Below are 57,671 nucleotides of genomic sequence, written 5' to 3' on the forward strand. Positions count from 1 at the left end.
CTGCTGCTGCTCGCCGCCGTCGAGGAGCCCACCGGGCCGCTCGGCGGCGAGCCGGTGGACCTCGCCGACCTGGTCGGCGAGCAGCTCGGCGAACGCACCCACCTGCCCTCCGGCGGGCCCGCCTTCCTGGCCGTCTCCCTGGAGCCCGCACCCGTCCCGGGCAGCGAACTGCGGCTGGGCCGGCTGGTGCGCAACCTGCTCGACAACGCCGCCCGGCACGCCCGCACCGCCGTCGCCGTCTCGGTGACCGTCGAGGACGGGCACGCCGTGCTGACCGTCACGGACGACGGCCCGGGCATCCCGCTGGAGGACCGGGAGCGGGTCTTCGACCGGTTCGTCCGGCTGGACGACGCCCGCTCCCGCGACGCCGGCGGCGCCGGCCTGGGCCTCGCCCTGGTCCGCTCGATCGCCCGCGGCGTCCACGGCACCGCCGCCTTCACCGACCCGCCGTCGCCCGGCCCGGGCGCCCGCGCGGTGGTCCGCCTCCCGCTCGCCGCCGGCGCCCCGGACAGGACCTGACTAAGGCGCGAGCACCCCGCACACCTGCCAGGCCGGCTGCGCGTGGTTGCCCGGGTCGATCGGCGCCGGCGGCGGGACCTGGGTGCCCTGCGGGGTGGCCAGTACCGGCTGGAGGAAGCCGGCCATCGAGGTGGTGCAGGGCTCCGGCCCGGCCTGGATCACCGAGTCCACCAGCCGCAGCTGGGCCGAGGCCAGGTCGACCCGGTCGAACTGGAAGGTCAGCTGCCGCCGGACGGTCTCCAGGGTCACCGGCGCACCGGCCGCGGCTCCGGCCGGCTTCAGCGCGTAGACGAAGGTGTGGTCGGTGGTGATCTGCAGCGTGCCGCCGTCGGCCTCGTCGATCCGCATCGCGCCGGTCACCTTCACCGTGTCGGCGGCCAGCGCGACCTGCGCCGGGTCGAAGCGCACCAGCCAGCCGGTCAGCGCGTGGTGCCGGTCGTCGACCGGCTGGGTCACGCTGGTGTCGAACTGGGCCTGCTCCCCGGGGGTGACGAAGGCCCGCACGTCGGCGGTCGCGCCCTGGACGAGGGTGGCCGGGGCCAGCGAGGAGGCCACCAGGTAGCGCTGGACAGTGTCGAGCGCCTTGGTCACCTCGACCCGGCTGAAGTGCTCGGTGGCGGCCCCGGTCGGGGTGCCCAGTCCGATCGCCCCGTCGCTGTACCCGACCGGCAGCGCGGCGAACGGGTTGGCCGGGTCGGCGACCGGCCGGACCACCGAGGCCGGGGCCAACGCGACCAGGCTGACGGTCAGTTGGCTGCCCTCGGGCCGGGCCGAGATCCGGTTCGGCGAGCTGACCCCGAAGTACACCGCGGCCCCGAAGGCCAGCAGCACGAGCAGCAGCAGCGCGAGCGCCTGCCGCGGCACGCTGCCCAGCGGGCCGAACCGCACCCGCGGTCGGGTGGCCCGGCCGAAGGACCCGGCCAGCCGCTCCCGGGCGGACAGCTCCTGGATCCGGGCAGCCCGGACGAAGGATTCGTCGAAGACGACGGACCGGTACTCGTCCTCATTGCCGGAACCACCGTCGGGCGCACCCTCAGGAGGCTCTCGCGGGTCACCCATGACACCAGGGTAAGGCGCGCCGTCGCCCCTCCACGAGGGTGCGACCGCAGATTCCCGGGAACGCCCCGCAACCGCCCGCCCCGGCGCGCACCACCCCTGCGCCACGCCCTACGACGTCACCCCGCAGGTGCCGTGACCACGAGCGACGGCTCGGCGGGCGCGGGCCTCGGGTCGGTCCCGGGACTGCTGCTGCCGGACTCCGGGCGCCGGGGCGCGCCGGAGGAGCCGCCCACGCCCTGGTAGATCGCCGCGACCGCGACGGCCACCAGGCTCACGCCCATGATCACGGCGAGCACCCACGCCACCGGCCGGTGCCAGCGCTGCTGGGCCACGTACCGCCCGCGCCCGCGCGCCGGGTCGTAGCCGCGTCGGCGGCGGCCCGGGCGGCCGGTCGCCCGGCCGGGGCCCGACCAGGGATCGGAGTACAGGTGGTCGTCGTCGAGTCCGCTCGGGTGCGGGCGCAGCTCCAGCGGCAGCCCGTCCCCGGCGGTGACGTCATAGCCCCAGACCGGGCCCGCGGTGTCCGGCTCGAACCGGGCCTCGGCGGCGGCGAGCTGCCGCTCCTTGGCCGTCGGCTCGTGCACGGCGGCGGACCGGACGAAGGCCTCATCGAAGACCACGGTGGCGAACTCGTCGTCCGCACCACCGTGGTCGGCGCCGTCGGGGTACGGCGAGCCCCCCACATCGTCAGCCACGGCTTCAGCGTATTACCGGGCGGCCGATTTGTCTGTGGCTCATCGCAGTTGGTCCGTCACACGTGTGACGCGGGCCGCCGCGGACCGCCCCGGGGCCCGGCCGGCCCGCCGCGCGGGCCGGGACGGGCCGCGCTCAGCGCACGTCCGCGTCCCCGCCCACGGTCTGCGTCGCCTCGCCGCGCACGTGCCCGTCACCAGTGACGATGTACTTGGTGCTGGTCAGCTCGGGCAGGCCCATCGGGCCGCGGGCGTGCAGCTTCTGGGTGGAGATGCCGATCTCCGCGCCGAAGCCGAACTCGGCGCCGTCGGTGAAGCGGGTGGAGGCGTTGACGGCCACCGTGGTCGAGTCGACCAGCCGGGTGAAGCGCCGGGCGGCGGCCTGCGAGGTGGTGACGATCGCCTCGGTGTGGCCGGAGGACCAGCGGCGGATGTGCTCGACGGCGGCGTCCAGCGAGGGCACCACGGCCGCGGCCAGGTCGTAGGACAGGTACTCGGCGCCCCAGTCCTCGTCGGTGGCGGGCACCACGGTGGCGGCGCCGCCCTCGGCGGCCTTGAGCACCGCGTCGTCGCCGTGCACGGTCACCCCGGCCTCGGCGAGGGCGGCCAGCGCGAGCGGCAGGAAGGCGTCCGCGACGTCCTGGTGGACGAGCAGCGTCTCGGCCGCGTTGCAGACGCTGACCCGCTGCGCCTTGGAGTTCAGCAGGATGCCGACGGCCATCGCCAGGTCGGTCTGCGCGTCCACGTAGACGTGGCAGTTGCCGGTGCCGGTCTCGATCACGGGCACGGTCGAGCCCTCGACCACCGTGCGGATCAGCGAGGCCCCGCCGCGCGGGATCAGCACGTCGACCAGGCCGCGGGCCCTCATCAGCTCCTGGACGGAGTCCCGGCTCTCGCCCGGGACGAGCTGGACGGCGTCGGCGGGCAGCCCGGCCGCGGCGACCGCGTCCCGCAGGACGGCGACCAGCGCGGTGTTGGAGCGGTAGGCGGAGGCCGAGCCGCGCAGCAGCACGGCGTTGCCGGACTTGAGGCAGAGCGCGGCGGCGTCCACCGTGACGTTCGGCCGGGCCTCGTAGATGATGCCGACCACGCCGAGCGGCACCCGCACCTGGCGCACGTCCAGGCCGTTGGGCAGGGTGTAGCCGCGCAGCACCTCGCCGACCGGGTCGGGCAGGCCGACGACGTCGCGCACGTCGGAGGCGATCGCGGCGATCCGCTCGTGGTCGAGGCTCAGCCGGTCGATCACCGACTCGGCGGTGCCGGCCGCGCGGGCGCGGGCCACGTCCTCGGCGTTGGCGGCGGTGATCTCGGCGCTGCGGGCCACCAGGGCGTCCGCGATCGCCAGCAGCGCGGCGTCCTTCGCCCTGCGCGGCAGCGGGGCGAGCGCGGCGGCGGCCTCCCGGGCTCGGCGCGCTACGGCGAGGACGGGGCTGTCGGCGGTGGCGAGGTCGCTGCTCATGCGCCAAGGGTAGCGACTGCGCAGGGCCCGCCGAGCGGCCATTTCGCCCGGTGAGACGGCCTGGCGGGACGGTTCTCCCCTGTGGCTCATCCGTCTCCGGGCCTCATCCCGGGGGCCGCGCCGGGGGGCGTCCCCCTCAGTACGGGTGCACCCCGCCCAGGTGCGGCGGCGGATCGCCGAAGCCCTCCGCCACCCGCTTGTGGTACGTCGCCCGGTCGACCACCTCCAGGCCGACGATCTCCCACGGCGGCAGGTTCGCCGTGACCTTGTGCTCGCCCCACAGCCGCAGCGCTATCGCCGCCGCGTCGTGCAGGTCCCGGGCCTGCTCCCAGTACCGAATCTCGGCGTGGTCGGCGGCGTAGCGGGCGGTGAGGAAGAACGAGTGGTCGTGCGCCAGCCGCTCCAGCGAGGCCCGCAGCGAGGACAGCGGGGTGACCTGCCCGGACACGCTCAGCACCACGTGCCAGAGCCGGGCCTGCTCGGGCACGGTGGGCGGCTCCCCCGGGTCCGCGTGCTGCGACCGCGGCCTGCGCATCCCGCCGGGCCCCTGCGGCGGCGGACCGGCCGGCTCGGCGGGTCCGTCCCCGCGTCCGCCGTCGATGCTGGTCAGCCGCCGGCCCGCCGTCCCTGCGGTCAGCGTTGCCTCGCTTCTGCGTTCCACCGGCGGCCTCCTGTTCGGCGATGTCGTGTCGTCCCCCGCACCGGACCCGCCGGCCCGCGGCCGACCGGTACGGCTGCACCGCTCCTCGCCCGCGGCCGGGCCACTCCCCGTGCGGAGCGGCCCGCCCACCGCGCTCTGCCGATCGGCCGGTACCGGCACACCGGCCGGTCAGCCGCGCAGAACGACCAGGTCGTCGCGGTGGACGACCTCACGCTCGTACGCGGCGCCGAACTCCTGGGCCAGGTCGCGGGTGGACCGGCCGAGCAGGCGGGGCAACTCCCTCGCATCAAAGTTGACCAGTCCGCGAGCCACGATGTGGCCGTTTTCGGCAAGAAGGTCCACCGGATCACCCGCCGTGAACTCCCCGTCCACCTTGGTGACCCCGGCGGGCAGCAGCGAGGCGCCGCCGGAGACGACGGCCGTGACGGCGCCCGCGTCGAGGTGCAGGGCGCCGCGCGGGCTGCTCGCGTGGGCCAGCCAGAGCATCCGGTCGGAGGTGCGGCTGCCGGTGCGCAGGAACAGGGTGCCGGTGCGCCGTCCGGCCAGCGCGTCGGCGGCCTGGCTGGCGGCGGTGAGCACCACCGGGATGCCCGCGCCGGTGGCGATCCGGGCCGCCTCGACCTTGGTGACCATGCCGCCGGTGCCGACGCCGGCCTTGCCCGCGCTGCCGATCTCGACGCCGTCGAGGTCGTGCGGGCCGCTCACCTGGTCGATCCGGCTGGTGCCGGGCCGGGCCGGGTCGCCGTCGTAGAGGCCGTCCACGTCGGAGAGCAGCACGAGCAGGTCGGCCCGGACCAGGTGGGCGACCAGCGCGGCCAACCGGTCGTTGTCCCCGAACTTGATTTCGGCGGTGGCGACGGTGTCGTTCTCGTTGACGATCGGCATCGCGCCCATCGCCAGCAGCTGGTCGAGGGTGCGGTAGGCGTTGCGGTAGTGGGCGCGCCGGCTGGCGTCCTCGGCGGTGAGCAGCACCTGGCCGACCCGGATGCCGTACCGGGCGAAGGAGGCGGTGTAGCGGGCGACCAGCAGGCCCTGGCCGACGCTGGCGGCGGCCTGCTGGCGGGCCAGGTCCTTGGGCCGCTTGTCCAGGCCGAGCGGGGCCAGGCCGGCGGCGATGGCGCCGGAGGAGACGAGGACGACCTCGGGCGCGTCCGGGCGGCTGCGCACCTTGGCGAGCGCGTCGACCAGGGCGTCGACCCGGTCGGCGTCCAGGCCGCCGGCCGCCGTGGTGAGGGAGGAGGAGCCGACCTTGACGACGATCCGCCGGGCGGTCAGCACCTCCTCGCGCAGTGAGTCCTCGCTCATCTCGCTGTACGCCCTTCCGGTGTGGTGCGGGTGCGGCGGGCCGGGCCCGGCCGTCACCCCCGAAATCTACGCGATCCGCGCAGGTCGCCCGCAGGGTGTTTCACCGTCCGGACCCGCCCCGGCCACGGCGCCGCGACGGCCGGATCGCCGGTCCGGACGGCCGGCGGGCCGGGGCCGGTACGGTCCCTGACCGCGGGCCCGACGAAAGTGACGCCCCGTCGGTTCCGAACGGGGGCCGGACACGCGAACGGCCCCCACCGCCCCGGAGGGTGGTGGGGGCCGTTCGCCCAGGCCGGCTCGGGACGCGTCCCGCCGGCCGGGTCACTCCTCGTCGTCGCCCTCGTCGATGGCGGCCGGGCGGGTGCTGGAGAGCGCCTCGAAGGCGAGGAACTCGGCCTCGGCCGCGTCCCGGCCCTTCTGCTTCTCGCGGCGGCGGTCGACCGCCGGGCGCGGGCTCTCCAGGCGGTGGTCCTCACCGCGGCGGCCGAGCATCTCGGCGCCGGCGGCCATGGTCGGCTCCCAGTCGAAGACGACGGCGTTCTCGTCCGGGCCGATGATGACGGTGTCGCCCTCGTGCGCCCCGACCTTCCACAGCTTGTCCTCGACGCCGAGGCGGGCCAGCCGGTCGGCGAGGTAGCCGACGGCCTCGTCGTTGGAGAAGTCGGTCTGGCGGACCCAGCGCTCCGGCTTGGTGCCGCGGATGCGGTAGGCGCCGTCCTCCTCGGTGATGGTGAAGCCCTCGTCGTCAACGGCCTTGGGCCGCAGCACGATCCGGGTCGACTCCTCGACCGGCTTGGCGGCGCGCGCCTCGGCGACGATCTGCGCCAGCGCGAAGTTCAGCTCGCGCAGGCCCTTGCGGGAGGCGGCGGAGACCTCGAACACCCGGTAGCCGCGCTCCTCCAGGGACTCCCGGGTGAGGTCGGCGATGTCCTGGCCGTCCGGCACGTCCACCTTGTTGAGCGCGACCAGGCGCGGGCGCTCCTCCAGACCGCCGTACTCGGCCAGCTCGGCCTCGATGGTCTCCAGGTCGGTCAGCGGGTCGCGGCCGGGCTCCAGGGTGGCGCAGTCCAGCACGTGCACCAGCACCGAGCAGCGCTCGACGTGCCGCAGGAACTCCAGGCCCAGGCCGCGGCCCTGGCTGGCGCCGGGGATCAGGCCGGGCACGTCGGCGATGGTGTAGACGGTGTCGCCGGCGGTGACCACGCCAAGGTTGGGGATCAGGGTGGTGAACGGGTAGTCCGCGATCTTCGGCTTGGCCGCCGAGAGCACCGAGATCAGCGAGGACTTGCCGGCGCTCGGGTAGCCGACCAGGGCCACGTCGGCGACGGACTTGAGCTCCATCACGATGTCGCGGGCCTCGCCGGGCTCGCCGAGCAGCGCGAAGCCGGGCGCCTTGCGGCGGGCCGAGGACAGCGCGGCGTTGCCGAGGCCGCCACGGCCGCCCTGGGCGGCGACGAAGCTGGTGCCGTGCCCGACCAGGTCGGCCAGCACCTCGCCGTTGCGGTCCAGCACCACGGTGCCGTCCGGCACCAGCAGGACGAGGTCGCCGCCGTCCGCGCCGGTGCGGTGGCCGCCCGCGCCGGGCTTGCCGTTGGTGGCCTTGCGCTTGGGCGAGTGGTGGTACTCCAGCAGGGTGGTGATCTGCGCGTCGACGGTGAGGATGACGCTGCCGCCCTCGCCGCCGTTGCCGCCGTCGGGGCCGCCGAGCGGCTTGAACTTCTCCCGGTGCACGGAGGCGCAGCCGTGGCCCCCGTTACCCGCGGCGACGTGAAGTTCGACGCGGTCCACGAAGGTGGTCATGGTGTGCCTCCAGTGTGCGAAAGTCTGCTGCTACCTGCGTAAAGCATGAAGGGTGGACCGGAACATTCCGGCCCACCCTTCACTGTGAGTCTGGTGTGACTCAGGCCTCGGAGGCCACGATGTTGACGACCTTGCGGCCGCGGCGGGTGCCGAACTGCACGGCACCGGCGGTCAGCGCGAACAGGGTGTCGTCGCCACCGCGACCGACGCCCGCACCCGGGTGGAAGTGGGTGCCGCGCTGGCGCACGAGGATCTCGCCGGCGGAGACGACCTGGCCGCCGAAGCGCTTCACGCCGAGGCGCTGGGCGTTCGAGTCACGGCCGTTGCGGGTAGAGCTTGCGCCCTTCTTGTGTGCCATATCTCGCTATCCCCTTACTTGCTGACCGAGTCGATGCTGGTGATGCGCACCGCGGTGTGCTTCTGACGGTGACCCTGGCGACGGCGGTAGCCGGTCTTGTTCTTGTAGCGCAGGATGACGATCTTGTCGCCCTTGGTCTGGTCGACGACCTCGGCGTGGGCCTTCACACCGGCCAGGACCCACGGGTCGGACGTGACGGCTTCGCCGTCGACGATCAGGATGGTCGAGAGCTCGACCGAGTCACCCGGCTTGGCCTCGATACGGTCGATCTCCAGCACGTCGCCGACGGCGACCTTGTGCTGGCGGCCGCCTGCGCGAACGATCGCGTACATGCGGTACCTGCTTTCCTTACTCGGTCGGAACTCCCGACGCCAGCCACCTGGGTACGGACACAGGGGCCTCTCCCCGCCCGCTGCCGCGCGAACGCGGCGCTTCGGGAAGGTGATGTGCTCGGGAGCGTGTGGCGTAGACACGCCGAGGGTCAAGAATACGGACCGGCCGCCCGGGGGGCAAACCGGCCCGTACGGCCCGGGGCGGGAAGGGTCCCGCCCCGGGCGCGTGGGCACTACTCGGCCGCCGTATCACCTTCGGCGGCCGCCGCCTTCTTGGCCGCCGCGCTCGTCCGCTTGGTCGCGGTCTTGCGGGCGGTGGTCTTCTTGGCCGCCGTGGTCGTCTTCTTGGCGGCGGTCTTCTTCGCGGCGGTCTTGCGGGCGGCCCGCTTCTTGGGCGCCGGGGCCTCCTCCGCGGGCGGCTCCTCGGCCTCGGCCTCGGTGGCCGGGGCCTCCGCCGCCGGAGCCTCGACGACGGCCTCCGCGGTCTCGACGGCCTGGGCCTCCTCCGCGGGAGCCTCGACGACGGCCTCCACGGCCTCGACGGCCTCGGGCGTCACCACGGCCGGGGCGGCCGGGTTGGCGGCCTCCAGGGCCGCCTCCAGCGCCGCGTCGGCCCGCGCCTGGAGCACCACGATCTCGGCCTCGCCCGGCGCCCCGGCCGGAGCCGTCGCCTTGCGGACCGCGCGGCGGCGGGTGCGGCCGGCCGGAGCCGCCGGGGCGGCGGGGATCTCGACCAGGTCCGGCTGGGCGGCCGGGGCCTCCTCGACGGCCTCCGCCTCGACGCCCGGGACCTCCAGGGCCAGCTGGCCCTCGATCTCCTCGCGCACCGGCTCGCCCTCGACGACCACCTCGGCCACCGCGGCCTCGACGGCCTGCGGCTCCTCGACGGCCGCCCCGCCCTTGCCCCGGCGACGGCGCTTGCTGCTGCCCGCGGCCGCCTCGGCCGACACGGCCGGGGTGTGGACGTGGGCGCTCGGCTGCTCCATGTGAACGATCACGCCGCGGCCGTTGCAGTGCACGCACGGCTCGGAGAAGGACTCCAGCAGGCCCTGGCCGACCCGCTTGCGGGTCATCTGGACCAGGCCCAGCGAGGTGACCTCGGCCACCTGGTGCTTGGTCCGGTCCCGGCCCAGGCACTCCAGCAGTCGGCGCAGCACCAGGTCCCGGTTGGACTCCAGCACCATGTCGATGAAGTCGATCACGATGATGCCGCCGAGGTCGCGCAGCCGCAGCTGGCGCACGATCTCCTCGGCCGCCTCGATGTTGTTGCGGGTGACCGTCTCCTCCAGGTTGCCGCCCTGACCGACGAACTTCCCGGTGTTGACGTCGATGACGACCATCGCCTCGGTGCGGTCGATCACCAGCGAACCGCCGCTGGGCAGCCAGACCTTGCGGTCCAGCGCCTTCATCAGCTGCTCGTCGATCCGGTAGGTGGCGAACACGTCCACCTCGGAGGTCCACCGCTGGAGCCGCTCGGCGAGGTCCGGGGCCACGTTGGAGACGTAGTCGTGGATGGTGCTCCACGCCTCGTCGCCGGAGACGATGACCTTGGTGAAGTCCTCGTTGAAGATGTCGCGGACGACCCGGACGGTCATGTCCGGCTCGCCGTACAGCAGCGCGGGGGCGTTGCCGGTCGCGGCCTTCTTCTGGATGTCCTCCCACTGCTGCTGCAGCCGCTGGACGTCGCGGGTCAGCTCGTCCTCGGAGGCGCCCTCGGCGGCGGTGCGCACGATGACGCCCGCGTCGTCCGGGACGATCTTCTTGAGGATCTGCTTCAGCCGGGCGCGCTCGTTCTCGGGGAGCTTGCGCGAGATGCCGGTCATCGAGCCCTCGGGCACGTAGACCAGGTAACGGCCGGGCAGCGAGATCTGGCTGGTCAGGCGGGCGCCCTTGTGGCCGATCGGGTCCTTGGAGACCTGCACCAGCACGGACTGGCCGGACTTCAGCACCGACTCGATCCGGCGCGGGCCACCGTGGCCCAGCGCACCGAAGTTGACCTCGCCGGCGTACAGCACGGCGTTGCGGCCCTTGCCGATGTCGACGAAGGCGGCCTCCATCGACGGCAGCACGTTCTGGACCTTGCCCAGGTAGACGTTGCCGACGTACGAGGTGGCCTGCTCCTTGTTGACGTAGTGCTCGACCAGCACGCCGTCCTCGAGGACGCCGATCTGGGTCCGCTGGCCGTTCTGGCGCACCACCATGACGCGCTCGACCGACTCGCGGCGGGCCAGGAACTCGGCCTCGGTGATGATCGGCACCCGGCGGCGGCCCAGCTCGCGGCCCTCGCGGCGGCGCTGCTTCTTCGCCTCCAGACGGGTCGAGCCCTTGATGGACTGCACCTCGTCCGGGTCGAAGGACGGCTCGGTGGAACGGCGGCGCGGCTCGCGCACCTTCACCACCGTGCGGACCCCGTCCTCGGTGGTCTCGGCGGTCTCGACGGCACCGGCCTCACCGCTGCGGCGGCGACGACGGCGGCGACGGCGGGACGAGGACAGGCCGGCGGCCAGGTCGTCGTCGTCCTCGACGTCCTCCTCGACGTCCGCGGTCGGCTCCTCGACGACGGACTGCCCGGTCTCGACGGCCTCGGCCTCGAACTCCTCGGCCTCGCCACGGCGACGACGGCGGCCGCCCCGACGGCGACGGCGCGACGGACGGTCGTCCTCCCACTCGCCCTCGGTCTCCGGACCGGCGACGGGGGCCTCGACGACGGGCGCCTCGACCGGCACCTCGACGACCCGCTCGACCGGCTTCGCCTTCTCGGCGGCCTTCGCCCGCTCGATGACCTTGGCCTTCTCAGCCTTCTCGGCCTTCTCGGCGGCCTTCCTCTCGGCGGCCTTCGAACGGCTCGGCGGCTGCACCCGCACCGAAGTGCGCACCCGGCGGCGGCGGCCGACGCCGCTGTACTCGAACTCGTCCTCCTCGCGCTGCGCGGCGACCGGAGCCTCCACCGGCGCCGGAGCGGCGGCGGGCTGCTGCGGCGCCTGCGGCTGCGCGGCGGGGGCCGGGCCGGCGGCGGGCTCCTGGAACACCGGAGCCTGGAAGATCGCGGTGGACGGGCGGACCGCACGGCGGCGCACCCGGTGGGTCGGCTCGGCGGCCGGCGCGGGCTGGACGGCCACGGGCTCCTCGACCGGCTCCTCCTCGACAGGCTCCTCCGCGACGGCGGGCTCCTCGACGGAGGGCTCGACGACCTGCGCGGCCTCGACCACGCGGCGGCGACGGGCCCGGCGGGCCGGAGCGGCGGGGGCCTCCTCGGCAGCCTCCTCGGCGGCGGGGGCCTCGGCCACCGGGGCGGCGGCAGCGGGCTCCTCGGCCGGGGTCTCGGCGGCGGCCGGCGCCCCGGCGGGCGCCTCGGCGCGCTTGCGGGTGCGGCGGGCCCGGACCGGCTTCTCGGCCACCGGCTCGGCGGCCGGCTCAGCGGCGTTCTCGACCGGCTTCGCGGTCGCCTTCGCGCTCGCCTTCGCGGTCGTCTTCTCGGCGGCGGCCGGCTCGGTGGCCACGACCGGGGTCGTCTCCGGCGTCCCGGCCGGAGCCTCGGCGCGCTTGCGGGTCCGGCGGGCCCGGACCGGCTTCTCGGCCACCGGCTCGGCGGCCGGTGCGGCCTGCGCCTCGGCGACGGGCGCCTCGGCCGGAATGACCGTCTCGGCCGTCTCGGCGGCCGCACCCTGCGGGGTGCCCGCCGGGCGGGACACCGCACGGCGACGGCGGCGCGGCGGCGCCGCGGAGGTGCCCTCGCCGCCGGTCGCGGCGGTCTCGTTCTGTTCCGTCGCCGCGTTCTGCTGCGGATCGGTGTTATCGAGCATGCGGGTGGATCTCCCGTCAGGCCCCCGGGCTCCACATCCGGGCACGGCACGGCACCCGTGGCCGGCCGGCATCGTGACGATGCTCGGGCCGGACCCTTTCACGGTGCCGCCGCGCGGACGCGAGGCCGCACAGGGGCTCGTAGTCTCGCTCGGCGCCCCGCCGCTCGGCGGGGTGTCGAAAGTCTTCTGGTCTGACCAGTCTTCTGTGGTTTTCCCAAGCTGCGCCGTTCCCCAACCCCGGGTGGCTCCCGGACGGGGTTCCCGGGCCCACCGACCTTCCTGGTCGGCGGGCCTCAGGTGGCCGGCCTGTGCTGCGACGACGCTCGCTCCCCTGGGGAGCCGCGGGAACCTGGAGGACCGTCGGGCCCAGTGAGGCACTGGGCCCGGCCTCCGCCCGTCAGGCGGACGCGGCCCCGCGAACCCCGGCGGCTGTCAGCCGGCCGGAGCCGCGGCGCGGTCGAGCGCCAGCGGGTCGGTCACCGTGCCGGACTCCTCGTCGAGCGGCCCCTGCGCCAGCCTGGTCACCTCTGCGGGGACCGGCGGCGCCAGGTCGGCCGTCACACGGAGACCGGACAATACGTCGTCGGGTCGTACGGCGGGTGTGGCGTGTCGTACTACCAGGCGCAGTATCGCACAGGCACGGCCGGTCCGAACATTGCGGTCCGCTTCGGCCGCCGTGTCCGCACCGTCGACGACCTGCGGCGCGGCGATCTCGAGCACCGCCACCGGACCGCGCGCGTCGAAGACCCGCACGCCGTTCTTGGTCACGCGTTCGACCTCGACCCGCTCCGCGGCGAGGAACACCGCGACCGCGCGGGCAGCCTCCTGCGGCTCGACGCCGTCCAGCCGGAGCAGCCACTCGGAGGCCTCCAGGCGCTCCACGAAGTTCGGCGTCCGGACCTCGACCGCGTCGATCACGTCCAGTCCGGTCGGCAGCGACTCGTCCAGTTGTGCCCGCAGTTCCTCCGGGTCACGGAGGGCGGCCAGGCCGATCTCCAGGTACTCCGCCTCGCTCGCCACCCCGGTCGGGGCCGCGTTGGCGTAGGACACCTTCGGGTGCGGGGTGAAGCCGGCCGAATAGGCCATCGGCACGGCGGACCGGCGCAGGGCGCGCTCGAAAGCACGCTGGAAGTCGCGGTGGCTGGTGAAGCGGAGCCGGCCGCGCTTGGTGTAGCGGAGACGGATCCGCTGCACCGTCGGCGCGGGCGGAGGACCGTCGGGCGTACGGCGTGCCAGGGTCGCTCAGTCCTTAGTCAGTTGTCCCCGTCCGGCGCGACGGCTGCCGCCGCTGTCCGGACTCTGTCACCTCAAAGGGTACGCGCCCCGCCACCCCCCTCGTCCCGCCCCTGGTCAGCCGCACCCCGACGCCCCCGGCCGGGACGCTCCGACCGAGGGGGCGGCGCCCGCAACCCCCCGGCCACCCACGGCGAGCACGTCCCCGCAGGTGGCGGGCCGTTCTGAGGCCCTCGTCCGGCGGCGGGAAAATTCCCGGAACATCCCTGATGCCGTTCCTCCGTGTTGGGACGCCCGCCCGCTAGGCAGGATTCGAGCCGTCCGAGTGCGACTCACCCGGACCCACCGACCGCACACCGGGGGTGTGCGGCATGAGGAAGGGAACCTCCATGCGCAAGATCCTCGCCGGCCTCGCAGTGACCGGCCTCCTGTTCGCGGGCGGCGTCGCCACGGCGGGCAGCGCGTCCGCGGCGCAGGCCGGCAGCTACTGCGGGACCACCTACACGACCTGGGAGCCGCTGCTGCGCGGCGGCGAGCACAACGACGCCGTCAAGGCCCTGCAGTGCGAGCTCAACTCCTCCCTGAACACCACCCCCCTGAACGTCGACGGCGCGTTCGGACAGGACACCCTGAGCAGGGTGCTGCGGTTCCAGGCCTGTACCGGCCTCTCCCAGGACGGTCAGGTCGGCGCGCAGACCTGGGCCAAGCTGGACTCCATCAGCACCTCGACCAACTGGGCCTGCTGATCCCGCATCCGGGCCCCGCCCGACGACCGGAGGACGCGGCGGCGATACCCGCCGGCCGGCGCCTCACGCACCGGCCGTCGTCCGCTCGGCGAACGCATGGAGCCCTCCCCGATTCCCGGGGAGGGCTCCATCCGTCACGTCGAGCACGTCACGCGGCCCGGACCCACCCGATCCGCGCCACCCGCGCCATCAACTAGCCCTGCGGGTCAGCCCCGTTGACCACGGCCAGCGGCAGCAGCTTCTTCCCGGTGGGACCGATCTGGATCTTGAGGTCCATCTGCGGGCACACGCCGCAATCGAAGCACGGGGTCCAACGGCAGTCGTCGACCTCGACCTCCTCCAGGGCGTCCTGCCAGTCCTCCCAGAGCCAGTCCTTGTCGAGGCCGCTGTCCAGGTGGTCCCAGGGCAGCACCTCCTCGTAGGTGCGCTCGCGGGTGGTGTACCAGTCGACGTCGACGCCGGTGCCGGCCAGGCCCTTCTCGGCGGAGGCCATCCAGCGGTCGTAGGAGAAGTGCTCGCGCCAGCCGTCGAAGCGGCCGCCGTCCTCGTAGACGGCGCGGATGACGGCGCCGATGCGGCGGTCGCCGCGGGACAGCAGGCCCTCGACGATGCCGGGCTTGCCGTCGTGGTAGCGGTAGCCGATGTTCTTGCCGTACTTGCGGTCGCCGCGGATCGAGTCGCGCAGCTTGGCCAGCCGGGCATCGGTGGCCTCGGCGGACAGCTGCGGGGCCCACTGGAACGGGGTGTGCGGCTTGGGCACGAACCCGCCGATGGAGACGGTGCAGCGGATGTCGTTCTGGCCGGTGACCTCGCGGCCCTTCTGGATGACGTTCTTCGCCATCGCGCCGATCTGGAGCACGTCCTCGTCGGTCTCGGTGGGCAGGCCGCACATGAAGTACAGCTTCACCTGGCGCCAGCCGTTGCCGTAGGCGGTGGCGACGGTGCGGATCAGGTCCTCCTCCGACACCATCTTGTTGATCACCTTGCGCATGCGCTCGCTGCCGCCCTCGGGGGCGAAGGTGAGGCCCGAGCGGCGGCCGTTGCGGGACAGCTCGTTGGCGAGGTCGATGTTGAAGGCGTCGACGCGGGTGGACGGCAGCGACAGGCCGATCTTGTCGTCGCTGTAGCGGTCGGCCAGGCCCTTGGCGATGTCCCCGATCTCGGTGTGGTCGGCGCTGGACAGCGACAGCAGGCCCACTTCCTCGAAACCGGTCGCCTTCAGCCCGCGCTCCACCATCTCGCCGATGCCGGTGATGCTTCGCTCCCGCACGGGGCGCGTGATCATGCCGGCCTGGCAGAAGCGGCAGCCGCGGGTGCAGCCGCGGAAGATCTCCACGGACATCCGCTCGTGCACGGTCTCCGCGAGCGGGACGAGCGGCTGCTTCGGGTAGGGCCACTCGTCGAGGTCCATCACGGTGTGCTTGGACACCCGCCACGGCACGCCCGGGGCGTTCGGCACGACGCGCCCGATCCGGCCGTCGGCCAGGTACTCCACGTCGTAGAACTTCGGCACGTACACCCCGCCGGTACGGGCGAGGCGCAGCAGCAGCTCGTCGCGTCCGCCCGGGCGGCCCTCGGCCTTCCAGCCGCGGACGAGCTCGGTGATGTCGAGCACGGCCTGCTCGCCGTCGCCGACCACCGCGCAGTCGATGAAGTCCGCGATCGGCTCGGGGTTGAACGCGGCGTGGCCGCCGGCCAGGACGATCGGGTCCTCGTCGGTGCGGTCCTTGGCCTCCAGCGGGATGCCGGCCAGGTCGAGCGCGGTCAGCATGTTGGTGTAGCCGAGCTCGGTGGAGAACGACAGGCCGAACACGTCGAAGGCCTTCACCGGGCGGTGCGCGTCCACGGTGAACTGCGGGACGTCGTGCTCGCGCATCAGCGCTTCGAGGTCCGGCCAGACGCTGTAGGTGCGCTCGGCGAGCACGCCCTCGCGCTCGTTGAGCACCTCGTAGAGGATCATGACGCCCTGGTTGGGCAGGCCGACCTCGTAGGCGTCGGGGTACATCAGCGCCCAGCGGACGTCGCAGGCGTCCCAGTCCTTGACGGTCGAGTTGAGCTCGCCGCCGACGTACTGGATCGGCTTCTGGACGTGCGGGAGGAGGGCCTCCAGGCGTGGGAAGACCGATTCGACAGTCATGTACTAGGAACCCTTACGACGTGATTCGGTGCCGCGCGCATCGGCAGGCGACGGCGGGGAGGGGTGACCCTCAAGGGTAGCCCAATCCGGGGAAAGGCCCGCTGGCTCACCCCCGGGCTCACCGACGCCCGGCCCGGGCACCCGCCCGCGCTCCGGCGCGGCCGCCCCTCCCCGGCCCGCCCCGGCACACGCAGTGCGCGCCCGCCGCCCGGCGCCGTCCGCCGTTGACATGCCCGGACCACCCATGCGGTACTGACAGGGCCCCGCCAGAGACCTCTGCACCCCTTCCGGACAAGGGAGTTGGGCCGTACGCTCAACCCTCGCCGACTCCCCCGGCGACCCGTCCCCGGCGCGCAGGGCCCCGCCCCCCCCCCGGCCCCGCAGGTCGCGTCCGTCGGCGCCCCCGCGCGCCCCGGCGGCCCGACAAGCCAGGCGGCCGCGCGGCCACGCGGCCACGCCCTAGGAGAGCCATGACCGACACCGACCGGCGGGTCCGCCCGCCCCGGCCCCTCGGCAGCCGGGCCGCCCGCTACCCCGCGCCGGCCCAGGCCGAGGCCGCGGCCCGGCGGCTCGCGCTGCGCCACCCGGAGCGGTGCCGGCTGCGCGAGGTGGGCCGCTCGCGGGCCGGGCGCCCGCTGCTGCTGCTGTCCGTCGACCGGGGCCCGCGCGCGGTGCTGGTCGTCGGCGGCCCGCACCCCAACGAGCCGATCGGCACGGCCGGCGCCCTGCGGCTGGCCGAGGTGCTGCTGGCGCGCCCCACCCGGCCCGGCCTGTCCTGGCACCTGCTGCTCTGCCTGGACCCGGACGGCGCCGCGCTCAACGCGGGCTGGCTGGACGGGCCGCTCACCGTGCGCCGGCACTACGAGCACTTCTTCCGCCCCTCGTTCGAGGAGCAGCCCGAACTGCTGCCGGCCGCCGACGCGGGCCGGCCCCCGATGCCGGAGAGCCTGGCGCTGACCGGCCTGATCGACGAGCTGCGCCCGTTCCTGCAGTGCTCGATGCACGGGGTGGACTTCGGCGGCGCCTTCATCCAGCTGACCGCTCCGGTGCCCGGGCTGCCCGAGCTCTTCGCCGCCTCGGTGCGCAGGGCCGGCATCCCGCTGGACGTCGACCCCTTCGACGCGGTCGGCTGGGCCAGCCCCTTCCCCGGCACCTATCTGATGCCCTCGGCGGACGGCGCGGGCCGGTCACGGGCGCTGCCGGACGAGCCGGAGCTGTCCACCTGGTCGTACGCCGGCCGTCACGGCGGGGTGACGGCCGTGCTGGAGGTGCCGATGTGGGCCGTGGACGCGGTCGGCGACGGCCGTCCGCACCCGGCGGCGGACCGGGCGGTCGGCGCCGCGGCCCGGACGCTGCGCGAGCGCGCCGAGGAGCTCTCCGGGCTGCTGGCCCACGTGCCCGCGCACACCCGGGCGGCGCACGGCGCGCTGGTGCGCGCGGCCGGGTTCACCCTGGAGTTCTGCCCGTCGGTGGCGGAGGAGTGGCTGGCCCGCTGGTGCGCCGAGCCGCTCACGGTGTCCCGGGTGACCACCGCCGAGATCGTCGCGGCCCGGATCCCGCTGCGGGTGGCGTCGACGGTGCTGCGGCTGCTGGCGGACACCGGCGGTCCGACCGTGGAGGCGGCCCGGGGCCGGGCCCGCGACATCGTCACCGAGGGCCTGGGCCTGCTTCACCACCGCTTCGGCGCCCGCTGGGTGCCGGTCCAGGAGCAGCTGGCCCACCAGGTCCGCGCGGCACTCACCGCCGCCGACCGCCTGCTCTGACCGGGGCCGAGGTCCGCCACAACCGGGCAGCAACCACCCACCCACAGAGCCCAGTTGAAAACCACCGAGGGCCGACCCGAGAGATTCCCGGGCCGACCCTCGACGGACGGACGCGCAGACGGACGCGCGGACGGACAGTCGGCTCAGGCCGCTATCGGCCGCTGGCTGCGGACCGCCTGGAGCAGCCCGATCGCGATCCAGACCGCGAACATCGACGACCCCCCGTAGGAGACGAACGGCAGCGGGATGCCCGCCACCGGCATGATGCCCAGGCACATCCCGATGTTCTCGAAGGCCTGGAAGGAGAACCAGGCGATGATCCCCGCGGCCACGATCGTCCCGTACAGGTCGGTCGCCTGCCGGGCGATCCGGCAGGCCCGCCACAGCACTACGCCGACCAGCAGGATGATCGCCAGCGCCCCGACGAAGCCCAGCTCCTCACCGGCCACCGTGAACACGAAGTCGGTCTGCTGCTCCGGCACGAACTGCCCGGTGGTCTGCGTCCCGTGGAACAGCCCCTTGCCGGTCAGCCCGCCCGAGCCGATCGCGATCCGGGCCTGCGCGGTGTTGTAGCCGACGCCGGAGGGGTCCAGCTGCGGGTTGGCGAAGGCCGCGAAGCGGTCGATCTGGTACTTGCTCAGCACCCCGAGCTTCCAGATCGCCACGCACCCGCCGGTGCCCGCCACCAGCAGCCCGAGCACCCAGCGGTTGGCCGCCCCCGAGCCGAGCAGGATGCCCAGCACGATCGCGGCCATCACCATCACCGAGCCGGCGTCCGGCATCAGCAGCACGACGCACATCGGCAGGAAGGCCCAGACCAGACCGCGGAACACCGCCCGGTGCGAGGGGTACTCCCGCTCCCCCGCGTCCACCTGGTCGGACAGCACGACCGCCATCGCCAGCACGATCGCCAGCTTCGCGAACTCGGCGGGCTGGATGGAGAAGCCGCCGCCCAGCTGGATCCAGGAGTGCGCGCCGTTGATGGTCGAGCCCAGCGGGCTGAGCGTGGCGAGCAGCATCAGGATCACGCCGATGTACAGGAACGGCACGAGGGTGCGGAAGCGCCGGCTCCCTATCCCTATCACCACCGAGCACAGCACCAGCCCGACGACCAGGTTGGTCAGGTGCCGGTACAGGAAGTACTGCGGGTCGCCGTGGGTGAGCGAGTCCCGGCCGCGGGTGGCCGACCAGACCAGCAGGGAGCTGCCGAGCGACAGGGCCAGCGCGGCGAGCAGCAGTATCCAGTCCAGCCGCCACAGCGGCGAGTCCTTGGCCAGGGCCTTGGAGACCCCGCTGCGCTGCGGGCTCAGCCGCAGCTGCCGGTAGGAGCCGTAGGAGGTCATGCCCGCCCCCTTCCCGGGCCGCGGTTCGGTTCGAGTGCGGCCTCGGCCGCGGTGCCCGGGGCGGGCCGGTCGTTCGGCTGCGCCGGGTCCAGGAAGGCCGAGGCCGGGGCGGGCTCGCCCGGCACCTGTTCCAGGAAGGCCGGCGCCGGTCCGGGCACACCCTGCGCCTGGTCCGGCGCCGCCAGGAGGCCCGGGCCCGCGACGGCCTGCGCCGGGTCGACGGTGTTGGCGGTGTCGCCGGTGTCGGCGGTGTAGGCCGCCGGCTTGACGATCGCGGTGCCGTCCGGGTTGAACTTCGGCAGTTCGGCCTGCGGCGCGGGCAGCAGCGCCTTGCCGTTGTCGATGTTGCCCTTGTCGTCGACGCCGTACAGCGCCTGGTAGATCCGACGGACGGCGTCGCCGGAGCCGCCGGAGCCGGTGCCGCCCTGGCTTATCGTCATGACGACCGCGTAGTCCTTGCTGTACGTGGTCAGCCAGGAGGTGGTCTGCTTGCCCTCGACCTCGGCGGTGCCGGTCTTGGCGTGCAGCTCGATCTTGTTCTGCGGCCAGCCGGCGCCGGAGAACTTCCAGGCGGCGGTACCGCCGGTGATGACGCCCGCGGTGGCCTGGTCGATGTAGCTCAGCAGCTTCTGGGAGCCGGGGAACTTGCCGTCCTCGTGCGGGGCGATCTCGCGGACGAGGTCCCCGCTCGGGCTTATCACCGCCTTGGCGACGGTCGGCCGGTAGAAGGTGCCGCCGTTGGCCAGCGCCGAGTAGATCCGGGCCATCTGGACCGGGGTGACGAGCGTGTCGCCCTGGCCGATCGCGAAGTTGACGGCGTCACCGGCGCGCATCTGGTAGCCGTCGACGCAGTTCTCCTTGGCGATCTGGTCGGAGAAGCTGGTGCCGCCCTTCTGCGCCTGCGCGCACCAGGCGTCCTTGTTGTTGTCGTAGAAGGACTGCTTCCACTGCCGGTCCGGCACCCGGCCGGTGACCTCGCTGGGCAGGTCGATGCCGGTCTTGGCGCCGAGGCCGAACTGGTGGGCGGTCTTGAAGAACCAGTCGCCCGGCTCCTTCTTCGGCTTGATGCCGCCGTCCTTCATCCACTGGTCGTACGCCAGGCCGTAGAAGACGGTGTCGCAGGAGACCTCCAGCGCCTTCTCCAGGGAGATGGAGCCGAAGTTCTCGCTCTCGAAGTTCTTGAACTCGCGGCCGCCGATGGTCATGCTCTTCGGGCACGCGTACGTCCCGTCCAGCGAGTAGCCGGCCTCCACGGCGGCGGTGGTGGAGACGACCTTGAAGGTCGAGCCGGGGGCGGACTGACCCTGTATGGCCCGGTTCAGCAGCGGGAAGTTGGAGTCCTTGCTGGTCAGCGACTGGTAGTCCTTGCCGGTGATGCCGCCCACCCAGAGGTTGGGGTCGTAGGTCGGCGCGCTGGCCATCGCGACGATCCGACCGGTGTGGACGTCCATCACCACGGCGGCGCCGGAGTCGGCCTCGTAGTTGCGGTTGGTGACCTTGTCGAAGGTCTTCCGGGCGTCGGCCATGGCCTGCGCCAGGTTGTCCTCGACCACCTTCTGCACCCGGGCGTCGATGCTGGTGACCAGGTTGTTGCCGGTCTGCGGGGCGGCGGTGCCGGCGGTGCCGATCACCCGGCCGAGGTTGTCCACCTCCAGCTGGGTGATGCCGGCGGTGCCGCGCAGGTCGCGGTCGTACACCGACTCCAGACCGGCCCGGCCGATCTGGTCGGCCGGCAGGTAGCGGTCCAGGCCGGACTTGGAGGCGGTCTTGCCGACCTCCTCGTCGGTGACCGGCGAGAGGTAGCCGAGCACCTGGGCCATGTTGGCGCCCTCGGCGCCGGTGTAGCGGCGCACGGCGGTGGGCTGCGCGGTGACCCCGGGGAAGTCCTCGCGGCGTTCCATTATCTGCATCGCCTGCTGGGTGGTCGCCTCCTTGGTGACCGGGATCGGCTGGTAGGGCGAGCCGTTCCAGCAGGGCTGCGGGGTCTTGGCGTCGCAGAGCCGGGTCTTCTCCTGCACGTCCTTGGCGGGCATCCCCAGCACCTCGGCCAGCCGGCCGAGCACCGCCTTGCCGCCGTCCTTCTGCTGCAACAGCGAGGTGCGGCTGACCGAGACCACCAGCCGGGCCTCGTTGCCGGCCAGGATCCGCCCGGAGGCGTCCAGGATCTCGCCGCGGACGGCCGGTTCGACCACCTCACGGATGTGGTTGCCGGTCGCCTTGGCGGTGTAGACGCTGGCGTTGCGGATCTGCAGGTACCACAGCCGCCCGCCGAGAGTGGCGAGCAGCGACAGGACCAGGATCTGCAGCACCACCAGACGGATCGTCACCCGCCGGGTACGGCCGGTCTCGGGGATGTTGCTCACGTCTCGTGCGCTCCAGGATGCGGGAAGTCGGGAGGTCGGGGGCCGGGCCGGTTACGGGCGCCGGGCGAAGCCGGGCATGCGCCGCTTCTTGTAGGACGGGCCGGCCGAGGCCTCGCGCGTGGTGCGGTAGCGGGCCAGCGTGCCCAGACCGGAGCCGCCCTCGTCGTCATCGGTGGCCGCGGTCACCGGGTCGCGCCCGAAGCGGCGGCCGACCAGCATCACCAGCGGCACCACGAACGGCGCCAGCAGCACGTCGTACAGCAGGGCGCTGACCACCAGGCCGCCGAGGCCGACGTGCCGGGCCGCGGTGTCGCCGACCAGGGCGCCGACCATCGCGTACAGCAGGGTGGAGGCGACCGCCGCGGCGGCCACCACCATCAGCGCGCTGGACACCGACCGCTGGCGGCCGTGGTCCGGGCGCAGCAGCCCGGCGGCGTAGCCCATCAGGCACAGCACCAGCGCGTAGCGGCCGATCGCGTGGTCGGAGGGCGGCGCGAGGTCGGCGAGCAGGCCGGCCGAGAAGCCGACCACGCAGCCGCCGGACGGCCCGTAGACCAGGGCCAGGCCGACCACGACGAGCAGCAGTATGTCCGGGGTGGCCCCCGGGAGCTGGAGCCGGCCGAAGACGCTGACCTGGAGGATCAGGCCGAGCAGGATCAGGCCGGCGGAGACGGGGATGCGGGCGAGGCGCATGGCTCAGTTCCCCCCAGTGGGCTTGGCGGGCGGGGCGGCGGGCGCGGCCGGGGCGGCCTGTCCCTGGGCGGGGGCCGGCGGCAGGACGGCGTCGCGCGGGTCGGCGCGCGGCGGCACGACCACCACGCCGACCAGGTCCAGCCGGGTGAACTGGACGAAGGGCTCGACCAGGATGGTCTTGGTCAGCTGGCCCGGGGTGGCCTCGACCTCGACGACCTTGCCGACCGGCACGCCGGGCACGAACGGGCGGCCGCTCTGCGAGCCGAAGGTGACCAGCCGGTCGCCGGCCTTGACCTGGGCCTTGCCGTTGAGCAGCGAGACCTTCATCGGGCTGGTGCCGCCGCCGGAGGCGAAGCCGATCTCGCCGCTGGCCTCCAGCCGGGTGCCGGCCGAGAAGCCGGGGTCGGAGGCGAGCAGCACGGTGGCGGTGGTCGGGGCGACGGTGGTGATCCGGCCGACCAGGCCCTGACCGTTGATCACCGTCATGTCGCGGGTGAGGCCGTCGTCGCTGCCGGCGTCGATGGTGATGGTCCAGGAGAAGCCCTGGGCCGGGCCGATCGCGATGACCTGGGCGGCCTTGACGGTGTAGCCGCCGGCGCCGGCGGTGCGCAGCAGGTCGTCGAGCTGCTTGGTGCGCCCGGTGGCCATGTCGGAGGAGGCGAGCTTCTGCCGCAGTTCGGTGTTCTCGCGGGCGAGCTGGTCGGTGCGGCCGTTGTTGGACGCGGCGTCGCGGAAGGCCCGGACGGTGTCGGCGACCGGGTCGACGACGGTGGCGGCGCCGCGCTCGACCGGACCGAGGACGCTGGCGGCGGCGTGTCGGGCACCGCCGAGGGGGGAGCTCTCACCGCCCTTGATGTCCACGGTGACGAGTGCGAAGGCGACGGCCACCAGCAGGATGAGCAGCAGCCGGCTCTCTCGTGTGTCCCTCACGGTGCTGGTACTGCCCCTTCGTACCTGGTCGGGCGCCCGGGCTGTGGGGCCCGGGCGGCAGCCCGTTCAGTTGAGTGTCGGATGTCTCGGTGGTGCTAACGGCGCGGGGAGGCGTCCAGTACCTGCTGGAGCGCCTCGAACTCCTCGACGCACTTGCCGGAGCCGAGCGCGACCGAGTCGAGCGGGTTCTCGGCGATGTGGATCGGCATGCCGGTCTCGCGGCGCAGCCGCTCGTCGAGGCCGCGCAGCAGGGCGCCGCCGCCGGTGAGCACGATGCCGCGGTCCATCACGTCGCCGGCCAGCTCGGGCGGGCACTGGTCGAGGGTGGTCTTCACGGCGTCGATGATCGAGTTGACCGGCTCGTCGATGGCCTCGCGGACCTCGGCGGCGGAGATGACCACGGTCTTGGGCAGGCCGCTGACCAGGTCGCGGCCGCGGATCTCGGCGTGCTCGTCCTTCTCGCCCTCCAGGCCGAAGGCGCTGCCGATGCTCATCTTGATCTGCTCGGCGCTGCGCTCGCCGAGGAGCAGCGAGTACTCCTTCTTGATGTGCTGGACGATCGCGTTGTCCAGCTCGTCGCCGGCGACCCGGATGGACTGGGCGGTGACGATGCCGCCGAGGGAGATGACCGCGACCTCGGTGGTGCCGCCGCCGATGTCGACGACCATGTTGCCGGTGGCCTCGTGGACGGGCAGCCCGGCGCCGATGGCGGCGGCCATCGGCTCCTCGATGATGTGCACCTGGCGGGCGCCGGCCTGCGAGGAGGCCTCGATCACGGCGCGGCGCTCGACCCCGGTGATGCCGGAGGGCACGCAGACCACGACCCGGGGACGGGCGAGGTAGCGGCGGCGGTGGATCTTGAGGATGAAGTAGCGGAGCATCCGCTCGGTGATCTCGAAGTCGGCGATCACGCCGTCCTTGAGCGGGCGGATGGCGACGATGTTGCCCGGCGTCCGGCCGATCATCTTCTTCGCCTCGGCACCGACCGCCAGGATGCCGCCGGTGTTGGTGTTCACCGCGACGACGGACGGCTCGTTGAGGACGATCCCCTTGCCCCTGACGTACACCAGCGTGTTGGCAGTTCCAAGGTCGATCGCCAAGTCGCGGCCGATGAACGACAGGTTGCTCGCCATGGGGTGTGGTTGCCTTCCCGGGCTCGGAGTTCATGGGGGTGGGACGAGAGCGCGCCCACGCTCGGGCGGAGCCAGCTGAGCTGCCTTACCGGGCCCTTGAGTCGCGTCCATCGTAGTCACGCGGCGCGGTACGGACGTCGATGCGGGGCATACCGTCCATTGTCCGGAGCGTGTTCGCTTCTCCGGGCATTGGGACGCCGTGTCGGCGCCACTGGTTGCTTATTTCACGATAAAAGTGCCCCGGCCGGGCCAATGGTCCCGACCGGGGCAGTGCCAAGGTCCCTCGGGCGTGTCGCCCGGCTGGACTCAGGCGTGCGCCGGGAAGAAGATCTTGATCTCGCGCTCGGCCGACTCCGGGGAGTCCGAGGCGTGGATCAGGTTCTCGCGGGTGATCGTCGCGTAGTCGCCGCGGATGGTGCCGGCCCCGGCCTCCAGCGGGTTGGTCGCACCGGCCAGCATCCGGATGCCGCGGACGACCTCCTCGCCCTCGACGATCAGCGCGATCGACGGGCCGGAGGTCATGAACTCCAGCAGCGGCTCGTAGAACGGGCGGCCGACGTGCTCCGCGTAGTGCTGCTCCAGCGTCGCCCGGTCGAAGGTGCGCAGCTCGACGGCGGTGAGCCGCCAGCCGGCCTTGCGCTCGATGCGGCTGATGATCTCGCCGGCCAGGCCACGCTGGACGGCGTCGGGCTTGAGCAGGACGAGAGTGCGCTGGGACACGGTGCGTCTCCTGGGGATTCGGTACGGCAAGGCAGTCGGGCCGACGGGCGGGAGCCGACACGGCAGAGATTACCTTGCGTGTGCGGCGTGTCGGCCCGCCGGTCCGGGCCCTAGACCGGTACGGCGGCCGCCTCGGCGGCGGCCCGGGCGGCCTTGAACTCGTCCACCTTGCGGCCGTAGTGCACCGAGCACCACCACAGGCCGGCGAAGACCACACCGAGGCCGAACATGGTCGGCAGGATGAAGCCGCTGGCGATCAGTCCGATCTGCAGCGCCCAGCCGACGGCCACCGCACCAGGGCGGTTGATCATGCCGCAGAGCGCGATGCAGAGCGCCATGACGATCCCGGTGACGATCCAGATCGTGGCCGTGGAGACGCTGGACAGCTGCATCGCGACCAGCGCGGCGAACATGGCCAGGAGCGCCTCGCCGATCAGGGTCGAGGAGCAGAGGGTCCTCATGTCACTTCCTCCCGAGCAGCAGGCGGGCCTCGCCCACCGTGATGACCGAACCGGTGACCAGCACCCCGGCGCCACCGAGGTCGCCCTCCTCCTCGGCGAGGGTGACGGCGGCCGCGATGGCGTCGTCGAGCCGGGGCTCGACCTGGACGCGGTCCTCGCCGAAGATGTCGACGGCCAGCGCCGCCAACTCGTCGACGTCCATCGCGCGGTGGGTGGAGTTCTGGGTGATGACGACCTCGGCGAGGATCGGCTCGAAGGCCTCCAGCACGCCGGCCACGTCCTTGTCCCCGGAGGTGCCGATCACGCCGACGAGCCGGGTGAAGCCGAAGGACTCGCCCAGGGCGGCGACGGTGGCGCGGGCGCCGTGCGGGTTGTGCGCGGCGTCCAGGACGATCGTGGGGCTGCGGCGGACGACCTCCAGGCGGCCGGGCGAGGAGACGCCGGAGAAGGCCTGGCGGACCTTGTCCACGTCGAGCTGCCCGCCTCGGGCGCCGCCGACGCCGAAGAAGGCCTCGACCGCGGCCAGCGCCAGCACCGCGTTGTGCGCCTGGTGCTCGCCGTGCAGCGGGATGAAGACGTCCTCGTACTCCTCGCCGCCGAGCCCGCGCAGCGTCACCAGCTGGCCGCCGACCCCGAGCTCACGGCGGATCACGCCGAACTCCATGCCCTCGCGGGCCACCGTGGCGTCGACCTCGACGGCGCGACGCAGGATGTTCTGGGCGGCGTCCAGCTGCTGCTGGGCGACGACGGCGACGGCTCCGGACTTGACGATCCCGGACTTCTCGACCGCGATCTCGCCGGTGGTCTCGCCGAGCTTGTCGGTGTGGTCCAGCCCGATCGGGGTGATCACGGCGACGGCGGCGTCGATGACGTTGGTGGCGTCCCAGGAACCGCCCATGCCGACCTCGACCACGGCGACGTCCACCGGGGCGTCGGCGAAGGCGGCGTAGGCCATGCCGGTCAGCACCTCGAAGAAGGACATCGGCACCGGCTGCGCCGCGTCGACCATCTGCACGTACGGCTCGACGTCGCGGTAGACCTCGACGAAGCGCTCGGGGGTGATCGGGGCGCCGTCCAGGGTGATCCGCTCGGTGACGCTCTCCACGTGCGGGCTGGTGTAGCGGCCCGTGCGCAGTTCGAAGGTGTTGAGCAGCTGCTCGATCATCCGGGCGGTGGAGGTCTTGCCGTTGGTCCCGGTGATGTGGATGGAGGGGAAGGACCGCTGGGGCTGGCCCAGGATGTCCATCAGCGCCTCGATCCGGTCGAGCGAGGGCTCCAGCTTGTTCTCCGGCCAGCGCTTGGAGAGCTCCACCTCGACATCGCGCAGGGTGTCGTCGGTGTCGCCGTCGGCGGGACGGAGGGTGTACGGGTTCGGGTCGGCCTTGTCACTCACGACCACAGTCTACGGAGGGTTGGCGGGCCGTCCTCACGGGGTGAGAACGACCACTTTGGTCGGGGTTTCCAATTTGCCCCCTTTACTATCTCTTTGGCGAGTTTGAACCGCAATGAAGCATCGATTCGCACCCCCTGGAGCCGCACCGCCTTTGATCATGAGGAGTACCACGCCATGCCCGACGCCCTGCACGACTGGATCGTGCTCCGCCAGGACGCCGTCGTCTGGTTCGCCGGACTGGTCTCACTGGCGCTCGTCGGCTACATGGCCTTCGTCTTCGGACGCTTCCTCCTGTACTGGGCCGGCTCCCGGCACGCCTTCCGGCACAACCGGCCCGCCGAGCCCGGCGACCCGGCCGCCTTCCAGTGGCACCTGGTGATCCCCTGCCGCGACGAGGAGGCCGTGGTCACCCAGACCCTGGCCGGCCTACGCGAGAACGCACCCGAGGCCCACCTGTGGGTGATCGACGACGACAGCGAGGACGCCACCCGCGACCTCGTCCTCGCCGCCGCGGCCCACGACGACCGCGTCCACCTCGTCCAGCGCCGCCGCCCGCACGCCCGGATCGGCAAGGGCGCCGCCCTCAACGCCGCCTACCGCGAGATCACCGCCTGGCTGCCCGGGGGCACCGACCGCTCCCGCGTGGTGATCGGCGTCGTCGACGCCGACGGACGGCTCGACCCCGGCACCCTCCCCCAGGTCTGCAACGACAAGGCACTCGGCCGCCCCGACACCGGCGCCGTCCAGATCGGCGTGCGGATGCGCAACGCCGACGACGAACTCCCGCTGCCCGGCCGAGGCCGCGCCGCCAACGCGTTCGCCCGCGCCCTGGTCCGGATGCAGGACGTCGAGTTCCAGGCCAACAACGCCGGCATGCAGCTGCTGCGCCGCCGCACCGGCAGCGTCGGCCTCGGCGGGAACGGCCAGTTCGTCCGCCTCACCGCCCTCGACTCGCTCACCGCCGAGGAGGGCCGGGCCGGCCGCCCCTGGCCCGAGCGCGCCCTGCTGGAGGACTACGAGTCCGGCCTCGACCTGCGCCTGGCCGGCTGGCGCCTCACCCACGTCACCGAGACCCAGGTCTCCCAGGAGGGCCTGATCTCGCTGCGCCGCTTCCTCACCCAGCGCACCCGCTGGGCCCAGGGCAACATGCAGTGCCTGCGCTACACCGGCCGGGTGCTGCGCTCCCCCTTCTACACCTGGTCCGGCAAGGCCGAGGTGCTGTACACCTTCCTCCAGCCCGTCGTCTGCGTCCTGCTGGTCCTGCTGTTCCCGCTCTCGCTCGGGATCACCGCGGCCGGGCTGGTGCTCTTCCCCGCCGAAACCGCCGACTTCCACGTCAGGTTCGGCCCGTGGATGCTGCTCGCCTTCGCGGTCGCCGCCCTGCCGATGATGCTCTGGGGCTTCGCCTACCGCCGGCTCGTCCACCCCGACCGCGGCCGGCTCACCGGGCTGCTCTGGGGCGTCCTGATCTGGCTCTACGCCTACCACCTCTTCGTGGTCGCCACCCGGGCCGCCGCCCGGATGCTGCTCGGCCGCAACGGCTGGGCCAAGACCCGGCGCAACGCCGAGAAGGTCGCCCTCGGCGCCCCCACCGCCCTCGAGTCCTGAGCCTCGGTCCTGAGCCCCGCGCCTGAGCCCCGCGCCCGAGCCCCGCGCCCGAGCCCTGAGCAGCCCCACCCCCTCGGAGCCTCCCCATGAGCATGTGCCTTCCCCCCGCCAGCGTCGCCGTCGTCCTCGGCACCCGCCCCGAACTGGTCAAGCTCGCCCCGCTGATCCACGAACTCGGCGACGCCACCCGCCTGGTGCACACCGGCCAGCACTGGGACGAGGCGATGTCCGGCCGCTTCCTGCGCGACCTCGACCTGCCCCGCCCCGAACTGCTCACCGGCGTCGGCGGGCGCCCCCGGGCCGGCCAGATCGCCCAGTCCCTCGGCCAGCTGGACGCCGCCTTCGCCGAGGACCGCCCCGCCGCCGTGGTCGTCCAGGGCGACACCAACGCCACCCTCGCCGGGGCGCTGGCCGCCAACGCCCGGGAGATCCCGCTGGTGCACGTCGAGGCCGGGCTGCGCAGCTTCGACCGGGCGATGCCCGAGGAGCACAACCGGGTGATGGTCGACCACGTCTCCGACCTGCTCTGCGCCGCCACCGGGGACAACGTCGCCAACCTGCGCGCCGAGGCCCTCGCCGAGGAGCGGATCGCGCTCACCGGCAACACCGTCGTCGAGGTGGTCCGCCGCCAGCTGCCGGCCGCGGCCGACCGCGCCGCGCTGCTCGCCGCGCACGGGCTGCGCCCGGACGGCTACGTGCTGGCCACCGTGCACCGCCCGGAGAACACCGACACCGCCGAGGCACTGGGCGCCGTGCTGGCCGAACTGGACCGGATCGCCCGGGCGGGCACCCCGGTGCTGTTCCCGATGCATCCGCGTACCCGGGCCGCCGTCGAGCGCTTCGCGCTGGACGCCCTGCTGGAGCACCTGGCCGTCACCGGGCCGGTCGGGTACGCCGACTTCCTGGGCCTGGCGAGCCACGCCGCGCTACTGGTCTCCGACTCCGGCGGCGTGCAGGAGGAGTGCACCGTGCTCGGCCGCCCGCTGCTGGTGGTGCGCCGCTCCACCGAGCGTCCGGAGGCGGTGGCGGCGGGCTTCGCCGCGCTGGTGGGCCCCGACGAGGACCTGGGCGCGCTGGCCCGGACCTGGCTGGCCGACACCCCCGAGCGGCTCGCCCGGCTCGCGGCCACCCCGAGCCCGTACGGCGACGGCCTGGCCTCGGCGCGGATCGCCGCGCTCACCGCCGCGGTCGCCGAGCCGGCCGAGCCCGGAGCAGCCGACTCCAGGGCACGGCCGTCGGCCGCCTAGCGCCCTCTTGACAGCCGGATTGGTCTACTCCACCTTGTGAGTCAAGTCTCCTCCCCCGACAGGGACTTGAGTTGTCGGTAGCTCCCGCACGCGCACCATCGACACCCCGGACGGCGCTCCACCCCCACCACCCAGGCGCGCCGCCGGGCCTCCCCCACAGGAGATGGAGTCATGCCACCTGCCCGACACCGGCGCCCACGCGCCGCCCACACCCTGCTCGCCGGGGCCTGCGCCATCGCCCTCGGCCTGAGCGGGCTCGCCCTCGCCACCGGCACCGGCGCCCAGGCCGCCGACCCCGACCTGATCACCAACGGCGGCTTCGAGACCGGCACCCTGTCCGGCTGGTCCTGCGGCAACGGCGCCGTCCAGAGCGCGACCGTGCACTCCGGCCGCTACGCCCTGCAGTCCACCCCGGGCTCGGGCGACACCGGCGAGTGCACCCAGACCGTCGCCGTGCAGCCCTCCTCGACGTACACGCTGAGCTCCTGGGTCCAGGGCTCGTACGTCTACCTGGGCGCCCGCGGCACCGGCGGCACCGACCCCGGCACCTGGACGAACTCCACCGGCTGGGCCCAGCTGAGCACCGGCTTCACCACCGGCCCGGGCACCACCAGCGTCACCGTCTACCTGCACGGCTGGTACGGGCAGCCCGCCTTCCTCGCCGACGACGTCTCGCTGATCGGCCCGGGCGGACCGCAGCCCTCCCAGAGCCCGACCGCCACCACGTCCCCGAGCCCCACCGGCACCGGCAGCCCCTCCCCCACGGACACCGGCACCGCAAGCCCGACCGCCACCTCGACCGGCAAGCCTCCCGGCCTGCCCAAGCACATCCTGACCGGCTACTGGCAGAACTTCGACAACGGCGCCACCGTCCAGCGGATCAGCGACGTCCCGGCCGCCTACGACATCATCGCGGTCTCCTTCGCCGACGCCACCACCACACCGGGCGGGCTGGGCTTCACCCTGGACCCCGCCCTCTCCTCCCGCCTCGGCGGCTACACCGACGCCCAGTTCAAGGCCGACATCGCGGCCAAGCGGGCGGCCGGCAAGAAGGTGGTGCTCTCGGTCGGCGGGCAGAACGGCACGGTGTCGGTGAGCGACCCGACCTCGGCGGCCAACTTCGCGAGCACCGCGTGGGCGCTGATGCAGGGCTACGGCTTCGACGGGGTCGACATCGACCTGGAGAACGGCGTCAACGCCGCCTACCTGGGCCAGGCGCTGCACTCGCTGGCGGCGAAGAGCGGCAGCGGGTTCGTCCTCACCATGGCGCCGCAGACCATCGACATGCAGTCGACCGGCATGGAGTACTTCAAGCTGGCGCTGAACGTGAAGGACATCCTCACCATCGTCAACATGCAGTACTACAACTCCGGTGCGATGAACGGCTGCGACGGCAACGTCTACTCGCAGGGCACCGAGGACTTCCTCACCGGGCTGGCCTGCATCCAGCTCAAGGGCGGGCTGCGGCCCGACCAGGTGGGGCTCGGCGTGCCGGCCTCCACCAGCGCGGCGGGCGGCGGGTACGTCAGCCCGAGCGTGGTCGACAACGCGCTGGACTGCCTGGCCGCCGGCACCAACTGCGGCAGCTACAAGCCCGACACCACCTGGCCGGGCATCGGCGGGGCGATGACCTGGTCGACCAACTGGGACGCCAAGGCGGGCAACCCGGTCGCGGGCACCATCGGCGCGCACCTGCACGCCATGCCGTGACGCCCCCTGCCCGGACCGGGGTTCAGACCCCGGCCCGGGCCTCCGGGACGTGTGCCGCGGGCCCGCCGTGCCGGCGGCGCAACTCGGCCGTGATCTCGGCCAGTTCGCCCTCGGGCAGCAGCGGCAGCATCATCGCGACGCCCTGGAGCAGACCGCCGAGCAGGAAGGTGGTGTCGGCGGTCGAGGCGACCAGGCCGCGCACCTCGGCCACCTCACCGGCGGCCACCGCCTCGATCAGCCGGGCGGCGTCCGCGCTCTCCTCGTCCACCGCGACCGCGCCGTTGTCGGCCGGGGCGCGCCGGGCCATCGCCCGCAGTACCCGGTCGCCGACCTCGGGCGCGTACGCCTTGCGGACGGCCTCGGCGGCGATCCAGGCGAGCAGGGTGGTCACCTCGCGCTCGGCGCGCTCGGCGAGGAGCAGGTCCAGCTCGTGGTCGAAGGCGAGCTGGTTGCCGTGGCGGAACGCCAGCAGCAGGGTCGCCGCCCTGGCCTTGGCCTCCTCCACCGCCTCGGCAGGAAGTTCTTCGGCCAATTCCTCGGTCACCACCACGCCATGCCCTCCCGTCCGTCGGCTCAGCAGGAACGCTCAGCAGAAACACCCGTCAGAAACTCCGTGCACACCGTACACATCCGACCTGCAAACTTCCGCGAACCCGCGCGGGCAAGACCGGAATGAATTCGGAAGGAATAGGACCTCACCCGGTCCAGGATGAATATTCGCCGGAAGGGAGCAATGTTGCTGGGCTATTAGGCGTAGCAAAAAGAACACCGCCGCCGTGCCCGGCCGAGCCGCCCGGAAACGCCGGAGGGGCCGCACCCCGCGCGTCGCGGAGTGCGGCCCCTCACGGACCGGTACGGGCTCAGCCCTGCGGCAGCGCCGCGAGCTGGGCGGTGATCCGGGCGATGTCGGCCTCGGCGGCCTCCTGACGGCCCCGGATCTTGGCGACCACCTCGTCCGGCGCCTTCGCGAGGAACGCCTCGTTGCCGAGCTTGGCCGTGGTCTGCGCCTTCTCCTTCTCGGCGGCCGCGAGGTCCTTGGCGAGGCGCTTGCGCTCCGCCGCGACGTCGATGGTGCCGGAGAGGTCGAGCGCGACGGTGGCGCCGGCGACCGGGAGCGAGGCGGTGGCCGCGAAGCCCTCCTCGGGGACGGTCAGCCGCAGCAGCGAGCGGATCGCGTCCTCGTGGACGGCCAGCACGGTGCCGTCCAGCTCCAGCTTCGCCGGGACGCGCTGGCCCGGCTTGAGGCCCTGGTCCGAGCGGAACCGGCGGACCTCGGTGACCACCTGCTGCAGCGTGGCGATCTCGGCCTCGGCCTCGGCATCGCGGTAACCGCTGTCCGTCGGCCAGTCGGCGATGACCAGCGACTCGGCGCCGGTGAGCGTGGTCCACAGGGTGTCGGTGACGAAGGGCACGATCGGGTGCAGCAGCCGCAGCGTGACGTCCAGGACCTCGCCGAGCACCCGGCGCGCGGCGTCGGCCTGCGGGCCGCCCTTGGCCAGGGTGGTCTTGGACAGCTCGACGTACCAGTCGAAGACCTCGTCCCAGGCGAAGTGGTACAGCGCCTCGGACAGCTTGGAGAACTGGTAGTCCTCGTACAGCGCGTCCACCTCGGCGACGGTGCTGTTCAGGCGCGACAGGATCCAGCGGTCGGTCGCGGTCAGTTCCTCCGGCGCGGGCAGCGGGCCCTCGACGGTGGCGCCGTTCATCAGCGCGAAGCGGGTGGCGTTCCAGATCTTGTTGGCGAAGTTGCGGGCCGCCTGGACCCAGTCCTCGCCGATCGGCACGTCGACGCCCGGGTTGGCACCGCGCGCCAGCGTGAAGCGCAGCGCGTCCGAACCGTACTTGTCCATCCAGTCCAGCGGGTTGACCACGTTGCCGAAGGACTTCGACATCTTCTTGCCGTTCTGGTCACGGACCATGCCGTGCAGCGCGATGGTGTGGAACGGCGGGGTGCCGTCCATCGCGTAGAGGCCGAACATCATCATCCGGGCGACCCAGAAGAACAGGATGTCGTAGCCGGTGACCAGGACGGAGTTCGGGTAGAACTTCGCCAGGCTCTCGGTCTGCTCCGGCCAGCCGAGCGTGGAGAACGGCCACAGTCCGGAGGAGAACCAGGTGTCCAGGACGTCGTTGTCCTGGTGCCAGCCCTCGCCGGTGGGCGGCTGCTCGTCCGGGCCGACGCAGACGACCTCGCCGTTCGGGCCGTACCAGACCGGGATGCGGTGGCCCCACCACAGCTGGCGCGAGATGCACCAGTCGTGCAGGTTGTCGACCCAGTCGAAGTAACGCTTCTCCATCTCCTGCGGGTGGATCTTGACCTTGCCGTCGCGGACCGCGTCGCCGGCGGCCTTCGCGAGCGGGCCGACCTTGACCCACCACTGCATGGACAGCCGCGGCTCGATGGTGGTCTTGCAGCGCGAGCAGTGGCCGACCGAGTGGACGTACGGGCGCTTCTCGGCGGCGATCCGGCCGTCGGCGCGCAGCGCGGCGACGATCGCCGAGCGGGCCTCCAGCCGGTCCAGGCCGAGGAACGGGCCGTGCACGGTGATGACCGCGTGCTCGTCCATGACGGCGACCGAGGGCAGGCCGTGCCGCTGGCCGATCTCGAAGTCGTTCGGGTCGTGCGCGGGCGTCACCTTGACGGCGCCGGTGCCGAACTCCGGGTCGACGTGGGCGTCGGCGACCACGGGGATCCGACGGCCGGTCAACGGCAGCTCGATCTCGGTGCCGACCAGGTGGCGGTAGCGCTCGTCGTCCGGGTGGACGGCGACCGCGGTATCGCCCAGCATCGTCTCGGCGCGGGTGGTGGCGACGACGATCGAGGCGTCGCCCTCGCCGTAGCGGATCGAGACCAGCTCGCCGTCGTCGTCCTGGTACTCCACCTCGATGTCCGAGATGGCGGTCAGGCAGCGCGGGCACCAGTTGATGATGCGCTCGGCCCGGTAGATCAGCTCGTCGTCGAAGAGCTTCTTGAAGATGGTCTGGACGGCCTGGGACAGGCCCTCGTCCATGGTGAATCGCTCGCGGGACCAGTCCACACCGTCGCCCAGGCGGCGCATCTGGCCGGAGATCTGGCCGCCGGACTCCGCCTTCCACTTCCAGACGCGCTCGACGAAGGCCTCCCGGCCCAGGTCGTGGCGGGACTTGCTCTCCTTGGCGAGCTCGCGCTCGACCACGTTCTGGGTGGCGATGCCGGCGTGGTCCATTCCGGGCTGCCACAGCGCCTCGTAGCCCTGCATCCGCTTGCGGCGGACCAGCGCGTCGATCAGCGTGTGCTCGAAGGCGTGGCCCAGGTGCAGGCTGCCGGTCACGTTCGGCGGGGGGATGACGATGGTGAACGGGGGCTTGTCGCTCTTGGCGTCCGCGGTGAAGTAGCCACGCTCTACCCAGCGCTCGTACAGCTCGCCCTCTACGTCCGCGGGGGTGTAGGTCGTCGGGAGAGTTGCTGCTTCGTCCCCGGCAAAGGTGCTCACGGGGTGCTGGTTCGTCGTGTCGGTCACGACGCACAGTTTACGTAACCGCGGGCACGTGTTACGAACCGCTTTCGCCGCGCGGACGCGACCCGCCCGATCGGCTCGGTGGCGGACACCGTACGGTACCGTTCCCGGGCACTCGTCCGGTGTCCGCACGGACCCCGGGACGACACGACGACAGGCCGCGGGTGCGGCGGGGGAGCACGGACGCAGATGTACGGCCAGGGCCAGCAGTATCCGCAGGGACAACCGCAGGGACAGCCTCAGCCGTACGGGGGCCAGCCCCCGTACGGCCCGCCGCAGCCACCGCCGCCCTACGGCGCCCCGCAGCAGCCGCCCCAGTACGGCTACCCGCCGCAGGACGGCCAGCCCTACGGCGCTCCCCAGCCGCCCTACGGTGCCCCGCAGCCCCCGTACGGCTACCCGCCGCAGGCCCCGTACGGCCAGCCGGGCTACCCGCCGCCGCCGAAGAAGGGCCGGACCGGCCTGGTGGTCGGCCTGGTCGTGGGCGCGCTGGTGCTGGGCGGCGGCGGCTTCGCCGCGTGGAAGTTCCTCGGCGACGACCAGGGCGGCCAGTACAAGATCTCCGCGCCGCAGTCGCTGCCGGACGGCTACACCCAGAAGTCCGCCAAGGAGGAGGCCGTCGACCCGGCCAAGCCCGAGGCGGCGAAGTTCGGCAAGAACCTCAGCGTGCTGGCGGCCAGCTACAGCAAGGGCTCCGACGCCCTCGACACGCTCTCCGTGGTCGGCGTCTACGGGGAGCTCAACGACCCCGGCCAGATCATCGACGACTCGAAGAAGGACACCGGCGGGCTGACCTGGACCACGCCGCTGACGGACTTCCCGGCGCAGGACGGCCACAGCTCCTCGGCGAAGCTCGCCTGCGGCGTGGCCGGCGTCATCGCGGGCAAGGCCGGGCCCACCGTCTGCGTGTGGGCGGACAAGTCCACCACCGGCCGGATCACCTTCAGCAAGATCAGCCTGACCGGCGGCGGCCAGGGCCTCACCCCGGCCCAGGCCGCGGACAGGACCCGGGCGATCCGCGACGCCATGGTCGTCGCCAAGTAACCGAGCACCGCCCCGCCGCGTCACCACACGTCAGCACCACGTCCCCGCCGCCACCGGCCGCGCCGGGCGGCACCCGGGCATCGCCATCAGAGAGGCCTCGCGTGACCGAGCAGAACCCCTACGGCCCCCCGCCGCAGCCGGGACACGACGCACCGCCGCCCCCGCCGGCCCCGCCGGGCTACGGCGGCATCCCGCCGCAGAGCCCGCCGCCCGGCTACCCGCCGGTCGGCGAGCCGGGTGCCTACCCGGGGTACGGCGCCTACCCGCCGGTACCGCCGCCGCGCAAGTCCCGCAAGACGCTCTGGACCGTGCTCGGCGTCGTCGGCGCCTTCGTCCTGCTGGGCGGCGGCACGCTCGCCTACTTCGTCTACGACGTCGCCAGCAACGCGGGCACCCAGAAGATCGTCCTGCCGGCCACGTTCAAGGACCTGCGCCAGAGCGACGACCCCCAGGTCGCCGACACCCTGGAGAAGGGGCTCACCTCCAGCTTCGGCAAGGGCGACGGCAACTGGAACCCCACCGGGGTGGGCGCCCTCTACCAGAACGCGCAGTCGGAGCCTCAGCTGGTCGTGTTCGGGGGCTACGGCAAGGTCCTGGCGCCGAAGCAGGAACTGGACCAGGCGTTCCAGGGCATGGCGTCCACCGGTCGCAAGCTCAGCGACCGGCACGTGGTGGACGCCGGCCCCAAGGGCGGCGCGATGGAGTGCGCCGCGGTCGTCGGCGGCGAGAGCGAGGCCGGGACCACGATGGGCATCTGCTCCTGGGCCGACAGCAGCGGCCTGGTGATGGTCATGACGGTGGCCGACCCGAGCGCCAAGCCGGACCTGGACAAGCTCGCCGCCGACACCCGCGACCTGCGCGCGGTCGCCGAGGTCCCCAAGTAGTCCACCGGGAACCGCCGGTGACCCTCCGGGCACCGGGAAACGCCGAAGGGCCCCGCACCGGTCGGTGCGGGGCCCTTTCGGATACGGCGGGCGCGGGTCAGGCGCTCTTCTCGCGCCGCTCGCGCTTGATCATGTCGCGCGGGACGAGGGTGGGGATGGCGTGCTTGGAGACCACGTCCCCGGTGACCACCACGCGGGCGACGTCCTGACGCGAGGGCACCTCGTACATCACGGACATCAGCACCTCCTCCATGATGGCCCGCAGGCCGCGCGCGCCGGTGCCGCGCAGGATCGCCTGGTCGGCGATCGCCTCCAGCGCGTCCCGGGAGAACTCCAGCTCCACGCCGTCCAGTTCGAAGAGCTTGCGGTACTGCTTGACCAGCGCGTTCTTCGGCTCGGTGAGGATCTGCAGGAGCGCCTCGCGGTCCAGGTTGTGCACGCTGGTGATCACCGGCAGCCGGCCGATGAACTCGGGGATCATGCCGAACTTCACCAGGTCCTCGGGCATCACCTGGCGGAAGTGGTCGCTGGCGTCCGACTCCCGCTTGGAGCGGATGTTGGCGCCGAAGCCGATGCCCTTGGCGCCGGCCCGGCCCTCGATGATCCGCTCCAGGCCGGCGAACGCGCCGCCGACGATGAACAGCACGTTGGTGGTGTCGATCTGGATGAACTCCTGGTGCGGGTGCTTGCGCCCGCCCTGCGGCGGCACCGAGGCGGTGGTGCCCTCCAGGATCTTCAGCAGCGCCTGCTGCACGCCCTCGCCGGAGACGTCCCGGGTGATCGACGGGTTCTCGCTCTTGCGCGCGACCTTGTCGATCTCGTCGATGTAGATGATCCCGGTCTCGGCCTTCTTGACGTCGTAGTCGGCCGCCTGGATCAGCTTGAGCAGGATGTTCTCGACGTCCTCGCCGACGTACCCGGCCTCGGTCAGCGCGGTGGCGTCCGCGATCGCGAACGGCACGTTGAGCATCCGGGCCAGGGTCTGCGCCAGCAGCGTCTTGCCGGAGCCGGTGGGGCCCAGCAGCAGGATGTTGGACTTGGCCAGCTCGATGGCGTCCTCGCGGCCGTTGCCGCCGCTGCGGCCCGCCTCGCCGGCCTGGACGCGCTTGTAGTGGTTGTAGACCGCCACCGACAGCGCCTTCTTGGCGAGGTCCTGGCCGACCACGTACTGGTCCAGGAACTCGTAGATCTCCCGCGGCTTCGGCAACTCCTCGAAGCGCACCTCGGAGGTCTCGGCGAGTTCCTCCTCGATGATCTCGTTGCACAGGTCGATGCACTCGTCGCAGATGTACACGCCTGGGCCGGCGATCAGCTTCTTCACCTGCTTCTGCGACTTGCCGCAGAACGAGCACTTGAGCAGGTCGCCACCGTCTCCGATGCGTGCCACGAGGTGCTTCCCCTTCGCCAGGGGCCCCGCAGGGGTTCCGGGGCCTGGTGCTGTGGACCGTCAACGCCGACGGCGATCGGTCTCGCTATCCGACGGTACTCTGCCGGGCCCCTGATTCCGTCCTCTTCGCCGGGTCTGCCCTACGCCCTGGGCGAATTGATACCGAACAGATGCCGTTGCGGAGGCCGCCGACGAACCGGAGCGGGGCGCGCACGCAGGATGCGCGCCCCGCCTCGGAGGGTGCCGGCCTCAGGAGGTCAGCGAGGTCTTGCGGGTGGAGATGATCTGGTCGACGAGGCCGTACTCCAAGGCCTCCTCGGCGGTGAGGATCTTGTCGCGCTCGATGTCCTCGCGCACCTGCTCCACCGGCTTGTTGGAGTGCTTGGAGAGCATCTGCTCCAGCTGCTCGCGCATCCGGAAGATCTCCTTGGCCTGGATCTCCAGGTCGGACACCTGGCCGCGGCCCGTCTCGGTGTACGGCTGGTGGATCAGGATGCGGGCGTTCGGCAGCGCCATCCGCTTGCCGGGGGTGCCGGCCGCGAGCAGCACGGCCGCGGCGGAGGCCGCCTGGCCCATGCAGACCGTGGTGATGTCCGGCTTCACGTACTGCATGGTGTCGTAGATGGCCGTCAGGGCCGTGAACGAGCCGCCGGGCGAGTTGATGTACATCTGGATCTCGCGGTCCGGGTCCATCGACTCCAGGCACAGCAGCTGCGCCATGATGTCGTTCGCCGAGACGTCGTCGACCTGCGAGCCGAGGAAGATGATGCGCTCCTCGAACAGCTTGGCGTACGGGTCGTACTCGCGGATGCCCTGCGTGGTGCGCTCGACGAAGCGCGGGACGATGTAGCGACCCTCGGCGCGCATGTCCTCGACGCGGGCCTGGGCGGCCGACAGGCTGGGGATGTTCATGGGGGTTCTTGTCCTCCGGGGCGTTGTGGCTGTGGTCTCGTGGGCCGGGCCGAGGCTCAGGCGCCCGTGCCGCCGCCGCCGGGGACGTCCGCGGCGCTGTGCATGATCGCGTCGATCAGGCCGTACTCCAGGGCCTCCTCCGGCGTGAACCAACGGTCGCGGTCGGAGTCCCTGGTGATCTGCTCGAAGGACTGGCCGCTGTGGAAGGCGATCAGCTCGGACATCCGCTTCTTGGTGCGCAGCAGCTGCTCGGCCTGGATGCGGATGTCGGTGGCGGAGCCGCCGAGGCCGGCGGAGGGCTGGTGCATCAGGATGTTGGCGTTCGGCAGCGAGAAGCGCTTGCCCTTGGCGCCGGCGGTCAGCAGGAACTGGCCCATCGAGGCCGCCATGCCCATCGCGATGGTGACGACGTCGTTCTTGATGTACTGCATGGTGTCGTAGATCGCCATGCCCGCCGAGATCGAACCGCCCGGGGAGTTGATGTAAAGGAAGATGTCCTTTTCCGGGTCCGCGGCCAGCAGCAGCAGCTGGGCGGTGATCTTGTTGGCGATGTCGTCGTCGACCTGCTGGCCGAGGAAGATGATCCGCTCGTTGAGCAGCCGGTTGTACACCTGGTCTCCCAGGCCGCCGAGCACGTCACCAGAGGCGGCGTGCGGCGCCATCGGGCCAGGCATCTGCATCTGCGGGAACGTCACTTAGCCACCTGCTCAGTCGATTTGGACGGTCGCTCCACGGCCGTCACGATGTCGCACAGCTTCCGGGTATCACGGTGTGATTGGTGCTGTCCAAGGACCCTAACGCGCAGGCCGGGCCGCAGAATCCCTCACGCAGAACTGTTCGCTGTGAGCGCAGGGTCGGGCCCGCCCCGGGGGACGACGACGGGCCCGGACACCGTACGGCGTCCGGGCCCGTCGCAGACCTCAGGGGCTACCGGGGCACTCAGGCCTCGGTCTTCTCCTCGGCGGCGGTCTCCTCGGCGGCCGGGGCCTCGACGGTGTCGGCCGTCTCGTCCTCGTCGTCGAAGTTGACCTCGTTGCCCTCGGTGTCGACGACCTTGGCGGCCTCGACCACGGTGGCCAGCGCCTTACCGCGGGCGACCTCGCCGACCAGCAGCGGCACCTGGCCACCCTGGACGACCTGCTGCGCGAACTGGTCCGGGGTGAGACCCGAGCCGGCGGCGCGGCGGATGAGGTGCTCGGTCAGCTCCTCCTGGTTAACACCCAGCTCTTCGTCGGCGACGATCTGGTCCAGGACGAACTGGGTCTTGATGCCCTTCTTCGCCTGCTCCTCGATCTCGGCGTCCCACTCCTCGCGGGTCTTGCCCTGGGTCTCCAGGTAGCTGTCGATGTCGAGGCCCATCGGCTGGAGCTGGTGGTGCTCCAGGTTGTGCTTGCGGGTCTCGACCTCGTCCTTGAGGAGCTTCTCCGGGAACTCGATCTCGACCAGGCCGAGCAGGGCGTCCAGCACCTTCTCCTGGGCCTGGGTGGCCTGGTCGTACTCCTTCATGCGCTCCAGGCGCTTGCGGGAGTCGTCGCGCAGGGCCTCCAGGGTGTCGAACTCGCTGGCCAGCTGGGCGAACTCGTCGTCCAGCTCGGGCAGCTCCTTCTCCTGGACGGCGGTGACGGTGACGGTGACCTCGGAGGTCTGGCCCGCCTGGGTGCCACCCTTGAGCTCGGTGGAGAAGGTGGCGGTGCCACCGGCCTCCAGGCCGGTCACGGCGTCGTCGATGCCGTCGATCAGGCGGCCCGAGCCGATCTCGTAGCTGACGCCGTTGGCGGTGCCGTCCTCCGGCACCTCGCCGTCGACCTTGGCGATCAGGTCCACGACCACGATGTCGCCGGCGGCCGCGGCGCGCTCGACGTCCTTGACCGAGGAGAAGCGCTCGCGCAGCTGCTCCAGGGACTTCTCGATGTCCTCGTCGGAGACGACGATCGGGTCGACGGTCACCTCGATGGAGGCGAAGTCCGGAAGGGTGATCTCCGGACGGATGTCCACCTCTGCGGTGAACTTCAGGTCACCGCCATCGGCGATCTTCTCGACACCCTCGATGTTGGTGATGTCGGGCTGGCCGAGGACCTCGATCTTGCCCTCGTCGACGGCCTGCGTGTAGAAGCGCGGCAGGGCGTCGTTGACGGCCTCCTCCAGCACGGCACCGCGGCCGAAACGCTGGTCGATGACGCGAGCCGGGATCTTGCCCTTGCGGAAGCCCGGAACCGTGACCTGCTGGTTGATCTTCTTGTACGCCGCGTCGAGGCTGGGCTTGAGCTCCTCGAAGGGCACCTCGACGGTGAGTCGAACCCGGGTCGGGTTCAGAGTCTCGACGGCGCTCTTCACGGTTAGGTCTCCTATGGGCTTGCGGTCAGGTTGCCTCCGCCGTTCCCGGCCGCCGGCCGAGGCCGTACGAGTGGGTCGGGCGAGACGGGCGATGAAGGGTTGGAGCTGCATCTCCCGTGGGGGGTGGACGGTGAGAGTGACTCCTCGCCCTCGTGCGGTTGACCTGGGTTGAGACCGCAGGGACTACCGCCAGCGCCCCATCCTACCGGTACCACGAAAGGCGGACGCCAGGCGCCACCGTCGGGCCCGAACAGAACAGGGCCCCGCCACGGTGGACGAGACCCTGCCGCACTGTCGGGGTGACCGGATTCGAACCGACGGCCTTCCGCTCCCAAAGCGGACGCGCTACCAAACTGCGCCACACCCCGTGGTGCCGAGAGGAAGCGTACACGTCGGGCCCTGGCGGCTCGCCGACATATTCGGGGGCGGTCCGAGGGAGCGCGCGCAGAATCCGGTGTGCGCGGAAGCGGCTGGACCGGGTACGCTGTCCCCCGAACTTCCGGCCGGCAACGACCGGGGGATCGCGCGGGCGTAGCTCAATGGTAGAGCCCTAGTCTTCCAAACTAGTCACGCGAGTTCGATTCTCGTCGCCCGCTCATCGGCCCGGCCCCGGTGCGTCTCCACGCACCGGGGCCGTTGGCGTTTCCGGGCGGCCCGGCGGCCCCGCGAGCCCGGCGTCCGGGGGCGGAGGCCGGGAGGGCCGGTTCAGAGTCCGAGCCGGGCGGCCCGGGCGGCGGCCCGGTCGAGCAGCCGGTGGACGTCGGCCTCCCGGGTGGCGGGGCGGTCGTTGTACTCGTCCGGGGAGCGCGCCGGGCGGCCGGTCGCGTGCAGCACCTCCATCAGCTGGACCCGGGCGGTGCGCACGGTGGCCGGGGTGCCGTAGCCGTGCGCGAGGACGGCGGCCTGGGCGCCGAGCAGGCAGACCCGTCCGCGCGCGTCCCACATCGCGCCCTGCAGCCAGCCGTGGGCGCCGATGTAGCGGGAGGCGAGTCGCAGGTGGTCGGCGGCGCTGACCGGCACCGGGCGGGCCGGGCGGCGCAGCGCCCGGTCGAGCAGGGTGGCCCGGGGCGCCGGGTGGCCGGCGCACCACGGCCGCACGGTGGTGCCGTGGGGGCAGACGTACGGCACCGGGTGGCGCGCGGGGGCGGGCAGCGAGGCGAGGTAGGCCTCGATCTCGGCGGCCAGGCCGGAGCCGTCCGGGCCCGCCAGAAGGGGCGGAGGGGGGGGCGGAGGGGCCGTCGGGAGCGATGACGGCCTCGTCGGGGCGGTGCGGGTCATGCGGGCTCTCCAGGCGGGCGGCAGGGCCCCGGCCGGCGGCCACAGGGCGGTTCCGCTTCCCAAAGTGGTGCATTCCAGACATTTCCGCGACTGGAGAACCGGGGAGGCCGGACGGTTTCCCGCCTGGCTGCCGGGCCGATAGCCTCGGCGGCGTTCGAGCGCAGTTCGAGCGGGAGCTCACCCGCCGCGCTCCGAGGTGGAGGAGTCCCGGTGCGTCCCCAGGAGCGGCTGGCCGTCATACAGCGCTGTGTCGTCCGGGAGATGGCACGCCTCGGGCAGGAGTTCACCGCCGACGGCGAGGTGGTGCGCGGCCCGGGGACGACGGCGGTGGCGGTGCGCGAGCACCCCGGGGACGACGGCGCCGGCCACGTCGACCTCGGCTACGTGCTGCACCTGGGCCGGGCGGACGCCCCGGTGGTGTGGGACTGCGCGGCCGGCCTCGGCAAGACCGAGGAGGAGAAGCTCGCCAACGCGGTGAAGATGTGGGCGACCACCACCGCCTCGGTGCTGGTCGAACTGACGGACGGGCGCGGCGTGCACGCCGACCACGCGGACCACGCCGAACTCCAGGGCTGGCACGCCGTCCAGGGGCCGGCGGCGGTGTTCGGCTTCGGCAACGAGCACCTGGCGGGCTGGCTCGCCGAGCACCGGGTGCTGCCGGCGCTCGCGCCCGCGCTGCGGCCGCAGCTGGCCGGGCCGGGTCCGGTCGGGGTGAAGCTCTTCCTGGGCGGGAAGGCGGGCGACGACGTCGCCGAGGTCCGGGTCGACGGCGAGGTGTCGGAGGCCGCGTCAGCGGCGCTGCGCGCGATGGACTGGCCGCGGGGCGAACGACTGTGCTGGGCGCGGCTGTTCGTGCTGTTGACGGCCGATTCGGCGGCGCCGGGGCAGGCCGCCGCGGCGGGTGCCGCGGCACCCGCGCCGATGCGCGCCCCCGCCCAGGCGGCGGCCCGCCCCCGGGGACTGTTCGCTCGCTGGCGGGAGGCCAGACGGGCCGGCCGGTGATCCCCTCGCGGGGGTCGCGGACGGCCCGGCCGGGTCAGCCGCCGGTGATGCCCGAGATGCTGTGGGCGAGGTTCGCCAGCAGGGAGTTGATCGAGCCCGCGACCGTGGTCTCGTGCAGCATGAAGCCGAACAGGGCGGCGATGATGCCGTGCGCGATCTTCAGCTGCTTGTTGCGGATGAAGATGATGCACAGGATTGCGAACAGGACCAGCGCGGAGACGGAGAGTGCCACCCGGACTCACTTCCTCGTTTCATAGCGTGGTGCCGCCGCCCGGCGGCACCTGCGAAGCCGGACCCCGGCCTGTCCGACGGTCCCGAGGCGGAATCGCGGATCGACCGGCACACCACCGGCGAGGGAGCCCGGCGCGGTCGAACGTTGTCTGCCGTGCCGCACGTGACGCCCCCCATCCCCCGAATCCTGAACAGTCCCGCCCGGACTCAGTGTGGTCGACCGTGCCGATTGCGTAAAGGTCTGACAGTCAGCCCAACGCCGATATCCTGCGATGCGAGACGAGTTTCCGCCGACCGGGACGATAGCGGAGCCGTTCTGACGAATCGTCGGCGGGGCGGCGCTGAGCGGCCGGAAGGCGGCCGGGGGCGGGTAACGGAAGCCGCAGGTCCGGTCAGCCGAAGGGGCGGCCGATTTGGCCGAAGATCGGCTGCCCGGCTTGACAGCACGTGCCCGCGGCATGTGCCGGTCCGTCCGGTGACGGACGGCCGGGCCGAGGGGGCGTCAGTCGCGCCAGAGCAGCAGGACCGCGCGGTCGTCGTTGATGTCCCGGGCCACCGTCTCGATCAGCGCGGCCGCCGCACCGGCCCCCGCGCCCGGACCGCTGCCGGGCACCAGCCGGTCCGCCTCTCCCATCAGCCGGTCCATCCCCTCGGAGAGGTCCCGGCCCGGCTCCTCGACCATGCCGTCGGTGCACAGCATCAGCACGTCGCCGCGGTTCAGCCGGCCGCGCACGCCGTCGAACTTCGCGCCGTCGTAGATCCCGAGCAGCGGGCCCTCGGCCTCCTTGACCTCCCAGTGCCCGGCGCCCGCCAGCCGCTGCATCCCCGGCAGGTGCCCGGCCGACAGCAGCTCGTACTCGCCGGTGTCCAGGTCCAGCACCAGGTGGACGGCGGTCGCGAAGCCCTCCTCCCAGGACTGGCGCAGCAGGTAGCCGTTGGCGGCGGGCAGGAAGTCGTGCGCGGGCAGCGAGCCCACCAGGCCGCCGAAGGCGCCGGAGAGCAGCAGCGCGCGGGAGCCGGCGTCCATGCCCTTGCCGGAGACGTCCGCGAGGACCACCTCCAGCAGCCGCTGGCCCGGGCCGGTGCGGGCGGCGACCACGAAGTCCCCGGAGAAGGACTGCCCGCCGGCCGGGCGCAGCGCCATGTCGGCGTGCCAGCCGTCCGGCAGCTCCGGCACCCGGCTCTGCACCCGCAGCCGCTCGCGCAGGTCGAACAGCATGGTCGAGCCGCCCCACCAGGGCACGCCGACCCGGGCCCGGAACTGGGCCAGCAGCAGGCCGCCCACCCCGGCGGCGCCGACCACCAGGGCCGCGCCCGGGGTGACGCCGTAGATGTAGGCCTCGGGGTTCTCGCTGGCCACCCGCTGGCCGGTGTGGATCACCGACTCGGCGGACAGGCCGAGCGCCGCCAGCGCGTACAGCACCACCAGGCTGCCGGGGCGCAGCAGCAGCGCGCCGGCCAGGATCGGCAGGACCAGCGCGGTGGGCGGGGCCCAGGCGGGGATCCAGATGTTGAGCAGGATCAGCAGCGGGACGAGCAGGGCGAGCGCGCAGAGCACCGGCCAGTCGGCGGCGCCGCCGCGGAAGTAGTCCACACCGGCCGTGCGCAGCCTTCGGCGGACCCGGCGGAGCCTCCTGCGCAACCGGGCCGTCACGGGTCCGGACGCCGTGGCGGCGCCGGGCCTCGTCGCAGTCGTCTGGGGCGGTGCGCCCGGCGGTCTGCCAGCCATGGGGCCCGACCCTATCCACGGGCACCGCCCGGCGTCGACGGGCCGGACGCGAGCGGGTGTGCCGTGGCGCGGGTCCGTCAGCCGGTTTCGGCCGATCGCCGCGACGGCGGGCGCGGCGTCAGGAGGCGTGCGCCGGTTGGGCGTACGAACCACGCGGGCGGCGCACGCGCCCCACGCGTACCGGCGTCGGCGCGCCCGGCCCTGTGGCCGATGACACAGCCGTACGGGCCCGGGAACGGCGGCGGCCGGCCGCGTGGAGCACGCGGCCGACCGACGGAGGGTGGACGGGGGGAGGGATCAGCCCTGCGGGTGGTGGGCCGGGATCGGCGGGAGCTCGCCGGTGGTCTCGTACTCGCTCAGCATCTCGATCCGGCGGGTGTGCCGCGGCTCGCCGCTGTAGGGGGTGTTGAGGAAGACCTCGACGAACTTGGTGGCCTCCTCCAGCGTGTGCATGCGGCCGCCGACGGAGACCACGTTGGCGTTGTTGTGCTCGCGGCCGAGCCCGGCGGTCTGCTCGCTCCAGGCCAGCGCCGCCCGCACGCCCTTGACCTTGTTGGCGGCGATCGCCTCACCGTTGCCCGAGCCGCCGATGACGACGCCCAGCGCCTCCGGGTCGGCGGCGGTGCGCTCGGCGGCGCGCAGGCAGAACGGCGGGTAGTCGTCCTCGGCGTCGTAGATGTGCGGCCCACAGTCGACCGGCTCGTGGCCGGCCTCCTTGAGCCACTCCACGAGGTGGTTCTTCAGTTCGTATCCGGCATGGTCTGAGCCCAGGTACACGCGCATGCCATGAGTGTGGCATGCGCGTGCGCCCGGGCCCGGCAGGGGGCTCACCGCTTCGCGGCGAGCTTCCAGACCAGCGGCAAGGCCCCTGCGGCGAGGACGGCCTTCAGCGCGTCGCCGACCAGGTACGGGTAGAGGCCGAGCTCGGCCGCCCGGGCGAGCGGGACGTGCAGCGACAGGGCCAGGTACGGGACGCCGACCGCGTAGATGGCGAGGCTGCCGAGGACCATGGTGCCGGCGGTGTTCACCGGGGTCCGGTCGGCGCCGCGGCGGGCCAGCTCGCCGGTCAGGCCGGCCGCCAGGACGAAGCCGAGCACGTAGCCGAGCGAGGGCATCGTCCAGCCGGAGGTGCCCTCGGCGAACCAGGGCATCCCCGCCAGGCCGGCCAGCAGGTAGAGGGCGAGCGAGGCGACGCCGCGGCGGGCGCCGAGCGCGGTGCCGACCAGCAGGGCGGCGAAGGTCTGGCCGGTGACGGGCACCGGCGAGCCGGGGATGTTCACCGACAGCTGGGCGGCCACGCCGGTCAGGGCGGCGCCGCCGGCCACCAGGGCCAGGTCGCGGGCCTGGGCGCCGAGGCGGGTGGTGGCGGCGGGCAGCAGGTCGGCGAGGACGGCGCGGCGCGGTATCGGGGTGGTGGCAGTGGCCATCGGGGGTCTCCTGTGGGGTGCTCAGGTGAGTGAACACCTGTGAACCTACGTGGTGATCCACTACGCCACCGCCACGGTTTCGGACAAAGCCCCGCCCTCGACCGTTGTCGGAACCGGCCCATTCCGGCCCGTACCGACGCCGTGTCACCGGTCGGACCCGTTCCGTCACCGCGTGGTCCGCATGGTGGGCCCGGGGTCCCCGTTCTTGGCATGAACAGAGGTGTCACCGGATATTGGACAGCTCATGCCGCATTCCGCACAGTCTGGATCCAGCCCTATGGCCCCCACCTCCGCGCCCAAGGCGTCCGGGACCACCGACGCCGACGGTGCCCCGGCCACCGGCCAGCAGCTCGCGCACGGCCTCAAGCAGCGCCACCTGTCGATGATCGCGCTGGGCGGGGTGATCGGCGCGGGCCTGTTCGTCGGCTCCGGCGCCGGTATCGCCGCCGCCGGTCCGGCGATCATCCTGGCGTTCACCCTCTCCGGCCTGCTGGTCATGCTGATCATGCGGATGCTCGGCGAGATGTCGGCCGCCCGCCCCGCCTCCGGGTCGTTCTCGGTGCACGCCGAGAAGGAGATCGGCCCCTGGGCCGGGATCACGGCCGGCTGGATGTACTGGGTGATGCTGTGCTGCGGCGTCGCCGCCGAGGCCACCGCCGCCGGGAAGATCGTCAACGGCTGGGTGCCGGGCGTCTCCTCCTGGGTCTGGGTCGGCCTGTTCATGGTCTTCTTCTGCGCCAGCAACCTGACCGCGGTGAAGAACTTCGGCGAGTTCGAGTTCTGGTTCGCCACCATCAAGGTCGCCGCGATCGTCGCCTTCCTGGTCCTCGGCGGGCTCGGCATCGCCGGGGTGATCGGCCCCGGCGCCCCCGGCGCGACCAACCTGACCGGCCAGGGCGGCTTCCTGCCCACCGGGGTCAGCGGGCTGATCGTCGGCCTGCTCGCCTCGGTCTTCGCCTACGGCGGGCTGGAGACCGTCACCATCGCCGCCGCCGAGTCCGACGACCCCCGCAAGAACGTCGCCAACGCGGTGCGCACGGCGGTGTGGCGGATCGCGATCTTCTACATCGGCTCGATGGCCCTGGTCGTCACCCTGGTCTCCTGGAAGGACCCGGCGGTGGTCACCGACGGCCCGTACGTCACCGTGCTGCGGCACCTCGGGGTGACCGGCGCCGGGACGATCATGGAGGTGGTGGTGCTGATCGCGCTGCTCTCCGCGATGAACGCCAACATCTACGGCGCCTCCCGGATGGCGTACTCGCTGGTCGGCCGCGGCCAGGGCCCCCGGGCGCTGGCCAAGATCTCCGGCGGGGTGCCGCGCCGGGCCGTGCTGGCCTCCTGCCTGTTCGGCTTCGGCGCCGTGCTGGCCGCCAAGTTCTGGCCGGAGACCGTCTTCACCTGGCTGATGAACACCACCGGCGTGGCCATCCTGGTCGTCTGGCTGTTCATCTGCCTGGTCCAGCTGCGGATGCGCCGCCGGCTGGAGCGCGAGGCGCCCGAACTGCTCACCGTGAAGATGTGGGGCTACCCGTACCTGACCTGGATCGCGATGGCCGCCGTCACCGGCATCCTCGCCCTGATGACCACCACCGAGGGCAACCGGCAGCAGCTGTACGCGGCCGGGGTACTGGTCGCGCTGCTGAGCGCCGCCGGCCTGGTCAAGCAGCGGCGGGACGCGGCCGCCGCCCGCTGACCCCGGCACGCACGAGGGCCCGGTACCGCCTGCTGCGGTACCGGGCCCTTCGCGCGCCCCGCGCTACTCGAAGGACGGGCCCGCCGTACGGGTCCGCTTGATCTCGTAGAAGCCCGGGGTGGAGGCCACCAGCAGGGTGCCGTCCCAGAGCCGGGCCGCGGCCTCGCCCTTCGGGGCCGGGGTGACCACCGGGCCGAAGAAGGCGACCCGCTCGCCGTCCACGCCCTCCACCGCGATCACCGGGGTGCCGACGTCCTCGCCGACCAGGGTGATGCCCTCCTTGTGCGAGGCGCGCAGGGCCTCGTCGTACGCGTCCGTGCCGGCCGCGTCCGCCAGCTCCACGGGAAGCCCGGCGGCCACCAGCGCCGCCTCGACCGTCTCCCGGTTCTGCGGCAGGCCCTGGTTGTGGAAGCGCAGGCCCAGCTCGGTGTAAAGCCGGCCCAGCACCTCGTCGCCGTGCTCCCGGGCGGCCGCGATGCACACCCGCACCGCGCCCCAGGCGTTGTCCAGCAGCTCGCGGTAGTTCTCCGGGAGGTCGCGGTCCTCGTTCAGCACCGACAGGCTCATCACGTGCCAGTTCACGTCCACCGGACGCAACTGCTGCACCTCGATCAGCCAGCGGGACGTCATCCACGCCCACGGGCAGGCCGGGTCGAACCAGAAGTCGGCGGTCTTGCGCTCAGCGGCAGTCGTCACGGCTGTCGTCCTTCGTGAGGTGATGACGAGGCAGGCAGGCGTGCCACCCCCACGCGTCAACACCCGCCCGCCGCCGCTGATTCCGGCCCCGCCGGGACGGCCTGTGCAATGGTACCGGCGAGGGAGGGCGTGAAAGGATGCCCCTGCGGGGCGCGGCACACCGCGCGCCGAGACCGCACCACCCACAGACGCACCACCGTGCGAGCCGGACAAAGGAGTACCGCCGTGCCGGGCAAGAACCTGAGCCGCGACGAAGCGCAGCAGCGGGCCAGCATCCTGGCCGTGGAGGGCTACCAGGTCCGGCTGGACGTGACCTCCGCCCCCGATCCGGAGGCCGCCACCTTCCGCTCCACCACCACCGTCACGTTCCGCTGCTCCCGGCCCGGCGCCGACACCTTCCTCGACCTGCTCGCCCCCGCCGTCCACGCCGTCACCCTCAACGGCCGCGCGATCGACCCGGCCACCGCCTACGACGGCGCCCGGGTGCACGTCGACGGCCTCGCCGCCGAGAACGTCCTCACCGTCGAGGCGGACTGCGCCTACAGCCGCACCGGCGAGGGCCTGCACCGCTTCACCGACCCGGTGGACGGCGAGACGTACCTCTACACCCACTACGAGCCGGCCGACGCCCGCCGGGTCTTCGCGACCTTCGAACAGCCCGACCTGAAGGCCCCGTTCGGCTTCACCGTCACCGCCCCCGCCGCCTGGGACGTCTGGTCCAACGCCGTCCACGACAAGGTCACCGAGGAAGGCGCCGCCCGCACCTGGGAGTTCGCGCCGACCCAGCCGATCTCCAGCTACCTCACCGCCGTCGTGGCCGGCCCCTACCACGTCGCCCGCGACCACTACAGCCGCGAACTCGCCGACGGCACCACCCTGGAGATCCCGCTCTCCGCGATGTGCCGCAAGTCCCTCGCCCAGTACTTCGACGCGGACGAGATCCTCGGCGTCACCAAGCTCGGACTCGACTTCTTCCACGAGGAGTTCGACTACCCGTACCCCTTCGGCAAGTACGACCAGGCGTTCGTCCCCGAGTACAACATCGGCGCCATGGAGAACCCCGGCTGCGTCACCTTCCGCGAGGAGTTCGTCTTCCGCTCGAAGGTCACCGACGCCGCCTACGAGGGCCGCGCCAACGTCATCCTGCACGAGATGGCGCACATGTGGTTCGGCGACCTGGTCACCATGCGCTGGTGGGACGACCTGTGGCTGAAGGAGTCCTTCGCCGACTTCATGGGCTCCTACGGCCTGATCGGCGCCCGCACCCGGTACTCCTCCGCCTGGGTCACCTTCGCCAACCAGCGCAAGGCCTGGGCCTACCGGCAGGACCAGCTCCCCACCACCCACCCGATCACCGCCGACATCCGCGACCTCGAGGACGCCAAGCTCAACTTCGACGGCATCACCTACGCCAAGGGCGCCGCCGTCCTCAAGCAGCTGGTCGCGTACGTCGGCTCCGAGGCCTTCTTCGAGGGCGCCCGCCGCTACTTCAAGCGCCACGCCTTCGGCAACACCGAACTCGGCGACCTGCTGGGCGTCCTGGAGGAGACCAGCGGCCGCGACCTCAAGGCCTGGGCCGCCGCCTGGCTGCAGACCGCCGGGGTCGACTCGCTCACCCCGCAGGTGACCACCGACGCCGAGGGCCGGATCACCGAACTCGCCGTCCTCCAGGACGGGGCGGTGCTGCGCCCGCACCGGATCGCGATCGGCCTCTACGACCGGGACGCCGACGGCTCCCTGGTGCGCACCGAGCGGTTCGAGCTCGACGTCACCGGCAACCGCACCGTCGTCGCCGAGGCCGCCGGCCGCCCCCGCCCCGCGCTGGTGCTGCTCAACGACGACGACCTCACCTACTGCAAGATCCGCTTCGACTCCGAGTCCCTGGAGACCCTGCGCACCGGCCTCGGCGACATCCACGACGAGCTGGCCCGGGCACTCGCCTGGTCCGCCGTCTGGAACCTCACCCGGGACGGCCTGATGCCGGCCCGCGACTACGTCGCCCTGGTGCTGCGCTTCGCCGGCCAGGAGGGCAACATCGGCGTGCTGCAGTCGCTGCACGCCCAGGCCAAGACCGCCGTCGACCTGTACGCCGACCCGGCCTGGCGCGGCGAGGGCGGCCGGCAGCTGGCCGACGGCGCCCTGCGCGAACTGCGCGAGGCCGTCCCCGGCAGCGACCACCAGCTGGCCTGGGCCCGCTTCCTCGCCCAGACCGCGGGCGGCGCCGAGCACCTCGGCCTGGTCCGCGGCCTGCTGGCCGGCAGCGCCCGGATCGACGGCCTGGAGGTCGACCAGGAGCTGCGATGGTCGCTGTGGCTGGCACTGGCCGCCGCCGGCCAGGCCGGCGACGAGGAACTGGCCGGAGAGCTGGCCGCCGACAACACCGCCAGCGGCAAGCGCCAGTACACCCAGTGCCTGGCCGCCCGGCCCACCGCGGAGGCCAAGGCCGCCGCCTGGTCGGCCGTGGTCGACTCCGACGAACTGCCGAACGCCCTGGTCGAGGCCGAGATCGCGGGCTTCGCGCTGCCCGCCCACCGCGACCTGACCGCGCTCTACGCGGCGCCCTACTTCAAGCTGCTGGAACGGGTCTGGGCCGAGCGGACCATCGAGATCGCGATGCGGATCGTCAGCGGGTTCTTCCCGCGCGCGCAGACCAGCGAGCAGACCCTGGCCGAGGCCGACGCCTGGTTGGACGGCCACCCGCAGGCCGCGCCGGCGCTGCGCCGCCTGGTCCTGGAGTGCCGCGACGACCTGGCCCGCGCGCTGCGGGCGCAGGCCTGCGACCGGGCCTGACCCAGGCGTGAAGGGGCCCGCCGTGCGGACACGGCGGGCCCCTTCACGTCGGGGCGTCAGTCGCGGCGCAGGCCGCGGTCCAGGGCGGCGATCGCGCTGCCCTGGGCGTCGTCGCCGTCCAGCGACCAGACCATCACGCCGCCCAGGTCGTTCCAGCGCGCGTACCGCGCCTTCTGGGTGAGCACCTCGGCGGTGTCGTAGCTGTAGAAGGTGGTGCCGTCGTACTTCCAGGACGCGCCGTGGTCGCGGTCCACGTACACCTTGCCGGGCAGCGCGTTGACCTCCCGGTAGGAGAGGTCGGGGGCGGCGGCGGTGGCGCTCTGGTAGAGGCCGCCGCGCTTGCCGGGCGCGACGCCCGTCCAGCCGTGGCCGTACAGCGGGGCACCGAGCACGATCTGCTCGGCGGGCAGGCCGCGCTCCTGGTAGTGGTCGACGGCCGTGTCGGCGCTGCGCCGGCGGGCGTCGGGGTCGGCCGGGTCGGAGTAGAGGTTGGCCTGGTGGTTGGCCGGGCCCTTGCCCTCCCAGGGGCCGTGCAGGTCGTAGGTCATCAGGTTGAGCCAGTCCACCGACTCGCTCAGCTCGGGCAGTTCGAGCCGGTCGGCGACGGTCTCGTTGGCGGCGACGGCGGCGGTCAGCAGGTAGTGCCTGCCCTTGTCGCCCTTCTTGCCGCCATCCTTGCCGCCCTTCTTGCCGAAGTCGTCGAGCTGGCGGCGGAACTCCTGCATCAGCAGGGTGAAGTTGCGCCCGTCCTCGGGGCGGACCACGTTGCCCGGGTCCCCGCCGCCGCCCGGGTACTCCCAGTCGATGTCGATGCCGTCGAAGACGCCCGCGGCCGCGCCGGCGCCGCCCTCCGGGGAGCCGGGCAGGACCGGCACGTCGCCCTTGAGGTAGAGGTCGATGCAGGAGGAGACGAACTTCTTGCGCGCGGCGTCGGTGGCGGCCGCGTCGGAGAAGTACTTGGACCAGCTCCAGCCGCCGAGCGAGATGACCGTGCGCAGCTGCGGGTTCTTCGCCTTGAGCTTGCGCAGCTGGTTGAAGTGGCCCTTCAGCTTCTGGCCCGGGGCGTCGGCCACGCCGTCGACCGAGTCGGCGGCGGAGAAGGCGCGCTGGTAGTCGTTGTGGGCGTCGCCCTGGCCGGCGTCGTTGCTCTCGAAGCAGGTGCCGTCGGCGGAGACGTTGCCGAAGGCGTAGTTGACGACGGTGAGCTTCCCGGCCTGGCCGGAGTCCTGGACGCGCTTGGCGGAGCTGTCGGCGCCCCACTGGGTGAAGTAGCCGACCCGCTGGCCCTTCAGCTTCGGGCCGTGCCCGCCGTCGGCGGCGTTGGCGGTGGCGGGGGCGGCGAGCAGCGCGGCGACGGTGGCGGCGGCGAGCAGGGCTGAGGCGCGAGTGGGCATACCGGACCTGTTCTCTGAATGAGCGTCAATTGGTCTGGACCAGATGGGATAGAGGTTTAGTCCATCGCGGCACACCGCACAAGGGGCAGGGCTCAGGAGAGGCAGCATGCAAAAGAGGCCGGACCGCGCGATGCGGTCCGGCCTCTCAGCCACCGGGGCGCTCAGCCCCCGGAACTAGAACTCGGTTCAGCCGATGAGCGAGCGCAGCACGTACTGCAGGATGCCGCCGTTGCGGTAGTAGTCCGCCTCACCGGGGGTGTCGATGCGGACGACCGCGTCGAACTCCTTGTCACCGGCCTTGACCTTGACGGTCTTCGGGGTGCGGCCCTCGTTGAGCTCGGTCACGCCGGTGAAGGAGAAGGTCTCCTCGCCGGTCAGACCGAGGGACTCGGCGGTCTGGCCCTCCGGGAACTGCAGCGGCAGGACGCCCATGCCGATCAGGTTCGAGCGGTGGATGCGCTCGTACGACTCGGCGATGACGGCCTTGACGCCCAGCAGCGCGGTGCCCTTGGCGGCCCAGTCACGGGACGAGCCGGAACCGTACTCCTTGCCGGCCAGGACGACCAGCGGGGTGCCGGCGGCCTGGTAGTTCTGCGAGGCGTCGTAGATGAACGACACCGGGCCGTCGGCCTGGGTGAAGTCGCGGGTGTAGCCGCCCTCGGTGCCCGGCGCGATCTGGTTGCGCAGACGGATGTTGGCGAAGGTGCCGCGGATCATCACCTCGTGGTTGCCGCGGCGCGAGCCGTAGGAGTTGAAGTCGCGCTTCTCGACACCGTTGGCGGTCAGGTACTGCGCCGCCGGGGTGCCCGGCTTGATGTTGCCGGCCGGGGAGATGTGGTCGGTGGTGACCGAGTCGCCCAGCTTGGCCAGGACGCGGGCGCCGGCGATGTCGGTCACCGGGCTCGGGGTCTTGGCCATGCCCTCGAAGTACGGGGGCTTGCGCACGTAGGTGGACTCGGCGTCCCACTCGAAGGTGTTGCCGGTCGGGACCGGGAGCGACTGCCAGCGGTGGTCACCGGCGAAGACGTCCTGGTAGCCCTTGTCGAACATCGCCTCGTCGATGGAGCCGGCGACGGTGTCCGCCACCTCCCGCTCCGACGGCCAGATGTCGGCGAGGAAGACGTCGTTGCCGTCGGCGTCCTGGCCCAGGGCGTCGCGGGTGATGTCGATGTTCATGTTGCCGGCCAGGGCGTAGGCGACCACCAGCGGCGGGGAGGCCAGGTAGTTCATCTTCACGTCCGGGTTGATCCGGCCCTCGAAGTTGCGGTTGCCGGAGAGCACCGAGACGACCGCCAGGTCGGCCTCGTTGACGGCGGCCGAGACCTCCTCGGGCAGCGGGCCCGAGTTGCCGATGCAGGTGACGCAGCCGTAGCCGACCAGGTTGAAGCCCAGCTTCTCCATGTACGGGAGCAGGCCGGCCTTCTCGTAGTAGTCCATGACGACCTTGGACCCGGGGGCCAGGGTGGTCTTGACCCACGGCTTGACCGTGAGGCCCTTCTCCACGGCCTTCTTCGCCAGCAGGGCGGCGCCCAGCATGACGGAGGGGTTGGAGGTGTTGGTGCAGGAGGTGATCGAGGCGATCACGACCGCGCCGTTGTCGATCTCGTACTTCGACCCGTCGGGGGCGGTGACGAGGGTCGGCTTCGAGGCCTCGGCGGAGTAGGTCGGCAGCGCCTCGGCGAACCGGGTGGCGGCCTCGGCCAGGACGACGCGGTCCTGCGGACGCTTCGGGCCGGAGATCGACGGGACGACGGTGGAGACGTCCAGCTCCAGGTACTCGGAGAAGACCGGCTCGACCGACGGGTCGTGCCAGAGGCCCTGCTCCTTGGCGTACGCCTCGACCAGGGCGAGCTGCTGCTCGTCGCGGCCGGTGAGCTTGAGGTAGTTGATGGTCTCGGCGTCGATCGGGAAGATCGCGCAGGTCGAGCCGAACTCCGGCGACATGTTGCCGATGGTGGCGCGGTTGGCCAGCGGGATCGCGGAGACGCCCTCGCCGTAGAACTCGACGAACTTGCCGACCACACCGTGCTTGCGCAGCATCTCGGTGATGGTGAGCACCAGGTCGGTGGCGGTGGTGCCGGCCGGCAGCTGGCCGTTGAGCTTGAAGCCGACCACGCGCGGGATCAGCATGGAGACCGGCTGGCCCAGCATGGCGGCCTCGGCCTCGATGCCGCCGACGCCCCAGCCCAGCACGCCCAGGCCGTTGACCATGGTGGTGTGCGAGTCGGTGCCGACGCAGGTGTCCGGGTAGGCCTGGCCGCCGCGGACCATGATGGTGCGGGCCAGGTGCTCGATGTTCACCTGGTGGACGATGCCGGTGCCGGGCGGGACGACCTTGAACTCGTCGAAGGCGGTCTGGCCCCAGCGCAGGAACTGGTAGCGCTCCTTGTTGCGGCCGTACTCGATCTCGACGTTCTGGACGAAGGCGTCCGGGGTGCCGAACTTGTCGGCGATGACGGAGTGGTCGATGACCAGCTCGGCCGGGGCCAGCGGGTTGATCTTGGCCGGGTCGCCGCCCAGCTCCTTGACGGCCTCACGCATGGTGGCGAGGTCGACCACGCACGGCACGCCGGTGAAGTCCTGCATGATCACGCGGGCCGGCGTGAACTGGATCTCCTGGCTCGGCTGGGCGCTGGCGTCCCAGTTGCCGAGCGCGCGGATGTGGTCGGCGGTGATGTTCGCGCCGTCCTCCGTGCGGAGCAGGTTCTCCAGCAGCACCTTGAGGCTGTACGGCAGCCGCTCGGAACCCTCGACGGCGGAGAGCTTGAAGATCTCGTACGACTCGTCGCCCACCTGCAGCGAGCTGCGGGCGTCGAAGCTGTTCGCGGACACGACTGACTCCTTCTGGGTGCTTCGTGCGGTATCCGGCCGCCACGGTGGTAAGGTCAGCCTTACTTAGGCTTACCTTGCCCGCATCGCCGGCGAGCTCCGCTCGGCAAGTATCTTGATGTCGAGATATATCCTATGGGGCAGTTATCTCGATGTCGAGATAAACCATAGTGCATGCCGTCGCCTTCACCACCGCAGGCATGCCTGGGTCGATAGAAGCGCAGGTCAGCGGCCATTCCGGCGACAGAGGCCGACAACCGCACCGCTGCCGGCCCACCACCGGCTCGGCACCGGCTCAGTGTCGACTCAGCACCGACTCACACCAGCTCACCACCGGAACCGCCGGTCGGCGACGGGACGAGCGGGGGCGCGCCCGCGCGGCCCGCTCGCCTCCGAGCCCGTTCGAGGGTGTCCGCCGGCGCCCGGCGCCGTTGAGCACGGTGTCCGTCACCCCGCCCGTGGAAGGCCCGTTGATGTCCACTCCGCTCGCCGCCGCGCTGCTGCCGCTGGCCCTGCTCGCCCCCGCCGCCGCCCCGCCGGCCCCCGTCACCCCGCGGGCCCCCATCGCCTCGCCCGTCTCCGTCGTCGAGGCCGCCTTCGACCCCGCGACGGCCTTCGTCCCGCCGACCGCCGTCAGCTACGCGGACGACCTCGTGCCGTACGGCGCGCACACCCGGATCGTCACCGACCGCTCCACCGCGGGGCGGACGGTGCTCACCATGACCGTCACCGGGCTCGCCCCCGACCACGAGTTCCCGGTGCACCTGCACACCGGCTCCTGCGGGGCCGACCCGGCCTCGTCCGGACCGCACTACCAGGACGCCGTGGACCCGGTGCAGCCGTCCACCGACCCCGCGTACGCCAACGGGCGCAACGAACTGCGGCTGGCGCTGCGCACCGACGAGCACGGCGAGGGCACCGCGACGGCCTCGGTGCCCTGGCAGCCCCGGCCCGGCGAGGCGCGCTCGCTGGTGATGCACGCGGGCACCCCGGCCGGCCCGCACGCGGCGGGCGACCGGGCGGCCTGCGTCAAGCTGGAGAAGTGAGCTCCTGCTTCAGGAGCCGAGAGTGGCGAC

At 72.5% G+C, this 57,671-nt stretch carries 46 protein-coding genes and 2 tRNA genes (2 of these 48 running past the window's edge); 13 read left to right on the forward strand and 35 right to left on the reverse strand.

Translation table 11 applies throughout. From position 1 onward, the window contains the following. Positions 1-519, forward strand: the 3' portion of a protein-coding gene (locus tag AC07BF_RS06370; RefSeq protein WP_478333035.1) for a sensor histidine kinase. Its footprint begins 1,068 nt before the window's first position; the window shows 519 of its 1,587 coding nt (coding positions 1,069-1,587); its start codon lies off the left edge, out of view; the stop codon is at positions 517-519. Here the strand turns inward: AC07BF_RS06370 and AC07BF_RS06375 are convergent, their stop codons facing one another. The 10 genes from AC07BF_RS06375 to AC07BF_RS06420 all read right to left on the reverse strand — a co-directional run bounded on the left by AC07BF_RS06375 (position 520) and on the right by AC07BF_RS06420 (position 13,182). After that, positions 520-1,578, reverse strand: coding sequence for an SCO2583 family membrane protein (locus AC07BF_RS06375; RefSeq protein WP_478333036.1), 1,059 nt, complete (start codon positions 1,576-1,578; stop codon positions 520-522). 116 nt (positions 1,579-1,694) lie between these two features. Continuing rightward, a complete protein-coding gene (locus tag AC07BF_RS06380) occupies positions 1,695-2,273 on the reverse strand; it encodes an SCO2584 family spore wall biosynthesis protein (protein WP_363629194.1) in 579 nt (192 codons plus the stop codon). Positions 2,274-2,406: 133 nt separating this feature from the next. Beyond that, positions 2,407-3,729: a glutamate-5-semialdehyde dehydrogenase gene (locus AC07BF_RS06385; RefSeq protein ID WP_363586413.1), complete on the reverse strand. Its 1,323-nt coding sequence runs from the start codon at positions 3,727-3,729 to the stop codon at positions 2,407-2,409. Between the two features lie 136 nt (positions 3,730-3,865). Then, entirely contained in the window at positions 3,866-4,390 is a 525-nt protein-coding gene (locus AC07BF_RS06390; protein ID WP_400332296.1) for a hypothetical protein, read from the reverse strand. Between the two features lie 168 nt (positions 4,391-4,558). After that, positions 4,559-5,695 carry a glutamate 5-kinase gene (gene proB, locus AC07BF_RS06395; RefSeq protein ID WP_363586414.1) on the reverse strand — a complete coding sequence of 379 codons (1,137 nt, stop codon included), beginning with the start codon at positions 5,693-5,695 and terminating at the stop codon, positions 4,559-4,561. 321 nt (positions 5,696-6,016) lie between these two features. Continuing rightward, a complete protein-coding gene (gene obgE, locus AC07BF_RS06400; protein ID WP_363586415.1) occupies positions 6,017-7,495 on the reverse strand; it encodes a GTPase ObgE in 1,479 nt (492 codons plus the stop codon). A gap of 100 nt (positions 7,496-7,595) precedes the next feature. Continuing rightward, entirely contained in the window at positions 7,596-7,853 is a 258-nt protein-coding gene (gene rpmA / locus AC07BF_RS06405; RefSeq protein ID WP_360211510.1) for a 50S ribosomal protein L27, read from the reverse strand. Positions 7,854-7,867: 14 nt separating this feature from the next. Next, the gene (rplU, locus tag AC07BF_RS06410; protein ID WP_280677087.1) at positions 7,868-8,185 is read right to left on the reverse strand and encodes a 50S ribosomal protein L21; all 318 of its coding nucleotides are present in this window, start codon (positions 8,183-8,185) and stop codon (positions 7,868-7,870) included. Between the two features lie 233 nt (positions 8,186-8,418). Continuing rightward, complete coding sequence (locus tag AC07BF_RS06415; RefSeq protein ID WP_363586416.1) at positions 8,419-11,988, reverse strand: Rne/Rng family ribonuclease; 3,570 nt, start codon at positions 11,986-11,988, stop codon at positions 8,419-8,421. Between the two features lie 432 nt (positions 11,989-12,420). Next, positions 12,421-13,182, reverse strand: a complete 762-nt coding sequence (locus AC07BF_RS06420) for a TIGR03936 family radical SAM-associated protein (protein WP_363586417.1) — start codon at positions 13,180-13,182, stop codon at positions 12,421-12,423. A gap of 410 nt (positions 13,183-13,592) precedes the next feature. Here AC07BF_RS06420 and AC07BF_RS06425 point away from each other — a divergent pair, with 410 nt between their 5' ends. After that, positions 13,593-13,967 (forward strand): peptidoglycan-binding domain-containing protein, encoded by a 375-nt coding sequence (locus tag AC07BF_RS06425; RefSeq protein WP_363586418.1) that lies wholly within the window; start codon positions 13,593-13,595, stop codon positions 13,965-13,967. Positions 13,968-14,160: 193 nt separating this feature from the next. Here the strand turns inward: AC07BF_RS06425 and AC07BF_RS06430 are convergent, their stop codons facing one another. Continuing rightward, on the reverse strand, positions 14,161-16,104 hold the full coding sequence (locus AC07BF_RS06430) for a TIGR03960 family B12-binding radical SAM protein (protein ID WP_363586419.1): 1,944 nt from the start codon (positions 16,102-16,104) through the stop codon (positions 14,161-14,163). A gap of 470 nt (positions 16,105-16,574) precedes the next feature. Between AC07BF_RS06430 and AC07BF_RS06435 the strand changes: the two genes are divergently transcribed. Beyond that, positions 16,575-17,867: a M14 family zinc carboxypeptidase gene (locus tag AC07BF_RS06435; RefSeq protein ID WP_363586420.1), complete on the forward strand. Its 1,293-nt coding sequence runs from the start codon at positions 16,575-16,577 to the stop codon at positions 17,865-17,867. A gap of 143 nt (positions 17,868-18,010) precedes the next feature. Here the strand turns inward: AC07BF_RS06435 and rodA are convergent, their stop codons facing one another. From rodA to folC, 8 genes are all read right to left on the reverse strand, one after another. Further along, positions 18,011-19,210 carry a rod shape-determining protein RodA gene (rodA, locus tag AC07BF_RS06440; protein WP_363586421.1) on the reverse strand — a complete coding sequence of 400 codons (1,200 nt, stop codon included), beginning with the start codon at positions 19,208-19,210 and terminating at the stop codon, positions 18,011-18,013. Further along, positions 19,207-21,573, reverse strand: a complete 2,367-nt coding sequence (gene mrdA / locus AC07BF_RS06445) for a penicillin-binding protein 2 (protein ID WP_478316490.1) — start codon at positions 21,571-21,573, stop codon at positions 19,207-19,209. The genes rodA and mrdA overlap by 4 nt, the downstream gene beginning before the upstream one ends. 51 nt (positions 21,574-21,624) lie before the next feature. Further along, complete coding sequence (gene mreD, locus AC07BF_RS06450) at positions 21,625-22,266, reverse strand: rod shape-determining protein MreD (RefSeq protein ID WP_363586423.1); 642 nt, start codon at positions 22,264-22,266, stop codon at positions 21,625-21,627. Positions 22,267-22,269: 3 nt separating this feature from the next. Further along, positions 22,270-23,196, reverse strand: a complete 927-nt coding sequence (mreC, locus tag AC07BF_RS06455; protein WP_363586424.1) for a rod shape-determining protein MreC — start codon at positions 23,194-23,196, stop codon at positions 22,270-22,272. A 95-nt stretch (positions 23,197-23,291) separates the two neighbouring features. After that, on the reverse strand, positions 23,292-24,317 hold the full coding sequence (locus AC07BF_RS06460) for a rod shape-determining protein (protein ID WP_031076009.1): 1,026 nt from the start codon (positions 24,315-24,317) through the stop codon (positions 23,292-23,294). Positions 24,318-24,635: 318 nt separating this feature from the next. Further along, positions 24,636-25,049 carry a nucleoside-diphosphate kinase gene (gene ndk / locus AC07BF_RS06465; protein ID WP_063347562.1) on the reverse strand — a complete coding sequence of 138 codons (414 nt, stop codon included), beginning with the start codon at positions 25,047-25,049 and terminating at the stop codon, positions 24,636-24,638. Positions 25,050-25,159: 110 nt separating this feature from the next. Beyond that, positions 25,160-25,510 carry a DUF4233 domain-containing protein gene (locus AC07BF_RS06470; RefSeq protein ID WP_063347563.1) on the reverse strand — a complete coding sequence of 117 codons (351 nt, stop codon included), beginning with the start codon at positions 25,508-25,510 and terminating at the stop codon, positions 25,160-25,162. Between the two features lies 1 nt (position 25,511). Beyond that, entirely contained in the window at positions 25,512-26,903 is a 1,392-nt protein-coding gene (folC, locus tag AC07BF_RS06475; RefSeq protein WP_363586425.1) for a bifunctional tetrahydrofolate synthase/dihydrofolate synthase, read from the reverse strand. 174 nt (positions 26,904-27,077) lie between these two features. Here folC and AC07BF_RS06480 point away from each other — a divergent pair, with 174 nt between their 5' ends. The 3 genes from AC07BF_RS06480 (at position 27,078) to AC07BF_RS06490 (ending at position 31,468) form a co-directional block, all read left to right on the forward strand. Continuing rightward, positions 27,078-28,511: a glycosyltransferase family 2 protein gene (locus AC07BF_RS06480; RefSeq protein ID WP_478333037.1), complete on the forward strand. Its 1,434-nt coding sequence runs from the start codon at positions 27,078-27,080 to the stop codon at positions 28,509-28,511. Positions 28,512-28,597: 86 nt separating this feature from the next. Beyond that, positions 28,598-29,758 (forward strand): non-hydrolyzing UDP-N-acetylglucosamine 2-epimerase, encoded by a 1,161-nt coding sequence (wecB, locus tag AC07BF_RS06485; RefSeq protein WP_400805347.1) that lies wholly within the window; start codon positions 28,598-28,600, stop codon positions 29,756-29,758. 171 nt (positions 29,759-29,929) lie between these two features. Then, positions 29,930-31,468 carry a chitinase gene (locus tag AC07BF_RS06490; RefSeq protein ID WP_363586428.1) on the forward strand — a complete coding sequence of 513 codons (1,539 nt, stop codon included), beginning with the start codon at positions 29,930-29,932 and terminating at the stop codon, positions 31,466-31,468. A 22-nt stretch (positions 31,469-31,490) separates the two neighbouring features. On the opposite strand, the gene AC07BF_RS06495 is transcribed toward AC07BF_RS06490, so the two are convergent. Beyond that, positions 31,491-32,012, reverse strand: a complete 522-nt coding sequence (locus tag AC07BF_RS06495; RefSeq protein WP_363586429.1) for a hypothetical protein — start codon at positions 32,010-32,012, stop codon at positions 31,491-31,493. A 316-nt stretch (positions 32,013-32,328) separates the two neighbouring features. Beyond that, positions 32,329-34,941: a valine--tRNA ligase gene (locus AC07BF_RS06500; protein WP_363586438.1), complete on the reverse strand. Its 2,613-nt coding sequence runs from the start codon at positions 34,939-34,941 to the stop codon at positions 32,329-32,331. Between the two features lie 213 nt (positions 34,942-35,154). Between AC07BF_RS06500 and AC07BF_RS06505 the strand changes: the two genes are divergently transcribed. Both AC07BF_RS06505 and AC07BF_RS06510 read left to right on the forward strand, forming a co-directional pair. Continuing rightward, positions 35,155-36,009 (forward strand): hypothetical protein, encoded by an 855-nt coding sequence (locus tag AC07BF_RS06505; RefSeq protein WP_363586430.1) that lies wholly within the window; start codon positions 35,155-35,157, stop codon positions 36,007-36,009. A gap of 101 nt (positions 36,010-36,110) precedes the next feature. Continuing rightward, positions 36,111-36,893 carry a hypothetical protein gene (locus tag AC07BF_RS06510; protein WP_363586431.1) on the forward strand — a complete coding sequence of 261 codons (783 nt, stop codon included), beginning with the start codon at positions 36,111-36,113 and terminating at the stop codon, positions 36,891-36,893. A 97-nt stretch (positions 36,894-36,990) separates the two neighbouring features. On the opposite strand, the gene clpX is transcribed toward AC07BF_RS06510, so the two are convergent. The 5 genes from clpX to AC07BF_RS06535 form a co-directional block, all read right to left on the reverse strand. After that, positions 36,991-38,280, reverse strand: coding sequence for an ATP-dependent Clp protease ATP-binding subunit ClpX (clpX, locus tag AC07BF_RS06515; RefSeq protein ID WP_063347569.1), 1,290 nt, complete (start codon positions 38,278-38,280; stop codon positions 36,991-36,993). A gap of 249 nt (positions 38,281-38,529) precedes the next feature. Continuing rightward, entirely contained in the window at positions 38,530-39,192 is a 663-nt protein-coding gene (locus AC07BF_RS06520; RefSeq protein WP_350886164.1) for an ATP-dependent Clp protease proteolytic subunit, read from the reverse strand. Between the two features lie 56 nt (positions 39,193-39,248). Then, the gene (locus AC07BF_RS06525) at positions 39,249-39,866 is read right to left on the reverse strand and encodes an ATP-dependent Clp protease proteolytic subunit (RefSeq protein ID WP_360211667.1); all 618 of its coding nucleotides are present in this window, start codon (positions 39,864-39,866) and stop codon (positions 39,249-39,251) included. Between the two features lie 265 nt (positions 39,867-40,131). Then, positions 40,132-41,526, reverse strand: coding sequence for a trigger factor (tig, locus tag AC07BF_RS06530; protein WP_400985136.1), 1,395 nt, complete (start codon positions 41,524-41,526; stop codon positions 40,132-40,134). Positions 41,527-41,820: 294 nt separating this feature from the next. Further along, a tRNA-Pro gene (locus AC07BF_RS06535) sits at positions 41,821-41,894 on the reverse strand. A 157-nt stretch (positions 41,895-42,051) separates the two neighbouring features. Between AC07BF_RS06535 and AC07BF_RS06540 the strand changes: the two genes are divergently transcribed. Continuing rightward, positions 42,052-42,122 (forward strand) — tRNA-Gly (locus AC07BF_RS06540). Positions 42,123-42,231: 109 nt separating this feature from the next. Here the strand turns inward: AC07BF_RS06540 and AC07BF_RS06545 are convergent. After that, positions 42,232-42,804: a DUF6197 family protein gene (locus AC07BF_RS06545; protein ID WP_478316494.1), complete on the reverse strand. Its 573-nt coding sequence runs from the start codon at positions 42,802-42,804 to the stop codon at positions 42,232-42,234. 210 nt (positions 42,805-43,014) lie between these two features. Between AC07BF_RS06545 and AC07BF_RS06550 the strand changes: the two genes are divergently transcribed. Then, positions 43,015-43,806 carry a DUF6348 family protein gene (locus AC07BF_RS06550; RefSeq protein WP_363629180.1) on the forward strand — a complete coding sequence of 264 codons (792 nt, stop codon included), beginning with the start codon at positions 43,015-43,017 and terminating at the stop codon, positions 43,804-43,806. Positions 43,807-43,840: 34 nt separating this feature from the next. Here AC07BF_RS06550 and AC07BF_RS06555 read toward each other — a convergent pair whose 3' ends face one another. From AC07BF_RS06555 to AC07BF_RS06570, 4 genes are all read right to left on the reverse strand, one after another. After that, positions 43,841-44,038 carry a hypothetical protein gene (locus tag AC07BF_RS06555; protein ID WP_063347574.1) on the reverse strand — a complete coding sequence of 66 codons (198 nt, stop codon included), beginning with the start codon at positions 44,036-44,038 and terminating at the stop codon, positions 43,841-43,843. Positions 44,039-44,539: 501 nt separating this feature from the next. Further along, a complete protein-coding gene (locus tag AC07BF_RS06560) occupies positions 44,540-45,631 on the reverse strand; it encodes a PP2C family protein-serine/threonine phosphatase (RefSeq protein ID WP_400805335.1) in 1,092 nt (363 codons plus the stop codon). A gap of 432 nt (positions 45,632-46,063) precedes the next feature. Further along, a complete protein-coding gene (locus AC07BF_RS06565; RefSeq protein WP_063347575.1) occupies positions 46,064-46,549 on the reverse strand; it encodes a ribose-5-phosphate isomerase in 486 nt (161 codons plus the stop codon). 44 nt (positions 46,550-46,593) lie between these two features. After that, complete coding sequence (locus tag AC07BF_RS06570; RefSeq protein ID WP_400805334.1) at positions 46,594-47,193, reverse strand: biotin transporter BioY; 600 nt, start codon at positions 47,191-47,193, stop codon at positions 46,594-46,596. 277 nt (positions 47,194-47,470) lie between these two features. Here AC07BF_RS06570 and AC07BF_RS06575 point away from each other — a divergent pair, with 277 nt between their 5' ends. Further along, complete coding sequence (locus tag AC07BF_RS06575; RefSeq protein WP_400805332.1) at positions 47,471-48,886, forward strand: amino acid permease; 1,416 nt, start codon at positions 47,471-47,473, stop codon at positions 48,884-48,886. A gap of 63 nt (positions 48,887-48,949) precedes the next feature. Here AC07BF_RS06575 and AC07BF_RS06580 read toward each other — a convergent pair whose 3' ends face one another. After that, entirely contained in the window at positions 48,950-49,582 is a 633-nt protein-coding gene (locus AC07BF_RS06580; protein WP_400805330.1) for a mycothiol-dependent nitroreductase Rv2466c family protein, read from the reverse strand. A 225-nt stretch (positions 49,583-49,807) separates the two neighbouring features. Here AC07BF_RS06580 and pepN point away from each other — a divergent pair, with 225 nt between their 5' ends. After that, positions 49,808-52,372: an aminopeptidase N gene (gene pepN, locus AC07BF_RS06585; RefSeq protein WP_363586435.1), complete on the forward strand. Its 2,565-nt coding sequence runs from the start codon at positions 49,808-49,810 to the stop codon at positions 52,370-52,372. Between the two features lie 56 nt (positions 52,373-52,428). Here the strand turns inward: pepN and AC07BF_RS06590 are convergent, their stop codons facing one another. After that, entirely contained in the window at positions 52,429-53,766 is a 1,338-nt protein-coding gene (locus AC07BF_RS06590) for a glycoside hydrolase family 18 protein (RefSeq protein WP_400805327.1), read from the reverse strand. Between the two features lie 186 nt (positions 53,767-53,952). Further along, positions 53,953-56,598, reverse strand: coding sequence for an aconitate hydratase AcnA (gene acnA / locus AC07BF_RS06595; protein ID WP_363588329.1), 2,646 nt, complete (start codon positions 56,596-56,598; stop codon positions 53,953-53,955). Between the two features lie 470 nt (positions 56,599-57,068). Here acnA and AC07BF_RS06600 point away from each other — a divergent pair, with 470 nt between their 5' ends. Then, positions 57,069-57,641: a superoxide dismutase family protein gene (locus AC07BF_RS06600; RefSeq protein WP_363588331.1), complete on the forward strand. Its 573-nt coding sequence runs from the start codon at positions 57,069-57,071 to the stop codon at positions 57,639-57,641. A 9-nt stretch (positions 57,642-57,650) separates the two neighbouring features. Here AC07BF_RS06600 and argF read toward each other — a convergent pair whose 3' ends face one another. Further along, positions 57,651-57,671: the 3' end of an ornithine carbamoyltransferase gene (gene argF / locus AC07BF_RS06605; RefSeq protein WP_363588333.1), read on the reverse strand. It continues 981 nt past the right edge of the window; the window shows 21 of its 1,002 coding nt (coding positions 982-1,002); its start codon lies beyond the right edge, outside the window; it ends in the stop codon at positions 57,651-57,653.

The organism is Kitasatospora sp. NPDC043950 (genome assembly GCF_056435345.1).

Excerpts from the sequence above, each read along its gene's own strand:
- AC07BF_RS06375 (WP_478333036.1), bottom strand. The coding sequence starts at position 1,578 with ATGGGTGACCCGCGAGAGCCTCCTGAGGGTGCGCCCGACGGTGGTTCC.
- AC07BF_RS06385 (WP_363586413.1), bottom strand. The coding sequence starts at position 3,729 with ATGAGCAGCGACCTCGCCACCGCCGACAGCCCCGTCCTCGCCGTAGCG.
- proB (WP_363586414.1), bottom strand. The coding sequence starts at position 5,695 with ATGAGCGAGGACTCACTGCGCGAGGAGGTGCTGACCGCCCGGCGGATC.
- obgE (WP_363586415.1), bottom strand. The coding sequence starts at position 7,495 with ATGACCACCTTCGTGGACCGCGTCGAACTTCACGTCGCCGCGGGTAAC.
- rpmA (WP_360211510.1), bottom strand. The coding sequence starts at position 7,853 with ATGGCACACAAGAAGGGCGCAAGCTCTACCCGCAACGGCCGTGACTCG.
- rplU (WP_280677087.1), bottom strand. The coding sequence starts at position 8,185 with ATGTACGCGATCGTTCGCGCAGGCGGCCGCCAGCACAAGGTCGCCGTC.
- AC07BF_RS06415 (WP_363586416.1), bottom strand. The coding sequence starts at position 11,988 with ATGCTCGATAACACCGATCCGCAGCAGAACGCGGCGACGGAACAGAAC.
- AC07BF_RS06425 (WP_363586418.1), top strand. The coding sequence starts at position 13,593 with ATGAGGAAGGGAACCTCCATGCGCAAGATCCTCGCCGGCCTCGCAGTG.
- AC07BF_RS06430 (WP_363586419.1), bottom strand. The coding sequence starts at position 16,104 with ATGACTGTCGAATCGGTCTTCCCACGCCTGGAGGCCCTCCTCCCGCAC.
- AC07BF_RS06435 (WP_363586420.1), top strand. The coding sequence starts at position 16,575 with ATGACCGACACCGACCGGCGGGTCCGCCCGCCCCGGCCCCTCGGCAGC.
- rodA (WP_363586421.1), bottom strand. The coding sequence starts at position 19,210 with ATGACCTCCTACGGCTCCTACCGGCAGCTGCGGCTGAGCCCGCAGCGC.
- mreD (WP_363586423.1), bottom strand. The coding sequence starts at position 22,266 with ATGCGCCTCGCCCGCATCCCCGTCTCCGCCGGCCTGATCCTGCTCGGC.
- AC07BF_RS06470 (WP_063347563.1), bottom strand. The coding sequence starts at position 25,510 with ATGAGGACCCTCTGCTCCTCGACCCTGATCGGCGAGGCGCTCCTGGCC.
- AC07BF_RS06480 (WP_478333037.1), top strand. The coding sequence starts at position 27,078 with ATGCCCGACGCCCTGCACGACTGGATCGTGCTCCGCCAGGACGCCGTC.
- wecB (WP_400805347.1), top strand. The coding sequence starts at position 28,598 with ATGAGCATGTGCCTTCCCCCCGCCAGCGTCGCCGTCGTCCTCGGCACC.
- AC07BF_RS06490 (WP_363586428.1), top strand. The coding sequence starts at position 29,930 with ATGCCACCTGCCCGACACCGGCGCCCACGCGCCGCCCACACCCTGCTC.
- AC07BF_RS06505 (WP_363586430.1), top strand. The coding sequence starts at position 35,155 with ATGTACGGCCAGGGCCAGCAGTATCCGCAGGGACAACCGCAGGGACAG.
- AC07BF_RS06520 (WP_350886164.1), bottom strand. The coding sequence starts at position 39,192 with ATGAACATCCCCAGCCTGTCGGCCGCCCAGGCCCGCGTCGAGGACATG.
- AC07BF_RS06525 (WP_360211667.1), bottom strand. The coding sequence starts at position 39,866 with ATGCCTGGCCCGATGGCGCCGCACGCCGCCTCTGGTGACGTGCTCGGC.
- AC07BF_RS06545 (WP_478316494.1), bottom strand. The coding sequence starts at position 42,804 with ATGACCCGCACCGCCCCGACGAGGCCGTCATCGCTCCCGACGGCCCCT.
- AC07BF_RS06565 (WP_063347575.1), bottom strand. The coding sequence starts at position 46,549 with ATGCGCGTGTACCTGGGCTCAGACCATGCCGGATACGAACTGAAGAAC.
- AC07BF_RS06570 (WP_400805334.1), bottom strand. The coding sequence starts at position 47,193 with ATGGCCACTGCCACCACCCCGATACCGCGCCGCGCCGTCCTCGCCGAC.
- AC07BF_RS06575 (WP_400805332.1), top strand. The coding sequence starts at position 47,471 with ATGGCCCCCACCTCCGCGCCCAAGGCGTCCGGGACCACCGACGCCGAC.
- AC07BF_RS06590 (WP_400805327.1), bottom strand. The coding sequence starts at position 53,766 with ATGCCCACTCGCGCCTCAGCCCTGCTCGCCGCCGCCACCGTCGCCGCG.
- AC07BF_RS06600 (WP_363588331.1), top strand. The coding sequence starts at position 57,069 with ATGTCCACTCCGCTCGCCGCCGCGCTGCTGCCGCTGGCCCTGCTCGCC.